Raw genomic sequence first — 57,671 nt, 5'->3', positions numbered from 1 at the left:
CGGTAGTTGTTTCTGTTCCAGTCTGATCAGGCCTCGAATGTGGTAGGCATTGGCGTCATGGTCATCCAGCTTGATGGCGTGATTCAGATCCTCCACAGCCAGATCGTATTCTCGCTGTAAACGACGAATATTGCCCCGGTTTACAAAAATGTGGGCGTTCTCCGGCTTGAGTTGCAGTGAGGCGGCAAAGTCAGACAGAGCTGCGGGATAATTCTTTAGCACCTGCTGGGCAATTCCTCTCAAGTGATATCGTTCAGCGGTCGGTTTCGTCTCGATGAACTGGTCCAGAATAGAAATCAACTCCTCCGGTGATTTCAGATCAGCTGCATTTATCCAGCCTCCCCGTAATGGAATCCAGAGCCATTCCTGGTTTCGCTGAGTCGCGACCAGCACTTCCCCTGGGTTCAGCTGACTTAAGACTCCACTTCCCGTCTTCAGCGCGGCCCCTTTCGTCGCCACGATCATGGTCTGGGAGAAGATTTCAGGCTGCTCTGAAAATGTGTAAGTATGAGCATGTAAAATGACGGCCAGCATCAGAGCAGGCTTGAAGAAACAATTTGTAAATGCAGAGTTCATAAAAGGTTGCCCAATATTCCCTTGGCCGTGTATTCAGGAGAATTGTTAGTTTTTTGATATAATTGGTATAATTCGTAGAATTCCCAAATTAACATGTTATTCTATACGGGTGTTTGACTCTTTCCCAAACTAAAGGGAATTAGAAAACGGAGAATATTCATTTTTTTGAATTATGAATTTCAAAACAACATGAAAGGGGAGGATAGTGAAACCAATGTTTAAGTTACTCTGTGCTGTGGTAGCCATCATGATGATGACTTCAGCAGCCCAGGCAGGAAAGTGTCACTCGCAGCAATGTTGCGTGAGTGCAGCACCTTGTTTGAGTGGCTGTAATCCGTGTGCGACGGTCGCCTGTAAACCGGCATGTAAGACTGTGGAACGAACAGTGCTGGTACCGGAAATGGTGACCGAAGTCCGTAAAATCAACTGCACTGCCTATCGTACTGAGACACGTCAGCGGGATGTGACAATCTATGAAAAAGTACCTGAGATCCAGGAGATCAATCAGACATATACAGTGATGGTACCAGAAGTACGGACCCGCGAAGAAAAGTATGTGGTCTGCAAACCGGTCTGGATGACCTCTCAAAAGACTTACACGGTCAATGTGCCTTATTACGAAACACAGACCGGTGTCCGCCAGGTTAAGAAAACATTCTGGAAGGATGTAGAGCAGGAATACATGGTCAACGTCCCTTACTCTGAAAAGCGGACAGCGACCCGCCAGGTTCAGAAGGTGGTCATGAAGGACGTGGTTCAGGAATACACGGTGAATGAGCCTTACACGGAAAAGCGTCAGGGAACGCGGACTGTGATGAAATGCGTCCCCGTCAAACAGTACCGCACTGTTTGTGAAGACCAGGGGCATTGGGAAGATCGGCCCATTGAAGCTGCCTGCCCTGCTCCAGCGTGTGGCAACTGTGGAACTTGTGGGGACTGTTGCCAGACAGCCTGTGCCCCCGTTTGCACACAGCGGGTCTGGGTTCCTAAAGTCGTACAGAAAAAAGTAGAGTACACTTCTTATCGTCAGCAATGCGAGCAGGTACCCTATACTTATGAAGTTCAACTTTGTAAGCCGGTCAAGAAAACCAGAACTGTCAAAGTCTGTGAAACCGTCTGTGTACCCGAAACATACACATACGATGTTCAACTCTGTCGGCAGGAAAAAAAGACGCGTATCGTTAAAGTCTGTGAGGTCAAATGCGTTCCCCAGGAATATACCTACCAGGTGAAAAAGTGCCGACAGGAAACTCGAACCTGTGATGTGAAGGTCTGCTCTTTTGTGAAAGAGGAAAAAACTCGACAGGTGAATTACACTGTTTGTGTACCTCAACAGAAAACCTGCACACGTAATGTCACAGTTTATAAATGCATACCCAAAGTCGTGCAGCAGTCTTATACTGTCTGTGTGCCTTATACGGTACAGAAAGAAGTTCAGGTTCAGGTATGCCGCCAGGTGGCAAAGAAAATTGCCGTTCAGGTACCTGACTGTGCTCCCTGTGCAACAGGTTGTCCTACCTGCAATTAAGGATGGAATCTGGATTTGCGTCCTGAATTCATTCAGATGATAATCAGCCTCATACTTTCGAGTATGAGGCTTTTTTTATAGACTGGATGACAGGGCACTATCAGAATATTTCCAGCAACGAGAAAATGATGACTGATTCGATTTTGAACTCAAACCGACCAGAACAATTTAACGACGAGTTTGACAGTCTGCTCCAGTCCATATCGAAACTGTCTGAAAACAGTGATTCCGAGACGGTATGGCCGGCGGAAGCCTGGAATGCGATCAGACAGGCGGGGGTTCTCGGCTGGAATGTTCCCTTGGAGTTCGGCGGGACTGATTTGAATTCGGTCGAGATGACTTACGGGTATATCAGACTCGCCGAGGCCTGCCTGACCACGACTTTCGTACTGACCCAGTTTAACGCTGCCTGTCAGCGGATCAACTGGTCCCAGGACCAAGAGTTGAAAACGAATGTCTTTCAGGAGTTGGTTTCAGGCGAGAAGTTTGCCACAGTTGGGATTTCTCACCTGACCACTTCTCGACAGCACTTGAAAAAACCGACGGTAGCTGCTGAAAGAATCAATGCGGGCTGGAAGCTGGATGGATTTGTTCCCTGGGTGACGGGCGCCGTGAAAGCAGACTATATTGTGACCGGTGGCGTCTGTGAAGAGCGAACACAAATTCTGGCACTGGTCCAAACTGCTCACAAGGGGGGCAATCCTCAGCCTCCGATTGAAATGTTATCGATGACCGGCTCTCAAACCGGCGCCGTGAAACTCAATCAGGTCATTGTTCCTGAGCAGTATCTCATTGCGGGACCTGTCGAGAATGTGATGAAGCGGCCTGATGGTCAGGGAGGTGCCGGATCATTAACTACATCAGCCCTCGCGCTGGGAGTCGCCCGCAGAGCGATTGCAAAACTGGGTGAGGAAGCTGCCAGTCGGCCCGACCTGCTGGAAATCTATCAGCCATTCCATGCCGAGTCTGAAAGCATCTGTAAAGAAATGTTCGAGACTCTTAAGTCCGGGGATTTGAATGGCGGATTTTCTGAGAAGATCCGCGGACAGGCAAACTCACTGGTTCTACGCGCTTCCCAGGCGCTGCTGGCTGCGGTCAAAGGGGCTGGTTTTGTTAAAGGGCATCCCGCAGAACGTGCCATTCGCGAGGCCATGTTCTTTCTGGTCTGGTCCTGCCCGCAACCGGTGGTCCAGGCTAACATGAAAGAATTTGCCTGCGTGCTCGATTAGGCTGAGAAAGACTGACGTCAATCACTTTTCGCCGGCAAGTGCTTCTGCCAGATTGATTACATGGTCCCGCACACGTCTGAGGGCATTCAGAGTCGATGTGTAAGAAACATTGATATACGGGTCGACTTTCTCTGCAGACAGGTAGTTCAGGTGCTCCCGCTGTAGCGTTTTGACCCGATGTTTGATTTCCGTTCCGGAGCGAATCGTCGCAGAAACCACATCGGTGTGAGACTGCTGGTAAGCGGTGGTGACATGTTTCAGCTGTTCTTCGACCATCGTGAGCAGATCAAGTATCGAGTTATTATGGGCGTCATCAAAGACCCTGCCCTGCTTGTTTAACTTCAGTCGGAATTTGGCAATCCGCTGCAGGTAGTCGCTGATGGATTCATATTCATCTGCCATACGCAACTGGCAGCGTCCTTTGGAAATGACATCCTGTGTCAGATCCATGGCCAGCAGATGGGTGATGTAGCTGGTCACTTCATCCTGCATTCGGTCCAGTTCTTCTTCATGCTGAAACAGCTTTTCGACATCATCAGGATCTGGTTTCTCCTGCGACAGAATCCGGTATAAGATCTGGGCCATTTCATCGCAGAGCACACCCATCTTGATCACGGCTCCCCGTGACTGATCAATGGCAAGCGCCGGTGTTTCCAAAATGCGGATATCCAGGCTTCTCAGATGCGCAATTTCTTGAGACTTGTCTTGGACGATGCGTGTCAGCAAGCTTGCGATTCTGCCGGCAAAGGGCAGGAATACAATGGTGTTGACGATATTAAACACCGAGTGGGTGGTTGCAATTGCCAGTGCCGCGCTGGGGTAGATCGTCTCCCCATTCACAACAGTCGTTTGAGTCACATCGACATCAATGATCCAGGGAATAAATCGGACGTACCAGAAAAAGATGGTCGAAATCCAGATGACACCGGTAATGTTAAAGAGAAAATGGAAATAAGCGGCGCGGCGGGCGTTCGTGGTGGTTCCGATAGAAGCCAGCAATGCGGTGACGGTGGTACCGATGTTTTCACCCAGGACCAGAGCAGCAGCGGTTTCAAAGGGAATCAAACCGGTTGTAGCCAGGGAGATAGTAATTCCCAGTGTGGCAGATGAGGATTGCACGAGTACCGTCAGAATGCAGCCCACCAGCATGCACTGATACAGGCCCACGAAAGTGTCGGCCTGAAATTGAAGAAACCATGCTTGAAATTCCGGCATATCTTTGAGGAACTTACAGGCTTCCTTCATGAGTTGCAGGCCAAAAAAGACCATACCGACGCCCATGATCGCCAATGCTGTGTAACGCAGTTTTTCATTTTTGGAAAACAGATAGACAAATGCGGAAACTCCCAGCATGGGCAGCCCGTACTTGCCGATTTTCAGTACCAGAATCCAACCTGTCACTGTGGTCCCGACGTTGGCGCCCATGATGACACCAATCGCCTGCGTCAGAGACATCAGCCCCCCATTCACGAACCCGACGGTCATGACGGTAGTCACAGAACTGGATTGGACTAAGATGGTGACCAGGAATCCGACGAAAGTTGCCAGAATCCGGTTATTAGTGACGGCACCAATCAGCCGCCGCAAACTGGCGCCGGCAATCGATTGAAGCCCCTGGGACATGTATTTCATTCCCAGGAGGAAGATCCCCAGACCTCCAATGAGGGTGGTCGTCATTTCAAACATTGTGTCTCTGAACCTATCGTATTGGTATTTACCCCCAAAGATTCTGATCGGGGCAACTGGCAGGTGTTCATATGAATTGATTCATGTTAAGATTGTGCCTATTTATTATGAAGATCTGTTAATAATACAAGGGTCCGAACAGACTGTCTTTCAAGACAGAACTAAAATTATGACGCTGATCCTTGTGTGTTCGGCGCTCTGACGGTAAATCAGTTCATAGACTGAATCACACCACAACAGGTCGAGATACAGCGAAACCTGTTCAGGTGTCAGTTAAGATGAGCCCCCGTAGCTCAATTGGATAGAGTGCTGGCTTCCGAAGCCAGAGGTTGCTGGTTCGAGCCCAGCCGGGGGTAATAAGTCCTTATGTGTCAAGGGGTAACGTCGAGTAAACCCCGGTAAATAAGGGATGAAAAGCAGGTGCTTTCGATCACGATTACCCGTCTATTTCTGCCGTTACAGCAGGATACTGCGTCGCTTTTTGCGTCGCTTTTTTGTAGTCGTCTTCCCTGACCTGTAGATAGCTTTTCAGAGCCACTGTAGGCGAATTTCCAAGCCATGCAACGACGGTTTGGAGCTGAAAACCCTCACTCAACAGCTCTGTTTCACGCGAGCTTCGCATGTTCTGAAACAGCCGCGGCCACTGGTTCAATCCGGCCCGTTTTACGATCTTCTGCATACACGTTCGCAGGTTACAACTGCCGCGCCGATGCTTCACAATCACGAGCTCTGCGTCGTCTTCTGCCAGCTCTCGACAGTCTTCCAGGTAAGGCCTGAGCTGTGGGAACAATGGCACCATCCGCCCTTCCTTGCCCTCGTACCGTTCTGTTTTCGGACTCGATACATAAAACCGTTCATCAACCCAGTTGATATCATCCCAGCGCAACGCGTAGGGCTCTGAGGGGACTCTCAATCCACCGTAACGAGCCAGCGCAACGATCAACCGCCATTCCGCATCAGGGCAAGCCAAGAGCAGTTTCTCTGTCTCTTCAGCTGTGATGAAGTATTCCCGGGACTTGTTGGGAATCGATGTCGCTTTCAGATCCTGGAACGGGTTTTCCTCAATCAGCTTCTTTCTGACTGCGTTGTAGAAAAACACTTTCGCAACTGCACAATGTTTGCGAACCGTGTTTTCTGCCAGTCCCTTCCTGGTCAGCCAGAACCGCCATTCATCACAATCACCTGGGGTAATGTCCTTCAGGAGAATGTCACGTGTGAAGAAGTCATACAGATAGTTCAGCGCGTTTCGGTACTTCTTTTGCGTGTTCGGTTTGGTGTCGGATTCCCGCATCGTGTAATACGCTTCGCAGTAATCCTCCAGCCTGGTCGATTCCCGCTGGTCGATCAAACCGACATTTACCAGGCGTTTCAGCAACGCTGGTTCCACTTCAGACAGCCATTGAGCAGTTGACCTGTCTAATGCGTGTTTCGTGATGCGATGCGAAAGCAGATGCTCAACGCGCATCTTCACCCCTTCCGCAGTTTTCATCGGCACCTTACCGAGTCGCAACGTTTTGCGTTTTTCGTCATGTCCAACGAACTGAATGGACTTCCGCCCATTGGACTGTTTACAAACACTCGCCATAAAATTGATTCTCCTTACTTCTGAGAAAAAGGGGTCATAGTGACCCCTTTAATTAACTCCGACACTGTGTCGTAGTTTTGAAACCCTCCCGTTCCGTCACTGTGTCGGAACGGGAGAAACAGGCAAAAAGGTAGTCATAGTGACCACCTTTATTAAAGACGACACTGTGTCGCCATTTCAAAAATCATAAATGGTGACACCGTGTCACCATTTTTTAATTCCCTGAAGGGCAGTTTTCGCCCTTCGGGAAAAACAAGGCGTTTATTGATGTTTTTCAGAATCAATCACTGGTCGATAGAGTTGCAGACCGTGGTGTTTCAGCAGATCGGGTGCAGCTGCTTCCGGATCCAATTGCCCCCACTCCAGCAGGTCTTGGGCATGCAGTTTCAGATAGCGTTCTGCCTTCTGTCTGGCCTTCTCCGGATCGGAAGTGTTGAACACCCTGATTAGAACCTCTTCACCGCATGAGGGGTTTACATCGAACGTGTGCCCCTCGTGGACTTCATAGAGCTCTGGGGGGCCTTCGATCTCTTCCGGCAGTTCTGCTGGTTCATTTAAGGGGGACACTGTGTCCCCCTTTTGTTCGGTCAGATCGTTAAGGTGGTCACTATGACTACCCTGCGCGCCCTTTTGCTCGATCGGTTCCAGGTCAACTGGATTGATGGAACGTGCGATGAAAGCCCGCTTGCGGATTTCCCCATCTCCGCACTGGTCAAGCCGTCTGTTCAAGTCTCCAACAATTTGTTCGCACTGTCCACGGGGGCCATCGAGAGTGATAAAAGCGGGGGGAAGATCATATTCGTTTTTCGGCTTCCAGGGAGTCAGCAAAGACACACTGAGATTCGCATACTTACTGCCGACGCGAACCCTGATGTGCCAGTATGATACAAAGCCGTCTTTACTGGCTGCGATGCGTTCACGGTTGAGAATGGAAGCGACCTCAGCAGCTGTTTTCGCTCTCTTGTACGTTGGTGTATGCGGGGGGACTGATCGCCATGATTGCGGTTTCCAGTCTTCCGGAACGATGACCAGGTACACTGGCCAGTTATGCCGCGGGGCATCGATCCTCAGCACTTCATCAGGACCTGGTGTGCCGATCGGGGGAGCTGTGACCGGCTCCAGGGCTGACCAGTTGGTTGACCGCTGGAACAGCTGGTCGACGGGGGAATCGTGGAGAGTGTCACAAATGCTGTTGTGAGAGAGAATAGTGCTCATAAGAGGCACCTTTCTTTACGCCGGAGCGTAAAAAAAGAACCCATACTCTCACACACAGCTCTCAGGTGGATTAGTGCCACCTTGGGGGCCTCGCGGTTACCCCACTCTGCGCAAGAGTATGGATTCTTGGTTACTAATATTTTTTTGAGATTAAGCACTAATGCGTCCTTTCGGACTTTGAGAGATTGCATTTTTAACCGCTCTCCCTCGATTGTCAACACTGACTCAATAATTCTCCCGAAGGTTCATTTTGGACCTTCGGGAAAAGTCCTCGATAGCTCAAAATGAGCCATCGACAAAAACAGCGAAAAACGCCTTGTTTTACCGAAGCGACATTTTGGCGCTTCGGGAGAATGCCCTATCAGTTCAAATGCAACAATGAGTCAAATTTTATTGATCAGCATTCAGTAATTGACATTGGTATATTTTCTTGAGTAGAGTGAATTCAGATTTACACACCTTTTGAATAGCAATCGAACGAAGAATTAGTCATGGCCAAAAAAGCTTCAACCCGTAGTACTCAAGGTGCGAAACCTGATTGCTTTATAATTATGCCGATCTCAACTCCTGAAGATTGCTATGAGCAATATAAGGGAGATGAAGATCATTTTAGGCACGTCTTAGAATGTCTATTCATACCTGCTGTAAAAAAAGCTGGTTACAAACCTGTGGTGCCTGAGTCAACAGGATCCGAAGTCATACATGCTGAGATCATTGCAAAATTAACAAATTGCGAAATGGTTCTTTGTGACATGTCGATTCTCAATGCCAACGTGTTTTTTGAACTCGGTGTTCGTACATCTTTGAATAAGCCTGTTACATATATCGTTGATGACAAAACTACGAAACTACCTTTTGATGTTCTGCCGATTCAGCGTAATGAATATAAAAGTGCTTTAAATGTTTGGGAGATCAAAGAAGAAATCGAAAAAGTCTCTGCACACATAATTGAAACCAAAGAAAAAAGTAAAAACCAAAACGCTTTATGGAAAATCTTTAAGATCTTAGATACAGCAGAATTTGACCCCAAGGATGTTACTGATGAAGACAGATTTGATATTTTGTATCGAAAGCTTGATACTCTCGAATCAAAAATAAAAAAGAAAGATGAACTGGCTTTTCAAACAAAATCAAAAACAAAATCACAAAATGATTTTTTAACCAAACTCGGAGATGCTCTTGGTAATAGCTTTCATTCAATGATAGACGGGGCTATCGAAGAAGCCCTTGATGAGTTAGAAAAAACAAGAAAAGTTGAATATGATAAGGCTGATACCCATGTCCTTACTGACTTAGTCTTTGATCATCTCAGAAATAATCACCCAGCATTTGAGAACGCAAAGAAAGAAATTGTTAGCGACAGGATCTCTAGGGTCTTATACAAAAAACTGAGAAGTGAGCTAAACCTACCTTAATGTGATATCAAAACCCGGCCTCCCCAGAAGTAAGCAGAAGGAGACCGGGCCGTTGCGATGACTACGCTTCACCCTTTGCTTTGAAGGCTGCTTTCGGGTCTGCCATCGCTACCCCGAAGTCATGGTAAGCCCTCCAGCTCATTCCCAACTTGTGAAAGTCCATGTCGGTGTGTTCGATGATCGGGTTCTGCTGGCCGTTCAGGAATGCAACTTCCATTGCTGCCACGTCTGCCGGATTGTTGAACAGGTACCAGGCTTTCGTACTGGATCCGCTGTACGCTGCCGATTTCAGGTAGGGACTGGGAACCGGCTCAAACTTTCCGGAATGCGGGTTACCGTCCGTGACCGTTGCAACCTCTCCCGTAACAACCTTCAAGTCAGCATGCAATTGCTGAGCAGTCACTTTCAAATCAGTTGGAACCAGCAACACTGCAGGAGATAACAGGATTGGTTTCCCGTTTTCGTCTACCTGGTCAAGAAAGACCATTTCCCCAGCTGTCAACGATTCGATCGCCAGGGCTGTTGTTCCCCCTGCCAGGTAGTTGTTGTTTCCAGCTGAGAAAAAGTTATTCGGATTGCTCAGCAATAGGATGTAAACCGTTTCCTCAACCTTCAGGGCAGACATTCGACCGAGGATGCGGGGAAACTTCACAAACGCTCCCATATCGTCATTAATGATGTCCTGACGTGTCAGCGAGATGATTGCCCCCTCTGTATCAAGCTGATTCGAATAGCTTGATTCTGTCACTGAAATGTGTTGGATCTCACCAGATTTACTGACTGGTTTAAACTCTCCAGAACCCGTCAAACGATAGTGAGTATGAGGTTTGAAGTTTGTATGTTCTGCAATTCCGCAGAACTTCCGCCACGTTGTCGGAACCGCATTGTAGCCATTCAGCAGATGCTTGTTCGCAACGTTCCCCAGAATCCCGGGAACTGAGAACGTAGAAAAACCACCGCTGGCCTGAATGTTTCGATCAGCTGTGAAAGCAGCTTTAACAAACTCACGGTCACTCATTCGGGCATTCGGATCGCCACCATCAAGCGCGATAGCATCTTTCATGATGGCAACGATTGAATAGCCGCGGAACTCCTTCGAGACTGCTGCATTCATCACGCGTTCATCGTAGAACTGCCCTGCTTCGGCTTCGGTCATGCCGGCTTCAATGCAGGCTGAGGCTTCGACCACCAGAGCTTGTGCAGGTGCATCAGCAGCACCGGATTTTCGCGGCTTGGGACGCGAAGCACGCAACTGGATTAAAGCAACCTCATTTGCTTCCTGTTCGGTCCATTCCTCTTCGACCGCCTTTGCCTGAATATGGTCTGGGCAATCGCGGAGAATCTGCTTAACCCGTTCGATTCGTTTCCCCTCAGCTTCTGCAGCCTGGGCTTTGATTTCTTCAAAAGTCTTTTTTTCAGCCGTTGGTTGTGGCATGGTAAATTGTCCTTCAACATGAGCAGAGGTATTCAGATCGGCACCCATGGCAACGAACGAAACCTCTCGTAATACTGATTCACGTGCAACATAAATCGGGCCCTGGAACGTCTGCCCGTTGACAGTAACACTCTCTCCCTCACGAACTGATTCCAGGCGTGTAACGCCAGCCCCGATCGACGCTTGCCAGGGGAAACCGTTCTTTCCGGTTGTCCTGATCTCGTCAGCTGCTTCACCAGATCCAGAAACCAGACCGGCTACGTGCAATTCACCGTTGATTTTTTCAATCTCTGTTGAGTGTCCGACGATTTGACTTGAATCGTGATCCTTCAGGATCGGTTGATTCTGTTTTGTGATCTGCAATCCAGCCAGGTCGACCACTACCGGCAGCCGAAACCCTGCCAGACGCATTGGACCGCCCGTATAGGCAGTCATGGTGAAACGTTTCAGGCCTTCCGCTTGTTTTGCCTGCAGGTCAACCAGACCACCGTTCAACGTGATCAAAGTGTTGGGTTCGGTTCGATATGTTGGCATTATTCAGCCTCTACGGATTCAAGATTCCGGAACCGCTGATCCTGTTCCTGGTAGGAAATCCTGTTTGCTTTCGCTGCGTGAGCGGTACAGTTCAGATATTCCCGAACAGCCAGACGGGCTGCCATGTTGTCGATGTCATCAGCAGTAAACCCCGTTTGACCTGTGAACTCCTGCAGGTCCTTCAGCTCACTTTCAAAATCAATCGTTTTTGATTCGAAGTATCGACCGGTCGATTGCCGATAGTCCGTAACGGAAGTAACCAGGCCTCTGTGCCGTAACTCCAGCTCTGCAGCCTGGGGGCTTTTGGGGTACTGGTTCTGAATGATCGCTTCTGCCCGTTCGGAACCGAAACAGTTCCGAATCATGCGTGCTGATTCTTCGTTGTACTCGCTCCGGGACATCACGTAGGCTGGTAATTCAACGGACATTGTTTTTTTCCTGTCGAGTTTAAAAAGTGGCTCGCCCTGTTAAAGGAAACCAGGGCAAGCCACCCAATGAACGAGTTCAAAACTAATGGATATCGTTTTGAATAATTGGATTATTTCGACTGCTGACCGTTCTTAAAGACCGCTTTTACTTAACTAAGTAAGACAGGATCGTTTTTTTCTTTTCCTGATCTGCGATTCCGGAATGATTCGTTTCCCGTGTGTGTTCTGGCATCGGTCACACTTCAGGTACTGGTGTCGGTCGATCCCTTTTTTTCGTGAACTGTAGACAAAGATCGATCCCCCGCAGTCACACTGGTCACCAGGCATCACAGCAGGTTCATCAGAGCCACCGAAAATATCACGCGTCAAATCTGCGTGAGTCTTTCCACAGGATGCCAGAATCGAACCAGTCAAGTCAGGTGCCAGCTTTGCGCCTCCCTGCAGCATCTGAACCAGGTTTCTGTATTGATCGTTCATAAACCCCTCAGATCCCCCGAGGGTCCAAAATGAACCCACGGGAAAAACGCGTCTGCATTGCGTAAGTAATGATACCTCATATACCGATAGTTCCCTGTGGTGTGGAGCTTTAAAAAAGTCCGTTGGAAGGACCCGTGAAGCTGGACACCATGTCCTGCTCTCCGCTGCTCTGTTGTGACTCAGGGCTGACCAGTTGGGCTGCATTGATGCGGATACCGCAACCGCCGGCCACCAGCTGCAGCTTGCGTAACAGATCGTCTGTGGTGATGTGTTCGTTGATTGGTTCAAGTGTCACCAGGAAGATTCTTTCCCTACTGGTCAGCCCCTGGTCGCCATCGTCTGAATGTGGTTGCTTTCGTATCATGAGTCACACCTCGAATAGAGTAGGAAACATTGCCTCTACAACAGCGCGTAACCGGAGCTAAGACTTTAAATGTGAAAGTCTGAAACAACGAGTTTCGTTTCGATCCGGACGGGTCTTTGCTCCGCATTTCACGCCCACTCAGGGACGCCGTGTGCCCACGGTTACCGCCGGGTACTACGTTCGCAGTGTGCCGGTTACACACATCGAAACTATCTCAACTCACTGCCAATCAGGGCTGTATGCTGCTGGCTGAGAACTTGCAGCCATGGTGCAATTGGCTTTGTTCTCATTGAGTTGATATTCCAGAAAAGAGCGTTTTAGCATTGACCGTTTTGAATGGTCTGATATTATGCTTTTGTGTTCGTTTTCGGTTGGAAAAACTCAACTCGCTGAAAACAATCTAAAAGCCCCAGGAGATCAGGCCGGGGCTTTTTTTACGTCTACGCTGTTACTGTCTTCGACTGTTCTTCAATGAATTTCTCGATAGCAGCGCGGGGATATCTGACACCGCTACCCAGCTTCATGAACTTGAGTTTGCCCTGCTGGCGCATCGTGTAGACGGTCTTCTCACAGCAGTTGAGCAGATGGGCTGCTTCTCTCTCAGTCAGCAGCAACGGGGGGGATTGAAAGATCGTAGTCATCGTGACTTCTCCCAGTGTTTCGCGTTTGTGCGGTTTCAGTGGCTTACAATCTGCCACTCACTGGGAAACATTAAAGCATCGATGATCAGAGTGAAAAGATGAAAAGCACCTTTTGTTTCAGGCTTTAACCGACAAAATGAAGTTACGGTGAGTTACGGACAGTTATGGTTAGTTCGAGCGAGTTACTTTGTATCTCTATTTCTGTACTCAGCAAGTCTTAAACGATAATCCTCAATCTGTGCGTGGTATTGTTTTGGAAAATATAACTCATATTTCCGATCGCTCAACTTGATCGCCCATAAGCAACGGTTTTTTATCATGTCTTTGAAATTACCCGGTTTACCTGTGATTCCTGTGACTGAATAAACCAATTCTGTCCTGTTCCCTTCTAGCGGTTTCGGTTTTCCACCACTCTCAAATCTGTATTCTTCCGGGAGTTCTTCAGCGGCATCATGGAACAAGGGACTGCGTTCACTGATGTTTTCAATCTCTTCCACGATGGCCTGGTGAGTTCTTTTCGAAGTTCCGGTTTCGTCAAATGAATCATCAACTTGGAATAGTCTAAGCCGTTCGGACTGGATCTGTATTGCCAGTTCTTCGAAATCGAAGCCATACTCAGAGGTATAATCTGTCACGAGATACCTTCTTAACAGCATGATGCCAGCATGGTGTCCGCTTGTGGCAATCAGCTTAGTTGGGCGTTCATGACCGTAAACAACCTTCTCAGACAAGTTAGCAAAAACGTGGAGAGAGTTTTCTATAGTTTGAGTTATCCAACGTGTATTTTCTTCAATGATCGGCCTGAATCGCTTGGCATCTTCGATCGCCTCCATGAGGTCCTTTGTTGCATCCACGAGCTCAAGTCTTTTGCCAAAATCGCAATCTTCCGTAAACTCTGTTTGTTCTGATTCCGCCAGACCAAGCTGCTCTGTATCCATGATCGCGAGCTGTTCTTGCATTTTGTCAAGTTCTGCTTCCATGCTTTTCAGCTTTCCTGCAGTCCATGACAATCGGACCATGTCACCCAAGGTCATTGAAGCGTCGCGCAATTCCCAATCCTTAGATGGATCGTTCATAAATGCCCCCTGTGGCAATTTCCCTGAGAATGTAAACAACGCGGCGTGCCAGTTCAGGGAAACCAGCTTTCGGGAGCTACCCTAGCCGCGCGTAATTCAATCGATTTATTTAGTTTCTCCCCCAGAAACCTTCTTGGGGAGCTTGCGAGGATTGAGTTCTATTTCATTACCAGCGATATTCAATTTCATTTTTGAAGAGCTTCCCAGGATTGCCGATGCCAATTCATCTGCGGGGTGAATAACATTTTCGCTATCATCCAATTTTGATTTAAAGAGATTACGAGTCATAGCGTCTAATAGTTCTGGAGGAACATCGGACTCTGTCTCTTTCTTCCATTCCAGGCAGCTTTCAATAACCCAGTTAGCCCGACTGATATCAAGATTGAATTGTTGTAATTCAAATTCCAAATCTGAATGTTGTTTTGCCCATTTGTCATGCCATTTTATTGCATATAGAATCGATGAGATCAGTCCAAACACACAAAAAGTAGTTCTTACATAATGGTAATATCCACTCAATTCTATTGAATCTGTTGCACCAATTTTTAATTTTTGGTCAACGAGAGAAAATATCAAAAGAACTGTGAAAACAGATATTAGTAAGCTCATAAACGTAAATACTGGTAGACGTTTTTTCTCTGTTGCTTTTGAAACACCAAAATCCTCAAACCGGTCTTTAACTTCTTTGAGCATTGAGTCGCGATTGTCTCGGCGGACAATGGTATTGTTTCGATCATCGATATCTTGACGCGCGAGATTAAGTTCCTCTTCAATTTTAGCAATCTTCTCTAATTTGCTTTTGTGTTCTTCCTCTAAGCTTTTTGACCGTTCTTCAAAATTTGCATCTAACTTTGCTTTCTCCGCACGTTTATCCTGGTCAAGCTGTTCCCTGTACTCAGTCCCTTTTTGGATCAGCTCCTCATTTAGTCTTTCTAATCGAGTCAGGATCTCAGAATGAATTGCTAATGACTGATGGTGTTCTTTTGATAAATCGTCATGAACAACTGCATCAGGTATGAAAGGGTTTAACTCTTGAACAATCAGTAGGTTAATTTCTAATCGCTCTTTATTGCTAAACTCGGGTTGTCCTTTTTGAGGCTTATTCCAGTTAAGATGTACAGTATCATAAACAGGTGAGTTTTCTGGATCCTTCCCGCCACGATAATAGATCACCTGCAATCCGTTAGTATTTGCAGAGCAGCGCTCTATTATCATTGAATCCATCTCAAGTAATAGTTTGAATTCTGGTTTCATATCATCAGACTCAAACGGTGAGACACTATTTATAGCAACTTCAGCCTGAGTATGTATGTTGATTGATTCGTAACCAAATTTAGTGCATAAGGATCGGTAGAACTCGATTACCTTTGTGTCTGTAGTTCTTGGGATATGGATAGACTTGACGGCCATACTATTTCCTTTAACCAGTTTTCTCTACGCAGTATTTAAGCGAGTTATTTAATTAGTGGGCAAACGTTAATTGTGCGGAAGTATCCAGCAGAGTCAACAGAATAATGATCTTCAGTGCGTCGCTTCTTACGTCGCTTCAAAAAACGAAACCACATAAGACTATACCCCCGCACTGGTTGCGTAAAACCGCATTAGCCCAGCCGGGGGTATTTGTGTTGCTGTTGAATATCAGGCGAGATCGCTGAGGCTCCCCTGCTTTATTTCAGATCAGCTCTTTGATCGGCGCACCATGTGGCAGGATGGGCATGGGGCGGCCGCTGAGATCGAGGAACTCATGGTTCTGGTCGATACCCAGAAAGCGGTAGACGGTCGCCAGCAGATCATTGGGATCCAGCTTGTTGTCTTTGGCGTATTCCCCTTTGGCAGTGGTTGAGCCGATCACCTGCCCCATCGGAGCGCCGCCACCTGAAACCAGGACTGACATCGCACCGGGCCAGTGATCGCGACCGGGCTGCATGACCTTGCTTTTCGTTCCTGGTTGAACAGTAATACGGGGCGTGCGCCCAAATTCTCCTGAGACGACGAGCATGACTTTCTTGTCGAGTCCGCGGCTATAGATATCTTCAATTAAAGCTGCGACAGCCCGGTCGAAATGAGGCATTCGCACGCCCAGATCATAATACAGGTCACCGTTGATGGCATGAATGTCCCAGTTAGAATGGATGCGGTTTTTCTGGGTACCCGGGACATCCGGGTTATTCATATACATGGTGACAACACTGCTGCCTGCTTCAACCAGTCGTCGAGCCAGTAACGCACGTTGACCCCATTTATGACGGCCATAGCGATCCCGGGTCGCATCGCTTTCCTGAGATAGGTCAAAGGCTTTCCTCGCTTTTTCGCTGGTCAGCATGCCCAGCGCCTGTTGATTAATATTGTCCATCGCCTGCATGGAACCATTCAGGTCGACATCTCTACGGAAGCTGTCGAATGCTTTCAGCAGACCGACACGATCATCAAGACGATCTTTCAGCCTGCTGGAAACGGATAAATTCGGTACCGTGTAACCTGGGGCACCCGGATTGCCTCCGACTACAAAAGGCATGGCCGATTCACCAAGGTAGGCACTGCCTCCGCCATAAGCGCGAGGGGAACTGGCGACGTAGTTAGGGACTCCTGCTTTTCGACTCTCACGCATTTTTGCTACAACGGGTCCGACTGTCGGAAATTCTGAAACAGGACTGACACTCTGGGTTTTACGGCCGCTTAAGAACCGAACCGAACCGCGGGCGTGTTGTGAATCTTCATGCGAAATCGAACGAATGATCGAAAATTTGTCGGCGACTCTGGCATGCAGCGGAAGAAGTTCGCAGATCTCCATCCCGGGAGCCTGAGTAGAGATCGGGTTGAGCTGCCCGCGATAATCACTGGGGGCATTGGGTTTCATGTCATAGGTTTCCATATGACTCGGACCGCCGAGCAGCCAGATGAAAATCACGGCAGTATCGTCGTTACTATGAGATGAGGTTCCCACGGTGTTTGCCAGGGCCCGCGTTCGCAGCAGATCGGATAGTCCCAACCCCCCCAACGCCATATAACCGGCTTCCAGAAAACTACGTCGTGACATCGGGCCGGGACAGTAGACGGAACGGTCAGCACTCATGGTGTCACCTCTGGCTTGCGGATACAGGCGGGAAAGTCAAATTACTCCGGGGAGCTCTTTGTGGTGTTTTTTGTGCAGGAATTTCGCAGTGTTATTAAGTCCTCATTCTAACCGGGCTATGAAGTATACACAAGCGGTGGTTGATGCGTTTAGGGGGGGATAGCTGATTTACTACCCCGCTCCATTCCCCTGTCGACGCACAGATTGAGCCTGATAAGGAACCAGGGTGTTATCAGTTAGTCATTCCAAGGAGTCGGCGGGTATCTTCAGGCAGGGTGGCATCTCAGGATATTGTGGGGTAGGATTCCGCCCGGACAGTGGTAGAGAAGCGCAGGAACGCTTCCTCCGACTGTCCGATCTGCGGAATCAATCAGGAAATGGTACCACAAAAGGCGAGAGAAAACTGGGAGTTTTCCCGGGCAGTTTCCTGTGTGGAATCTTCCTGTGTCACCGTCTGCTTGACCTGCTCGGGACGGGAAATCTGAATTTCCCGGGGAGCAGCGATGCCGATACGAACGGCTCCTTTTTTGGTTTCCAGAATGGTGATCTGGATGTTGTCTCCAATTTGAATCGATTCGTTGATTTTGCGGGATAAGACCAACATTTGTAGACTCCTTCTAATGAATGTGGAACTGTCTTGTGTAGGTGTAACAATCTTGTAGATTGCCTGTGGTGGGGTTCGAAACGATTCGATTTTGCAATCGTGGGGTCGTTCCGCTTGTTACCGAAATTTTCTCAGGTTCGGTAGGTAGAATCAGGCAACCAAGGGCATTATTGAGCTAGTTGTTCAACTCAATTCAGCAGTAATTTGCTGTCGCATCTCTCAATGTAACTATGGCGCTCGCACCTCCAGCGGCGAGCATGCGGCCGGCACCTGCCGGGCAAGTAGTTGATTGCTGGCGCGAAATTTACCTCCCCATCATTTATTATGCAATATCAGTTTTTACTTTTTTACAAAATTATTGGTTCTGGTACCGGTTTCATGCTGATTAAGCTTCAGTGAGAGTGCGAAAGTGTGTTCCTGAAAGCGTTTTAGATTGAGTTGAATCTGTCTGTTCTTTTTTGCATTCTGTGGTCCGGGGAAATACAATAACAAGAACTGCCGAGCCTGTTTGAGCGCTTTCGGTTTCTGAAACACTACTTTTCAATGAATTGATTCTGTAGTGAGCCTGTTCGGCAGAAACCGAATCCAGGCTGATGGAATTCCTTTTGATGGGAACTAAGAAATGATCGGATGTCAGAAAAGAACCGCGTGGTTCTGTTGCAGACAGAGCATGTTTATTCTGTCTGTCGTGATGCTGCTTATGGTGATGCCGCCGGTCATTTCAGCGGATTCTGATTCAGAAGAGCCGATCGCTGCCCGCCGCCCTGAGATGTCTGGCACAGACACGAACCAGGTGTTGTCTGCAGAAGCGCTTGCAGAACAGGCGAAGGCGTCTGTGGTTGCCGTCTCATTTGCAGGCCGAGATGGTCAGCAGGCGGGATTGGGAACCGGCTTTGTGATCAGCGCTGATGGTCTGATTGCTACGAACCTGCACGTGATTGGTGAGGCCCGACCCATTTCGGTGCAGTTTACAGACGGAAAGAAATATGACGTCAAAGAAGTGCACGCTACCGATCGCCAGATGGACCTGGCTGTGCTCAAGGTAGAGGCGCAAGATTTGACACCGTTACCACTGGCGGCACCAGATTCCCTCAAACAGGGAGCGGAAGTCATTGCGCTGGGGAATCCGCAAGGCCTACGATACAGTGTTGTCAAAGGAGTAAACTCGGGAACCCGGGAAATCGATGGCAAGCCGATGATTCAACTGGCGATACCAATCGAGCCGGGAAACAGTGGTGGCCCGGTTCTGGATGCACAGGGATACGTTCAGGGAATTGTGACTTTAAAATCTGCGGTAACGCGTAATCTGGGTTACGCAGTGAATATCAGCGCGCTGAAAGTACTGCTGGAAAAACCGAACCCGGTTCCGATGAACCGCTGGTTGACTATCGGCACACTCGACGAGCGGTTCTGGAAACCATTGTTCGGATCACGCTGGCGACAGCGTGCCGGTCGCATCATGGTAGAAGGTTTCGGAAGCGGTTTAGGAAGTCGTTCTCTGTGCATTTCGCAGGAAGACCTGCCCGAGCTTCCCTATGAAATTGCAGTGGAAGTCAAACTGGATGACGAATCCGGCGCTGCGGGGCTGGTTTTTTACTCCGATGAAAACACGAAACATTATGGTTTTTATCCCAGTAACCAGAGTTTGAGAATCAGCCGTTTTGATGGTTCGGATGTTTTCTTATGGCGGGTACTGGAAGAGAAAAAATCCAACTCGTATCGCGAAGGGGAATGGAATCAGCTTAAGGTACGCCTCGAAGCGGAGCGGGTATTATGTTTTGTCAATGATGAGCAGGTTTTCGAAATCAAAGACCAGCGGTATACCCAGGGGAAAGCAGGTCTGGCCAAGTTCAGGAATACGGTGGCTGCGTTTCGAGGATTTCAGGTAGCACGTGAGATTGCCCCCTACCGCCCTTCTCGAGAAACCGCACAGAGAATTATCGATTTGACTGAAGACCTGCGTGTGGATCGTCCTCCCCACGATACTCTGATCGAAGAAGTGGTCAAAGAAACTGATGAGAAACGGGCACAGCAGGCATTGCAGGAACGGGCGCGTTTACTCAAGAAGCAGGCGGAGCGTCTGCAGCAACTGGCTCAATCGATCCATGAGCGAGCGGTTCGAGATGATCTACAGGAATTGTTTGCCAGGCAGAAAGAATCCGAAATCGATTTACTGACTGCTGCTCTGCTGATCGCGCGACTGGATAATGCCGAAGTGGATGTCGAAACCTATCTCAACCAGATAGCCGGAATGGTGAATGAAATCCAGAAAACACTGCCCGCTGATGCAACCCCCAAGGCGAAACTGAAGGCACTCAATGATTACCTGTTTCGCGAAACCGGTTTTCATGGAAGCCGAACGAATTATTACAGCCGTTCCAACAGTTATATCAATGAGACAATCGAAGATCGCGAGGGACTGCCGATTACACTGGCGATCTTATATATGGAACTAGGACGCAGGCTGGGGCTCGACATTGAAGGCGTAGGGTTACCCGGTCATTTCGTGGTACGCGTGAACTCGACAGCCGAAAAAGGGGAGCTGATAGATGTATTTGAGAGTGGCGAAGTGGTGAGCGAGGAAGCTGCGAAAGCAATGATTGTCTCTGCGAACAGTGGTCGATTCGATGAAGAATTTCTCAAAGCACAGCCTAAGAGGGAAATCATCAAGCGTATGTTGCGGAACCTGTTGAATCTGGCGCGGGATGATGAAGACATCCCTTCCATGCTGCGGTATGTCGAGACGATGATCGCCATCGATGCAGATCTGTTGCAGGAACGCTGGTTGCGGGCCGTCTTGCGGTATCAGACCGGGCGGATCACAGAAGCGATGGCTGATGCGGATTTCCTGCTGGAAAAATCACCCGAAGGATTTGACCTGCGCCGAATCCACGAGTTCCGCAATTATCTGGAGACAGTGAAACCGTCTGAATAAGCTGTATTGCACGGCTGAATGATTTGAGATCGGAGCTTTGAATTGAGCTGGAAGAAATTGGGTTTATGTCTGTTGTTCCTGATGCTTGAGGTCCCTCTGCTCTTCGCGGCCCATCCGCTGGCTGCACCAAAACGAACGAGCCTTACCAATCCACAGATCAAATATCAGTTGACAGATCAACATACGGCGACGCTCAAACGGGGAAACGTGACGGCCATAATCGTCGACAATTCTGCCGTAGATACGAAAGCGTTGCCCGGCCATCGCGCCGGTTATAATGGAGTGGCTTCGCTCAAATATGCCGGACAGGATGAGAGTCTGTTTGTCCCTGCCCTGGCTGGCTTGAATTTCGAGCACATTCATGATGGCACACCGGATCTCAAAGAAAAATTTGAGCCTCGCAAATTTCCCATGCAGTTGCGGCTGATTTCTGCAGACACAGTAGAGTTGTATCAGCCTCCCACTGAGAACTGGAAGCTGGAAAGCTGTAGTCGTTATCAGATTCTGGAAGATGGCACACTGGAATATACGTTCGAGTGTATTCCGCATGCTGATCTGTTCAAGAATGGATTTATTGGACTGTTCTGGGCCAGTTATATTCAGGCTCCCGAGGATCGCCGTATCCACTTCTATGGGAAACCGGCAACGCAATTGAATCAGCCGGAAATCTTGTTGCATGCGCTCACTCCCGCGCATGGAGTTGACAGTACGCATCCCCCTGCGCACGCGACTTTTTTTCCGGAACTGTCCGCGGATTTCCCATTAACCCTGGTGAATCATCCGTCTGCTTACCGGTATTCCCAGCCATGGTACTATGGCATTCGTGATAATTATTCCTATACTCAACTCTTCAGAGACCGGGATCAGATCTGGTTCGCGCAGTCACCTACCGGAGGCGGAGGCAAAAATCCTGCCTGGGATTTTCAGTGGTTTATCCCCGATTATCAGCCAGGCGAAGCTTACGGGTTTGTGATGCGGGCACATTATGCTTCGTGGTCTGATCATGCAACGTTACAAAAATCGGTTCAAAAACATTTATCTGCTTTAGCACAAGATTAGTTATCTCTGGCCTTTCAGGGAGTAATCTGGTTTCAGGATGCAGCCAGTCGTGTGCAGATCAGGCATGGATTGAAAATAGAATGAGAAAAATCGGCTCCCTTCCTTCCGGGCAGCAGGCAAAACAGTTCGAAGACTATTTGCTTACCAATGGTGTGGAAATCAAGATCGAACAGTCCGTCGACCAATGGTCGGTCTGGGTCTTTGATGAAGATCAGATCGAACACGCCAAACAGGAACTGCAGGAATTTTCCGCGAATCCTGAATCCGAAAAATTTCAAGGAGTCACACGTAAGGCAGATGCGATTCGTGAATCGAAAATTAAAAAAGCCGCGGATACTGCCCGCAAACAGGTGAATGTCCGCGATACCTGGAATCAGCCTTTCACCAGTCGCTGTCCGGTGACCTCGTTGCTGATTGGCGTCTCAGTGGTTGTGTTTCTGCTGATGCAGTCGAACGAATTCAACAGCGAGATCAGACAGGAATTGAGCATCAGTTCATTCCAGGTTTCAGGTAATATGATCCGCTACAGCCCTTATCTGCTCGATATCCGGGAAGGGGAAGTCTGGCGATTGGTGACCCCGATCTTTCTGCATTTTTCTATCATGCATATCCTGTTTAACTGCATGATGTGCTATCAACTGGGCGGTGCGATTGAGTTCAATCGCGGCAGTATCAAGCTGGCCTTGCTGGTGCTGTTGACGGCAATTCCATCAAATGTGGCTCAGTTTTACTGGTCGGGCCCCAGCTTTGGAGGTCTGTCAGGCGTGGTCTATGGAATGTTTGGCTATATGTGGATGAAGAGCCAGTTTGACCCGCAGTCTTCATTTTTTATCCCTCCCAACATGGTTGTGATTCTGATTGGCTGGTTTTTTCTCTGTATGACAGGTGTGATGGGGCCCGTGGCTAACATGGCGCACGCGGGGGGCCTGGGGATGGGAATGCTGATTGGTGTGGGCACCACCTTTTTAAAGCAGGCCGGTAAATCGAGCTGAACTCGGTGAATTCTCGGAGTCAGTGATTGTTGCCCCTCCGGGAATCGCCTATAATTCGAGCGATGATAAACGAGATGCTGTTGAGTTAAGGACTGACTAAATTGCTGACCCTCTCAAGTGGAGCGAAATATCGGATGATGAATCGACAAAAATGGAGTTTAATCGCAGGGGTACTTTTCGTAATGAGCTTTGCTTCCCAATCATTTCTGGCAGCAGCTGATGCCCCTGCCCCACCTGAAAAAATTCGGACCGTAGAAGGCATTACCGAGTATTCGCTGGCCAACGGCATGAAAGTACTGCTGTTCCCGGATGCGTCCAGTCCCAAGGTGACTGTGAATCTGACCTTACTGGTCGGTTCCCGGCATGAAGGTTATGGCGAAACCGGGATGGCGCACCTGCTGGAGCATATGCTGTTCAAGGGGACGCCTACCCATCAGAATATTCCCAAAGATCTGCAGGCCCGCGGTGCCCAGTTCAACGGAACGACCTGGTATGACCGGACCAATTACTATGAAACGCTGCCCGCGACCGAGGACAACCTGGAATTCGCATTGAAGATGGAAGCCGATCGCATGATGAACAGTTATGTGAAAGCTGAAGATCTGGCCTCGGAAATGACAGTGGTCCGCAACGAATTTGAGCGTGGCGAAAACAGCCCTTCCCGCATGTTGATGCAGAAAGTGATGTCTTCCGCGTTTGAATGGCATAACTACGGGAAATCGACCATTGGTAACCGGGCTGACATTGAACGTGTCCCCATAGACCGTCTGAAAAGCTTCTACAAAAAATATTATCAGCCGGATAACGCGGTTTTAATTGTCGCTGGAAAATTTGATACCGACGAAGCACTGAAGCTGATCAACCAGTATTTCGGCACCATTCCCAGGCCCGAACGAAAACTGGATAAGACGTACACCGAAGAACCTCCGCAGGAAGGCGAACGCATCGTGACGCTGCGTCGGATTGGTGAAGTTCCCGTCGTGGGAGTCGTCTATCATATACCGGCTGCCGCTCACAAAGACATGGCTGCCATTGACGTATTGGAATCAACCCTGACCGATGATCCTTCAGGCGTCTTATATCAGGCCCTCGTGAAGACGAAAAAGGCCTCCAGTGTTTCCGGATCTCTGTTTGCATTACATGATCCCGGTGTACTCCGACTGATGGTGGAAGTCATCAAAGGCAATGATCCACAGGTCATTCTGGGAATCATGTTTGATACGCTGCAGACGGTCAGAGAAAAAGGGATACCCGCCGAAGATGTGGCCCGCGCCAAAGAAAAACTGCTGAAACAGTATGAGCAGGCGGAAAATAACAGTTCGCGGCTGGCAGTAGAACTTTCAGAATGGGTTTCAATGGGGGACTGGCGTCTACGGTTCCTGTATCGTGATGCTCTGGAAAAAGTGACTCCCGAAGATGTTAAACGTGTGGCGGATGAGTATCTGAAAGAAAATAACCGGACGGTGGGCATCTTTGTTCCCGTAGACGAAAGTCAGAAAGTCACCATCCCGCAAATTGATGATGTTGCCAAAATGATTGGCGACTATCAGGGACGTGAAACAGTTGCCATGGGAGAAGACTTTGATGTCTCACCCGAGAATATCAAGAAACGCACGACTGTCAAAACATTGCCCAGTGGTGTGAAGGTCGCGTTGCTTTCCAAAAAGACCCGGGGTGAAGAAGTCAATCTGAAGATGACACTCCGCTACGGCGATCTGGAAAGCCTGCAGGGCAAAAAGACAGCCTGCGAATTTCTGCCTGCCATCATGAAGCGGGGGACAAAAAACAGAACACGTCAACAGATTGAAGATGAACTCAATAAACTGCGTGCCCAACTGTCTCTCTCCGGTTCACCCGGCGAAGTCAATGTCTCTATCAAAACCCGCAGTGAGAATCTCTCCAAGGTTTTGAATATCCTTAAAGAAATTCTACGCGAGCCAACCTTACCCGCTTCCGAACTGGATGTGCTGAAATCGCAGTCAATTGCGACTCTGGAGAAGCAGAAAACAGATCCACAGTCGCGGGCGATTCTTTCGGTACGAAGTCAACTGCGTCCCTATCCGGAATCTGATCCCCGCTATGTGCCGACGATTGAACAGGAAATTGACCGGATCAATGCATTGTCACAGAGTGATCTGCAATCACTGTATGAAAACTTCATTGGAGCCTCTGCGGGAGAAATTGCCGTGGTTGGTGATTTCTCTGAAGACGAAGTGTACGCACAACTGGAATCCATGCTGAAAGACTGGAAATCACATGCAGCTTATAAGCATATTCCCTCGGAACCACACGCAATCCCTGGAAAATTGACTGAAATTATCATCCCCGATAAAGCAAATGCCTTCTACTTTGCCGGTTTGACGTTTCCCATGAACAGTAATTCCCCCGAGTACCCCGATCTGATTGTGGCGGGCTCGGTATTGGGGTCCAGTGGTCTTTCATCCCGCCTGGGTGACCGCGTCCGTCAGAAAGAAGGTCTGGCCTATGGCGTTGGAGCATTCATTCACGCGGATAACGTGGATTCCCGCGGTTCCATTTCCCTGTATGCCAGCTGTAATCCGGACAACATGGAAAAGGTGGAAACCGCCATCAAGGAAGAACTCGCCTTACTGATCTCGAAAGGGATCACAACGGAAGAGCTGACGAATGCCCAGAAAGGTTATCTGGAACAGGAGGAAGTTTCCCGCACCAGTGATGCTTCCCTGGCTTCCATCCTGACAACCAATCTGTTTGCCGATCGGGATATGACTTACTATTCCGAACTGGAAACCAAAGTCAACGCGGTGACTGCGGATGCCGCCCAGAAGGCGTTCGCCAAATATATCGATCCCGCAAATCTGATCATTACTGTTTCGGGAAGTCTCAAACAGTAATTTCTTCTTCCAGCAATGCATTTCCCCGAACAATTTCTGTCCGGGGAAATGCGACTGGTTTTCTTCCCCAGATGTGTTCTCCGCACATCCCTGTCTGCGCTCAACTTGCATTCGTTTACAACTCGCGTACTCATAGCTTTTACAGATCACCAAACTCACCCCCTGATCAATCAACGTTGCTTGATTCTCGACTGACAACTGGTTACCTTGGTCTTTTTACGTTCTGAACAAAGTATTCTAAATTAACTTAAATAAACCTTGGTATAGCAAGAGTTTGCAATGACAGATGAAGCAGCAAATTCCCGGATTGAACAAGACCGCCAACTGATCCTGGACGCGAAGACAAAAGGGACTGGTGCAAAGATCATGGCTTACACCAGGCTTTCCGGTCCCGGCTGGTTGCAGAGTGCGATTACCCTGGGAGGCGGTTCATTAGCCGGTGGTCTCTATCTCGGGATTCTTTCCGGTTACCACCTGATGTGGTTACAACCCGTAGCGATGATCATGGGTGTCATCATGTTAAGCGCCATCGGTTATGTGGCGTTGTCGACAAAAGAACGTCCCTTTGCTGCGATCAATACTCACATCAACCCGGTCCTGGGTTGGGGGTGGGCGATTGCGACTCTGATGGCGAACCTGGTCTGGATTATGCCTCAGTATGCGTTAGGGACAGCAGCCCTGCAGCAGAACCTGGCGCCTGAAATGATGGCAGGCGAATCCGGTAAAGCCATGGCAGTCGGTTTACTGTTTGTGATCTCTGCGATTGTGATCTGGTTTTATGATTCTGGCGGATGGGGCATCAAGCTGTTCGAAGCCATCCTGAAAATTCTGGTCGGTATTGTTGTTCTCTGTTTCTTTGGTGTGGTTGCCAAAATGAGTATTTCGACGAACGATCTGGACTGGGCTAAAATTCTGGCTGGTTATATTCCGAATTTCAGTCTGTTTTCAAATCCCTCACCTGAGTTTTCCGAAGTGCTTTCGCAGGCGGGTGGTTTTGCAGATTACTGGAAAAACCTGATTGTCGGAAATCAGCAGAAAGTGATGATTACCGCTGCCGCGACTGCGGTGGGTATTAATATGACGTTTCTGCTGCCCTACTCCATGCGGGCGAAAGGCTGGGATAAAGATTTCCGCGGACTGGCGATGTTTGACCTGGCGACCGGGCTGTTCATTCCCTTCATGCTGGCAACCAGTTGTGTTGTGATTGCAGCCGCTTCCCAGTTCCATGCCAAGCCCGCTGCGGGATTACTGGGTGAAAAAAATGCGGAAGGTCAAGTGGTTCAGGCAGATCCCGGTCTGTTAGGACAATATAACAAACTGCTGGATGCCCGTATAAAAAAAGAGGTACCCAAAGCGGAATGGAAAGCGTTATCGAGTGACTCGACAGCTCTGGAACAGAAGCGGGCGGATTTACCACTTCCGGAACGTAAACTGGCAGCGATGCTGGTCAACCGGGATGCGTTTCAGCTGGCGTCATCCTTGACACCGCTGGCAGGTGCCACCGTTTCCCAATTGATCTTTGGTCTGGGGGTCGTTGCTATGGCGATCTCGACCATTATCATCCTGATGCTCATTAACGGCTTCGTCTTCTGTGAAATGCTGGGAGTGGCACCTCGAGGGATATATCATCGCATTGGCTGTTTTATGCCGGCATTGACTGGTATGACAGGTGCTTATCTCTGGAAAGGGGAAGCCAAGGCCTGGTTAGCTGTGCCAACTTCCATGTTCGGAATGGTACTGCTGCCGATCGCTTATGCCACGTTCTTCTTCATGATGAACTCTCCCAAGATTCTGGGAGACCGGATTCCCAAGGGGGGCAAACGTGTGGCCTGGAACCTGGCGATGGGCATTTCTACCCTGCTGGCGACCTTCGGCTGTGTCTGGAGTATTAAATCCAGTGATTTCGCCACCTATGGATTTGTTGCGTTGGGAGTCTTTATTGGACTTGCCATTATTGTGCATTTCACACGCGGGGATTCAAACTCAGCACCTCACGCAGCTGGTGAGTAGACTTAGATGCAGCCATACCGGGCAACAACTGTGTAGGGAACCTATTGCAGTTGTACCCGGTTCTCTGCGTCACATTCATTTTTCTTACTGAAGAAAATCTTTGAAGGGCGGATGCGCAGCCGTTGTGCCCAGAATCGCGCGAGCACAGCCAAAGTGCCCATTCCGTATTTCACACAACGCCTGAAGTTGATGCTGGAGGCTTCGGGAAAGTAACGGACGGGGACAGGGATATCGCCGATCCGGAATTGAAAGTAGACTGCCTGTGCCAGTAGCTGGCTGTCAAATACGAAGTCGTTGGAGTTGCGTTCAAAGGGAATCGTTTCCAGAACTTCTCTGCGATAGGCACGAAACCCACTGTGAAAGTCGCCCAGGTTTTGACCCAGCGCTATATTTTCGGTGATCGTCAGCAGTCGATTGGCCAGATATTTCCAGGCAGGCATCCCCCCTGCCAGCGCTTCCTGTCTGGTACGGATTCGAGACCCCATGACAACATCGCAGATTCCCAGTCTTAACAGCTGGATGGCGATTCCCACAACGCGGCTATCGTACTGATAGTCGGGATGCAGCATGACGACATAATCTGCGCCGTGTTCCAGTGCATACTGATAGCAGGTCTTCTGGTTTCCACCATAACCTCGATTTTCTTTATGTTTCACCACTGTCAAACCGTGCTGTAATGCCAGTTCGACCGTTCCGTCCGTGCTGCCATCGTCGACCAGAATGATTTCGTCAACCGCTTCTGCAGGGATGTCTGCCAGTGTTTTTTTCAGGGTGCTTGCCGCATTATAAGCGGGCATCACGACGATGGTTTTGCCTTGTGGAAAACAGCTGCGTTCAATTTCTTCCAGCAGTGGTTCCAGGTTCTGGAACTTTGACATGCTCTCGGCACTGTCAGGAGCCATCACAGGAACAGGTAGAGTATTTTCAGAATCTGTATTGGACAATGATACCAGCAAGTTTCTCTCCCAAAGTCACAACGGTAAAACAGATCGACTCTGCAGTCAGAGTATCATCCACAACAAACGTAGCTTAGATTTAGACTGTGTCCAGTTTTACTGTCGCGTCTCCAGGGCTGTTTGATCTGAGTATATTAAATTGAGAGACCCTTTGCTTTAATGCGATGCGCTCTGGTAGGCAGGCAGTACCATAATCCCAATCGAAGAAGTTGCTGGCTGATCTGGTCATTGCCGCGGGCCATCTGTGGCGGTTGTGCCGATTAGGGAAGTTGTTTTGGTGAATGATGTTGCAGGGAATCAACATTTTTTTCAAAGCGTGTGCACTTAACTGTGCGCAACCTATGTTAAGAGTAGGTTGCAAATCAATCTGCACAGCTCTGGAAACGTTCAAATGTCAAATCAAATACAATCAGATCAGCGGGGGCTCCCCTGGCAGTTATTCCAGGCGGTCCAAAAGGAGTGGCGCGCCTGCTGCCTGTTGGCTCTGCTGGTTCTGATCAGTTTTGGAATGGCGGTCAGTTTTGATTTTGTCAACTGGGATGACCCCTGGTATGTCATTCATAATCCCCTGGTCAAAAGCTGGCATCCCGAAAATCTGCAGAAAGTCGCAACACAGGTTGTGACCAGAAATTATGCGCCGTTAACCGTATTCTCTTTTCTGCTGGATCACAGTGTCTACGGGCTCTGGGCCGGCGGATATCATCTGACGAATATTTTGTTGCATCTGGTGAATGTTGTTCTTGTTTTTCTGTTAATTACCAGATTGACTCAGAACCGGATGATTGGCTGGGCGACTGCTGCGGTATTTGCCATTCATCCAGTCCAGGTGGAAACCGTAGTCTGGATCTCTTCGCGAAAAGGGCTACTCTCAGGTGCCTTTATTCTGGCATCCCTCTGGTACTGGCTCAGAAAAGACCGCACTCTGGAACAGAATACCTGTGGATTCTTATGTTTCATCTGTGCCTTGCTTTCCAAGGCTTTAGCTGTGGTCGTACCTGCAATTGTGTTCTGTTTTGACTACTGGGTGGCGAAAGTACCATTTCGGGAAGCAGTCAGAAAACAGATCTTTCCGGGTTGCTGTGCCCTGTTGCTGCTCGTGATTACGATGCTGGCCCAGACCAGCGAACTGGGCGGCGTCCGCGATCACTTTGGCATGAGTAAACTGGAGTTGATATCGGTTGATACCGTGATTATGTCAAAGTACGTACAGATGCTGCTCTGGCCTGGAACTCGATCTGTACTGTACGATCCTCCGACTAGTGGCATTGCCTGGAATGTCACGATTTCAGCTGGCTGCTGGCTGCTGGCTGCGATTCTGTTTGCCCGCATGGGGAAACGGCAGCCATTAATCTTATTTACGGGGGCCACATTCATACTCCTGTTGATACCGGTTTTAAATTTGTTTCCCATTACGACGTTGATGAATGACCGTTATCTCTATCTGCCTTGCATCCCCTTCTTTGCCCTGATCTTTGCAGGTACCATGCAGTTGCTGGAGCGATTGAGAGATCGCATTCTGGTACGTGTTTTTCCGAAGAAATCACGATCGGGATATTTCCTGCCTGCCTTGTTTGGAGTGCTGGTGCTCGCCTTGTTGACTCGATTCAGCTGGCAGACTGAACGTTATCTGACGATCTGGCGAAATGGCCTCACGCTCTGGCAATACACGTCGACACAAGTGCCGGAAATTCCGGTAGTGCAGATTCAACTGGCTAACAGTTATCACAGCCTCGGTGATTCCGAGCGGGCAGTCAGCATTCTCAGGCGTGCGCTGGAGCAGACTAAACCGGATGAACTGGACCGTGAACGTATGCAGCAGAAGATCCGGGAATGGTCGTCTATCAGATAACAGGTTCGAATACCTGCTGCAATCTGTTCTGAGTTCTCTTCTGCTGATGATTGCCCGGAAGCTTAGGTCAATACGGCTCACGTTTCATAGAGAAATGCGATCATTTGGACCATCTGATAAAGATAATTCAGACTGGCTTACCTGTTCCACTGAAAAAATGGCGCTGTTGATTTTTTACATCATTGTTGAAATTCACTGGCTGCGTAGAGTTTTACGAGACTTGAGTGTTTCTTTTAGAGAACAGGGTGTTTTACTTAAAAAATCTTTTGCATCTCTGCTTGACTGTCTTAACCCGTGACCTACTTTTAAGTGTGATCAGCTTGCTCAGCAAGTAAAAGTTGATGCAGCGAGCACAACAGGTTTGACATCATATCGGAATGATCTTCCGTTGTTATGTAAATTAAATATCACCAATACTATTTCTGTATTTCAGATTTTGAATGCAGAAAATCTGCTCTTCTGAAGAGGGGGCATATTGGGAGCTTCATTTGAGGATGTAACTCAAAGAAGCAAATGTTTCGGGTGAGCTGTGGGAATCAGTGAGCACTTGGTGTTGCGGTTTCTATAGCTTGGTTGTTTTGTGTCGATACATGTGGTCCATGAGTCGACTCCAATTGGAAAGAAAGAGAGCAACAATGAAGAATCTGACAAAGAGCATCAAAAACTTCCTGGTTTCAGAAGATGGTCCTACAGCTGTTGAATACGCTGTAATGCTGGCTCTGATCGTTATCGTCTGTCTGACTGCTATTCAGGCTGTCGGAACAAACGCCAACGCGAAGTTTGAAGCTGTACGTGATGCATTGACCTAATAGAGGCCAGTTGTATTACCGCAAAGTTAAAAAAAATCGCTCAGTCGAACCTTCGGCTGAGCGTTTTCTTGCGTAGCGAATCACTGAAAGTCAGCTGATCGCAATGTCTGATGATGTTCACTTTCTTGAGTTTTAAACTATTACGATTTTTTGAGGAGAGCGGAATGTTTCCTTACTGCTTTGATGCCCCCGCGGGTGCGGTTTTGGAGTTATTCATGATGATGGCTACCGTTGTAGTCTGGTTTACCTCCCTGCTGAGCTGTGGCCGCTGCTAATTCAATTTACCGGATGAAATTTAGAGCGTCGGATCGGTTCCATCTTTTCCGGACGGGAGAGGATTCAGTGACACGGCGAGCAGGCAGCATTCGCCTACAGTCGATGACAGGCAGGTCACAGAGTGTTGTGAAACGAGATATGAATAACCGACGTGGAGTTTATCCGTATTCAATTCAAACTCCGCCAATCACACATTTCACATCCTGACAGCAGGCCATCAGAAACCAGAGAAAATTTCAAGATATTCACTCCCCTGCTGAGCCTGTGACCTAAACTGAATAGTAACAATACAAATTATACCAGGCTCGATCCTGTCAACGATGGTTCGCATGAACTGACTGAAGATCACTCCTGAGTATCACTAACAAGAAATCTCCCCCAAGGAATGCTCTGAAACGCATTTCATTAAGACACGATAAGAAAGGCCATATTGATGGATTGGCAACAGTTACTTCTCGAGAATTGGCATGTAAAATTTGTTTCCATTGTCTTGATTTATGCCGCATACATTGATGGAAAAGAACTGCGTGTCCCCAACTGGATCACCTACCCGATGGTTCTGTCCGGATTGATTTACATGACCTGGACTGGTGGGCTGACTGGACTGGGTTGGGGACTGCTGGGAATGGTCGTCGGACTGGCTACACTTCTTCCTCTGTACAGCGTAGGCGGCATGGGAGCAGGAGACGTCAAACTGATGGCTGGCATCGGTGCCTGGCTGGGTGTGAAAATCACCTTCTATGCATTTTGTGTGACCACAGTTGTGGGGGCAATCATGGCGATCGGCATGGTGCTCTATCGCAAGAAGTTCTACAAGCATCTGGGACAGGCGATGATGATTCTGGATGAATGGCGTTCGGTGAAGAACCCACGCGAACTGTCACGCATTGCCCGGGAACGAAAACCAACCATGTTTCTATTGCCTTATGGTATCCCCATTTGTATCGGATCGATTGCCTATTTTTTCTACGCCGGTCTCCTGTAGGCTGGAGCTTGAAATCCCCCACTGCCTGTTAAAACAGGTGGAGTGGGGTGGGTGGCGGCTTCGGGATGACCGCAAGACGCCATATGTTACAACCAGAATAACTATTCCAAACGATAAAATCGTTATAAATTGAAGCGAAAGCTCTCGAAGTGCCGATGTTCTCCATGATGACAGAATTTTCTTTTCTGATCTCCTGTGACAACAGATGCATATCAGGTTCGCCATTTCGGAAAACTGACCTTTAAGCCCCTGGGGGATAAGTTGGTTTTCACCAGAGCTTCGTTGATATGTTTCTCTTTGATGGGTGACAGAAATGAAAGTCAAGTCGTTAATGATGTTGGTGATCGCCGTCGGTTGTGGACTGGTTGCGATGTTGGGCGTAAGGCAGATCCTTAATAAGGATGATAATCAGGCAGAGGTGAAAACGGCAAATGTCCTGGTGACAATTGCCGAGATCGCGCCTGGTACTCCTTTGAATGAGTCCAACGTCAAATTCAAATCATGGCCGATTGATCAGGTGCCGGAAGGCTCCGTCACCAAGCTGGAACAGTATAAAGACCGCTCCATCAAGACTCGGGCCGTGCCGGGGGAAATCGTGATGAAAGCGAAGCTCAGTGAACAGGGAGTTCGCGGAGCATCAGTCGAAATTCCAGATGGAAAACGGGTCTTCACGACATCAGTAGATATGACCAAGACACATAGCGGTTTAATTCTTCCTGGAGACTTTGTGGATGTGTATGTGACTTTCACAGCACGTAAACCTGAGGGAGGGATGTCAACAATTACGAAAGTGATTCTGGAACGGGTAAAGATTTTTGCGACGGACCACCTCACAGATGTGGGTGGGACAGAAAGCAATCAGGTGAAATCGAAAAATATTTCGCTGTTACTTTCGCCCCGTGAAGGAGCCATGCTGAAGCTGGCAGAGAAAAAAGGAGAGGTTCATCTCGCATTAAGAGCACAATCTGATTCGGCTGATTCGGAGGATGTGCAATTTGATGACGACGAACTGGCTGAAGTCTTTTCGATTGAAGGCAGTGAGTATCTGAAGAATGGAGAAGAATCGGTCCAAGGGGATGTAAAGAAAAAAGAGAAACCGGAAGTAGTTCAACAGGAAAAAGAACCTCAGTCGCCCAAGCAGTTTCTGGATGAAGAACAGGAACCGCAGCAGATGACTTCGGCTGAAGCTAATGTTGAGCCGCTGGAAGAACCTAAAAAAATGTGGCAGGTTGAGATCTATTCCGGAGAGGAAAAAATCGTACAGGAAGTCGAACTCCTGGAAGAGGAAATCGAAGATCAGAAAGCTGCTTTAAAAGATTTGTGGGAAGTGTTTACAACCAAACAGAAACAGAAAATTAACTGAAAAATGAGACTCCCCTGCTCTCTGACATTGCAGGGGGGATTTATTGCGGGCAGAGAGATTTCTCTCAACAAATTATTGAATGATACCTGTTTTGAGAGTGAGTTCAGATCAATGACTGAAATCACTCAGTAGTAAAAAAATGTAAGGGGCACGGATGCTGGCCTTAAAAAAACACATTAGAGCGAAATGTCTGCCTGTTTTAGTCACATTGGTCTGCAGCCTCATTGCATTGAAGGCTTCCGCTCAGGATGAACTGCCCGCACCGCCCGGTGCGAGTGAACCTGTCGTAAAGATCACAGCTGAAAAAATGAAGCTGGAAGTGACAGAGAAGTTCTCCAAGATTCTCAAATTCCCGGGTAAGATCAAACGTGTAGATGGATTTGATCCAACCGTATTGAGCGTCTCTGCCCTCACTCCGAACGAAATCCGCATTCAGGCGCTCGTTCCCGGAGTGACGACACTGGTCATCACAGACGAAAATGGCAAAGTCTATACGATAGACACATTCGTGAGTGGGGATGCACGTCATCTGCAGGCTTATCTGCGGGAGCTGTTTCCTAATTCAGCTGTAACAGCCATCAGAGTCCAGGATTCGGTTGTCTTGCGGGGCTGGGTGACAGAACCTGAAGCAATCACTGAAATGGTGGAAATTGCAGAGCAGTTCTTTCCTAATGGTGTATTAAATCAGATGAAGCTGGCAGGTGTGCAGCAGGTACTGCTCAAAGTCAAAATCATGGAAGTTCAGCGCTCGAAAATTCGACAGCTCGGTGTTAACTGGCTGTTTCTGAATCAATCAGGATATGCTTACAGTACGCCAGGAACCCTGGTTCCCATCACTGGTATCAATGTTCCCTTTGGTGGGCCACCAGCGCTCACGGCATCACAAAACCTGATCAGTGGTACTTCACTTGGATTTGGACTGGTTGATGGCTCAAGCATTTTCCAGGCATTCATTGAAGCGTTAAAGAAAGAAGCCTTATTGAAAATCCTGGCGGAACCGGAACTGGTTACAACCAGCGGTCGCCCGGCTAACCTGTTGTCAGGTGGTGAATTCCCGATCCTGGTCCCGCAAAGTCTGGGTACGGTCACCATTGAATGGCGTGAATTTGGTGTAAGAATGGAAGCCGTACCCATTGTTCTGGGGAATGGACGCCTGCGATTGGAAGTTCAACCTGAAGTCAGTGAACGCGACTTTTCCAATGCGGTCCAGGTCGCCGGAACAACTGTTCCCGGATTAACAGTCCGCCGCGCCAATACTGCAGTCGAAATGAACTTTGGCGAAACCATGGTCATCGCCGGTCTAATTTCCAGTCGAAAAACAGCCGAAACATCCAAGACACCCTTTCTGGGCGAACTTCCGATAGTCGGGGCTGCGTTTCGTCGGGTCAAATACACCGAAGGGGAAACCGAGCTTGTCATTATGGTGACTCCGGAACTGGTTTCCCCCTTGAAGTCCGGGCAGGTTCCACCAGGTGGCCCCGGCCTGTTTACAGCAACTCCGACAGATCGCGAGTTGTATCTGGATGGTGTCCTGGAAGTGCCCAGTTATGGGGATAACTGCCCTGACTGCCAGTATTCCATTCCCGGTCCGATCAGTCCAGAGTCGATGATGGTGCCCGATCACGTATTGCCGCCAGCATCGGCATCACAGATGCCCCCTGTTCCAGCAGCTCCTACCATTCGCTCAGAAGTGATTCGGAAACCATCGCTCTCTCCTGAGAATATGAAAGCATTACAGGAGCATGAAAAAATTCAGAAGGCGGCACCCCGTCCGGCTACGGCCGCCAAGGTGCCAGATCTCTCGAGTCCGAAACAGAATGATTGGAAAGCAAAATCCAAAAAAACGGAACCGAAAGTGAAAACGAGTGCACCCACTTTGAGTTCTCCGACGAGCAATCAACCGGGACTGATTGGACCGGGAAATTAGGAAGCAAACCGCTGCAACTAAGTGTCTTGCTGGCTGAATCTGCATGGGAGTGTACGAAAGAGTGGTAAAATTAAACAGGATCCTCTTTGAAAATATTAATAATGTGCGCTTTCAAGTTCGATACTATTAAATACAGTAAAAACACTAAACCCTAAGCAGAAGTGATCAACGAATGAGTGGAGTTGTCCGGCTTTCGATTATCGATCCAAATGAAGCAACTCGCAATGAGCTGAAAAACATGCTGATTGGCGTGGATATGGTCTGGCTCGAAGCAGAGTGCAGTCGCTATGAATTTTTTACGGAGGTTGTTTCTCAAACGCAACCTGATATCGCGCTGATATCGCTGGACGCCAACCCGGAGATGGCTTTAAGTCTGATTGCCCAGGTCACCCGCGATTTACCCAGTTGTAATGTGATTGTCGTCAGCAGTTCCCAGGAAGGCAGTCTGATCTTAAAGGCCATGCGAAATGGCGCGAAAGAATTCCTGGGGTTCCCGCTGATTCTGGAAGATTTTCTGTCTGCCTTAAACCGAATTCAAATTACCTCCGGCAAATCGGAGGGAGAGCATAATGCCCCCCGTTCCAGTCAGGTCATTACTGTTGCTGGTGTGAGTGGTGGTGTCGGTTGTACTTCTCTGGCAATCAACCTGGCCTGCTGTCTGGCAAGTCATGAACGCAACAGTGTGGCGGTGATTGATCTGGATCTGGCTCTAGGCGATACCGATGTCTGGCTGGATATCATTCCGGATTACACGATTCAGGACGTTGCTGAAAATATTTCGCGACTGGATTACTCGCTGCTGAAACGCTCGTTGACCAAACATGCCTGTGGCGCATTCCTGCTACCTCGTCCCGTGCAGATGGACATGTCGATGCAGATCACGACAGAAGTACTCCGCCGCATCATTGCACTGCTACGGGCAACATTCACACATCTCGTGATTGATGTCAGCAAGTCATATAACAGTCTCGATCTGGCGGCGATGGAATTATCGGATACCGTACTGTTGACTGCACAGTTGGATTTACCCTGCCTGCGAAATGTAGTTCGGCTTTCTCAGTATTTTGATACCAATGAACATATTGTTGAAAAAATCAAAGTGGTGATGAATCGCCTGGGACTGGAAGATACCCAGATCAGTGTGAGTAAAGCACTGGAAACGATTGGTCGTGAAATCTTCTGTCAGATTCCCAATGATTATGCGACGATGGTCGAGTCTCGTAATAACGGGATTCCATTGGTGATGCAGGCACCTAAAGCAAAACTCACGAGAACCATTATGGGGTTGGCTGCAAGCGTGAGTGGGGAATCAATCGCAGAACAGGACGATTCCGTTTCCCGGAAAAAGAAGAGTCTGTTTGGTTTTTTGAACAATTCCAAATAGCGGCTTCAGAGTGATCGTTCAGGCATCCAGATCGAGATGGCTCCCCAGGTTGCCTTCTGCATCGGGGTGACGTGTTGTGTGTTCGTCCTGCTCTTCCGTTTCGCGCTGAGTCCCCTGCTCGGCTTCTTCTTCATGTCCTAATGGCATCCGGCCATCAGCATCACGATCGCCTGAGGCATCGGGATCTCCCACATCATGGAGTTGATGATCCGTCATCGATTTTTGATCGATGGACATGTTCTGCGCTGCCGCCTCGGCTTTTTGCTTGTCGATACTGGCATCACTCCGTTGCGCGCCGGCGAAAGAACTGTTTATGTTTAGGGCACCGGGGTTGATTGAACTCATGGGGACAGATCCTCCATCTGATTTGAAACCGTCTCAACATCAGGTAGAACGTCTGGAGCAGATGACTCAATATGAATGACATACGTAATTTGAGAAGATCCAGAAAAAATGTCAATAGATATTCGCTGTTCCCCGGCTTTCCAGTTGAATTTGCCAGTAATCGGCTATTGTGCTTTCCAGGAATTCAGGGTCAGATGCGCCTGTCCCTGATGGTGAGTTTCATGCCAGCATAAGATCTTTAAGGCCATCTCGTTGGTCCAGCCCCGCTCCTGCAAACCTTCTGGCACGACATTCAGATCTGCTTCCGGAATCATTTGAATTGTCTTCAGGAGACTTTCTCGTGATTGACTCAATGTACTTTGGATGGCCTCCAGAGAAGGAATATCGTCTCCTGCGATACTTCCCTTTTGGTACAGCGGAAACAGGTTTGTCAGATTCGAGTCCGTTTTTCGCAGGCGGTCTGTAGCAAATAGTTCTTCCGTTACCGCAATATGCATGACCTGCCAGGCGATGTGAGCCCTGCCGGGACCCGGTCGAAATGACAGGGCAGATTGAGGATCGGATAATGTGCTGATCTCATCAATGGTTTTGAGTGTCATAATCCGGTTGAATTTCAGCAGTTCCACGATGGTGGCTATTTGAATGCTCATGTTTTCTGTGCACCTTTGGAGCTCGAATGTGGCTGGCAGTTGTAAAATTGTTTGTTAGATCATATACCTCACAGTCTACTTCCGAAAAGTGCATGACTATAATATCCGATAGATCACCGCTATACTCGGCCGTTTTGACTGTCATGCTGATCACGACAGTTAACAGGATGTATGTTTTTTCAGTTATATCATAAGGAAACTGCCTGGCATGGGTGTCTCGGCAGAGAAGTACCAGCAGAGTCTGGACTTCCTATTTGGTCGTCTCAATTATGAACGGATGGGGAGTAGCAAGTACTCTACCAGTGATTTTAAATTGGGAAGGATGCAGGAGTTGTTGGACTGCCTGGGGAATCCGCAATTCCAGGTCCCAACGATCCACATCGCGGGTACCAAAGGGAAAGGCTCTACCTCTGTGATGATCGCAGAGATGCTTTCTGCGGCCGGATTTCGCACGGGATTATTCACTTCGCCTCATATCACATGTTACGAAGAACGAATTCTGATCAATGGTCAACAGATTGAGTCAGAGCAACTGGTCGAACTGGTGTCGGAACTGATTCAGGTTGTAGAGCAACTGGACCTGAAACCCGGCAATATGAACCCCACATTTTTTGAATTGACGACTGCGCTGGCCTGGATGCATTTTCATAAGCAACACGTTGACTTTGCTGTCATGGAAGTGGGCCTGGGAGGACGACTGGATTCAACAAACGTCTGTGATCCACTGGTGACCGTTGTTACCAATATCAGCTACGACCATACTGCACTGTTGGGAAATTCCATTGAACAGATCACGCGTGAAAAAGCTGGAATTATCAAGCAGGGAATCCCTGTATTCAGCGGAGTGACCCAACCAGAGGCGCTGGCAGTTCTGGATGAAGTCTGTCAGGAAAATCAGTCTCTCCTATACCTGTTGAATCGAGATTTTATGCGATTGGCCGAGTCGCATCAGAATTCCCAACTTGAGCAGGCGGATGATTCCAGCCAGATACCAGCCAAAAATCAGCAGAACATTCAGGTAAAAACTCCCTGGTCACTGATCGACCAGATGCCTGTGACACTTCTGGGAACGCATCAACTGACTAATGCAACTCTGGCTGTAACAGTAATTGACTATTTACGCCAGCAGAGAATTCCCCTGGAAGACGCGCAGATGCGCCAGGGAATGTCGTATCTGAAATGGCCTGCCCGGATTGAACTGGTGCAGAAAAATCCCCCGGTCATTATAGATACGGCACATAATGGTGCTTCCATTGAAGCGCTGGTTGACACGCTTACTGCCAGTTTTCCACAATCCAATCGGGTTCTGATTTTTGCTGCCACGAAAGATAAAGATGTCAGGGAAATGCTGGGATTACTTCTGCCCCACTTTCAGACGGTTATCCTGACGCAATATCTTTCGAATCCCCGCCGTATTCCAGTGGAAGAACTAGTGGATCTCACCCGTGAGTCACAGAAAACGACAGGCAATACATCTCAGCTCATCATCACAGATAGTCCTGAGGCGGCATGGTCACGAGCGAAAGTCGTGCTAACTGCAGATTCTCTGGTTTGTGTCACCGGTTCATTTTTTATCGCAGCAGAATTACGTGAGCTACTGCTGGGAACAACCGATGAAGTTCTGGTGACAGAACCCTGCTAGACTGTATCCAGTTTTGCTGTAGCGTCTCCAGGGCTTTTTGAACCGAGTATAATAGTTTAAGAGACGCATAGTTTGAGAGACGCTATGGGTAAATGCGATGTGATCGCTGCTTTGGCGTGAAATCCAGAATGCCGATGCGGGCGCAGGCATTCTCTCTGGTACCACATAATGAACTGGCTCTGAAGATTTCCTCACCCCTGCCCCAAAAAAAGAGGGGTGAGACATTGGAACGTCCCACCCCACTTTAAAATTGGATTGTGATTTTAAATCAAGGTCCCAGGCGGATCGGATTCTTTTTCCGTTTGTTCTTCTTACCGCGCGACTGGGGACCGAGCATTTCGGCTTCCATACCCTCAAATGCACTCATACCCTCCAGCCCGATATCAAATCCGTCAGCCGGGGCAGCGGTGCGTGCTTCGGTCGCTTCTTTGACCCAGGTTAAACTGTCACGTTCACGGCTGAATTTCTTTTTGACGTCAGTATAGGAACTGGAAACAGCAGGTGGAAGCGATTTTTTCAGGTTACCGAAGCTGTCAACGATGACGGCTTCCGGTTCGATGGGCAGATGCCCGCGTGTTCCGGCAGGCAGGTTCAGGTCGGGATGCTCTTCCAGTCGAATTGAAGGAGCAGGAATCGCATCGACCAGGTAATTCTGGGTGTCAAATTCGACAGTCGCCTTGTCATCATATTTTTCTTTGGCGACATCGTACAGCTCAGCAACCTGTTCGCCGCCGATTTCATCACCAATCGATGTTTTTAAGACAGACTGAATTGTTGTGCCTGTTTTAGGATACCACTGGTAGATTTCGAATTTCGCTGTGGTTCCAGCAATACCACGGGGAGGACGAACGCTCTGCAGATAAAAGTGTACGTCTTCCTCAGCAGTCACTGCTGCGGTTTCATTACTCCAGGGAGTCGTGCGGGTTTCGCCTTCGGCAACAGCCGGCAGAACCACTTCTTCAATCGGACGCTGGAAATTGGGGTTACGGACCACCAGTCGTACACGGTACTTATAAGTTTCACCGGGATTCAGGTCAAAATCGAAGTAACGGAACAGAAGCAGACGACCAGCGGCAGTCACATTTGCTTTCAGCTTTTGAATCAGCTTCTTTTCATCCATGGGTTCTCCCGGGCGACCCTGACGCTCCTGCATCATGGAATCGGCCATGCCCTGCATGACAGAATCCATTTCACTGGCACCTCCCCCTCCATACATCAGCTCACTCCGCATTCCCCGCATATCAAGCTGCAGGGTGGAGAACCCTTTCTGTTTTTCTTTGAAGACTTTTTCATTCGAGTGAGTTTTTTTGTACTGATCCAGGATACGTCGATTGAACTCCAGTTCCTGTTCGATTTCTTCCTGGCTCAAAGTAAAGTTTTCTACGCGGGGATGCGTGGCGACTTTATGCCAGAAACCGGCAATACGGCTGGGAAGCGGCATGGTAAAGACGCGGTCGGTAATCCCACTGATGACTACTTCGGGATCAAAGTCGGCACTTTCTTTCAGCACTTCAATAGATGTTTCGATGTCGACATCTTGCCATTCCCCTGCCCAGGGATCGTTTCCGGGAATGGCTTTTTTACGTTGTAACTGAAAGTCAAGAAACTCCAGGATTTTTCCGGTCTGCATATTTTGGAAAGAGAAGGCGTCCCCTAAAGAACGTTCGAGCTTATCCTGCTGGGTTGCCAGGTCGAAGACACCTCGTACTGCGACAAATCTTAATCCCCGGCCTTCACGGGTGGGACCAGCCATGCCTCCCATGTCACCTTCCATACCCATCATCCCTTCTGGGAGTCCTGCGGACATTGCATCGGGATTGGCAAAACCGGGATCCATTCCACCAGCCATCATCATTTCTGATTCAGCACCGGGGATCCCACCAAATGTCAGGCCAGCCATAGCAGAATCACCGGGGCCTCCCATACCACCGCCCATGCCTGAGGTACGGCGTTTGAAGGCGTCGTATTCTGGTTTATCCGGTTTTGCTTTCTCAGCTTCTGCTGAGTTGGTTTCATCGCTGCCTTCCAGAATCGCACTCTCAGCACGGGTATGCATAATCACGCGGTCATAGCTGGCAACCAGGTCTTCCACAGGCAGCCAGTCGACTTCTTTGGCTTTTGCTTTTTTCGCATAAATGGGCCAGGAAAGCTTGGTGGTAAACATATAAGGAGTGACTTCCAGTGGTTTATTCATCAGCTGCGCCACTTTTTGTCGCAAATCATCTTCCTTCAGATATTCCTGGCGTTTTTCTTCAGGCCATTGGCTGTTACTCACCTGAGTCTCTGCTGTGGCAACCTTCTGTTCTAATTCAGCAGGAGTCCGTTTTTCAGTTGTCCACTGAGAGGTAAAGATGACGAAGACCACAAATAATGCAATGCAACCCAGGACGATCTTTTCGCCATGCGTGATTGCGAACTCTTTGTAATCCATTCCTTTAAGTTTGGACATTAGATTTTTCACGGGACTATCTCCGTTAAGTGAAAATGTTACAGGAGCTGCTTAGCTTCAGCGTCGAGTAAAAGTATATTATGGATTAACCGGTTCCTCTGGCTTTGGTTCAGCCGGAGGGGGTTGCGTTGTTTCATTGGGGTTGGAATCTGCAGCCGGTGCGGGGGTTGCAGATTCCGCTGGTGTCGTAGTATCCGCACCTGGCTGAGGTGGTGTATTTTCCGAAGTGGTCGTCGCCGGTTGAGCCGGGTTCTCACCAGCCGCCGCTGCTTCCGGAGTTCCCGCGGCAGGTGCTGAACCATCGGCAGGTGCTGTCGAAGCTGCCGGGTCAGTGGGCGCTGTTCCCTCTTCAGGTTGGTCTGTGGCTTCGGCTACCACTTCGCCTTCGGGGGGGACATAGGGTTTGTAAAGCGTCATCAGACCTGCGATCGTGACAACAGCCAGTTCAGGATCATTCAGAGCGGCATCCAGCAGGCTCTGGTTTTCCTGTCCCTGAAGTCGCCCGGCACCACCCACACCCATATCGGATTCGAAGCCGAGACCGCCTGACCGATTAAATCCTCCGCCGCCACCTGCAAAGTCAGATTCGGAGCTAAAACCACCTGCTCCTCTGGCAGAGCCTCCACGTCGCCCCATCCCTCCACCACCGCCGGCGGCAATCGGATTCATAGAGTCATCGAAAAGATCAGCGCGTTGTACACGCATGATTTTTGTCGGCCAGGGCATACTGCTCAATTGAGCCAACAGGTTGGGGAGTTTAGAGGACTGAATGGTCACTTTGAGATAAAAGGCTCTTGTTTTGTAGGGAAGCTCTTCTTCTTCGTTATAATAGCGTTTGAGTTTTTGTGAACCCTGACCTCCCATACCGCCACCGAAACCGCCACCCAGAGCTGCTTCTTCCATCGGCATTTCAGAACCGCCATCGCCACCGCCGGCGGAACCATCAACGTCATTTCCAAATATTTTTACGAGGTCCATATCGACGTCGATTGATAAGGAACCATCTTTTCCGTCAGCCATGCCTCCCATTCCGCCGCCGCTGCCGCTATTAAACAGACCTCCGCCGCCGCCTGCCATTTCGCCATCCATTCCCATGCCACCATCTCCGGCAGGAGCACTGCCATCATCGCCGACAGTACCTCCTCGCAGTTCCAGGATGGAAATCTGGCGTACCGGTGATTCGCTGATATTAGCAGCACCACTTTCTTTATTGACTTTGGCAATGGCTTCCAGAATCGAAGTGACCAGCCAGACGTCTTCCTGGGCATCCCACATATCTTCTGAAGTCGGAGAGACGGTTTCCCATTTATCTAACGGGACATGGGGAATGACGTTGGGATCGAGATCGACCAGTCCCGTACCATCTTTCAGGCTGTAGGGGTTTGCCAGTTTGTGGGCACGGAGAATTTCGAATTTGTAGGCAGAACGGTACAGGTTGCGGGGTTTGATCGAAATTTCACCACGATAAGGCGTATCTACCATGAATGGCGCGATATCAGGTGGCCAGACGAATAATTCCTTTTGCTTCTCCCATAGATATCTGGTTGACTCAGAATTGTATTTTCGTTTTTGCTCGTTGATCTGCTTGAGAGCAGTCGACCAGGTTTGATTCGGAGGATTAGGAGGGACCTGCGCATCCGTAAACGCCTGGTCGATCGCAGACTTTCGTTCCTCGATTTCTTTTGCCAGACTGCCGGTTGCCATGCTCCAGCCAATGACAGGCAGAAGTAATGCGATAAACAGGATGATCCAGAATTTATGAACAATCAGAGGTTTTAATTTGTCCATGGGGGTGTCCTCTTTTCTCCGAAGAGATCAAATACTTTATGATTTTCAGGTACTAACTAGAATCTTTTTGACGTTAAAAATGATACCGTTCGGCTCAGCCTGCTTCCGGGGTTGCTTCTTCACCTTCAGTCGCAGGTGCTTCTGGAGGATTCTCCTGCCGTTCCAGGACAGGAATGGGTTTCCAGACAAATTCGAGTGTGAACTGAGTTTTATGCAGATCAATCGGTTTTGATACTTTTTCAGGTCGATTTGTGCCCGCGCGAGGACGGCCAACGCCTCCCCCGAGACCGCCGGCAAAAGAAGATTCATCGCCAGGCAAAGCGCCTGCTCCGCCGCCAAAATTACCAAAGCCGCCTGGTCTTCCGCCGAATCGCCCTTCTCCCCCCCCCGTGCCACGGGGACGGCCATTAGGATAGAATTGAAAGGGGTCACGTCTATCCTTGATGACGACCGGGTGAGTGATACCCATTTTCCGGACATCAACGGGATTAGAGCCCGGGTTTTTCATCGTCCAGGACTGCAGATTTTTCAGCAGGGTCTCATGCACGTACAAGACGCCGACATCTGTTGTTTTCTTGGACTCATCGTTATGGTAATGCACACCCTGTAACGTGAAGATATATCCTTCGCCTTCAGGGGGAGTGTCCTTATCAATTGCAGGAAGCAGTGACTTTGCCTGGGGAGAGAGTTTCTGGAACCAGGATGCCAGATCCTTCTCATATCTGACAGTAATTCCGGGGAGTTTGATCCGGTTTCGTTTTTCAATCTGTTCGTTATCAATCTCATCGCCGACATCGCGCGGCAGGCATTCGTCAATGGCTTTGTAGATTTCCAGCCAGTCAGCGCGACTGTCCAGATTCCAGACGAGTTGATTCCCCTTGTCAATCAGGCTGGTGTATTCGGCCTCTGCTCCGGTATAATCACTTTTATATTTGTTAACCTCCCCAGTCAGGCTCTTAACTTTATTTTCTGTCGCACCAAAGCGGTCCTGGCTGACGGAATTGGCCACATTGCTGTAACCGACTGCGGAAATACACAGGCCGATCATCAATGCAGCCGCTGCCACCACAGCCCATGGTTTTTTGCGACGGATTTTGCGGGCGGTTGCAATTTCAGGGGGCAGCAGCGTGGTACGAATGGTTGTCTGTTGCAATGCCTGCAACGCGATTCCATAAGGTACGGTAAACGTGAGGATGTTGTCCTGGAACAAGGGTTCATTCAGGACGGCATCGCCGACGAGGCCCTGGAAGTCATCCAGGCGTTCCACTTCGTATTGCAGGTTCTGCTGCAGGAATTTCTGCAGACCCGCCAGTTTGAAACCGTTACCGGTACCGTATACTTTTGAGATTTTGGCGTCACGGTTGACACTGGAGAAGTAACCGATGGAACGCTGGATTTCAGAGACGTACTCGTTGAAAACCGGTCGCAGTGCCTGGAAGACCGCACGAGGATCTTCAGAACGGGTCGCATTACATTTGAGGTGTTCGGCTTTCGCGAACGTCAGCTTCATCTCTTTTGTTAAAGCGCGGGTAAAGTGATTACCGCCGATGGGAACATTGCGGATCCAGATTTTATTACCATTGGTCACCATGAGTGTGGTACTGTCAGCACCCATGTCGACGACAATAGCAGATTCTTCCGGATTGCCTTCAAATTCCTGGCCGACCCGCATTCCCAGGGAGTCGTAGCAAAGTGTGTTATACAGGCCCAGGGGGGCGATCTGAATCAGTTCCACTTCAATTTTGCGCTGCAGGAACGGCTCTAGAGAATGCAGTACCTGATCACGTTTCATGGCAAAGATACCGACCTCGGCATCCAGCATGTAGCCACTCTCTTCAATGCCACCGCCGAGAGGCTGGTAATCCCAGATTACATCTTCGAGCGCGAAAGGAATCTGCTGCTTGGCTTCGTATTTCACAATCTCCGGAACACGGTTGGATTGAACGGGCGGCAACTGGATGAAGCGCGCCAGCGAAGTCTGTCCGGGGACACTGATGGCGATCAGGTCGCCATTGGTTTGATTGCGGGACAGGAATGTATCCAGAGCCTGACCGATCAGTTCATCAGGAACGGCATCGGGCTGGCTGAGAATTTTCGGGTGTGGAATATAATCAAAGGCTACCGCAATCACCTGGTCGGCGGCTTCTGCATACCGCAGGCGAATGGCTTTTAAGCCGGCCTGGCCAATTTCAATACCCCAAACAGCTTGATTTTCTGCCATGTGTCTGGTTACTCCTGCTTTCCGGAACTGAGGAATTCACTGGTCATCAGATTGAACCGGAATGTAATTAGAAAATATTATACGAGGTGAAATTCTGCCAGTTGAGAGAGCTTAAACAACAGGCAGAAATGTATCAGATCTATTCAGTTTCAGTCAGGATAGGCTCGGGAATGATTTGAGAAGTCACAATTCCCTAACATAAGGCTATCACAGGATTTCCTATAAAGTCAATGAAATAACGGATGTTTGAAAACGACTTCATCAAAATTAATAAAAACCGCTATAATCAACATGTTTTACCACTGGATGACGCACAACGGGGACATCTCCGTGGCAGCAACACATTAGAATCGTGTTGCTTTCACTTGATTGGACGGAGCATAAAATACAAGAGTTCCCGATAACCTGATTATTAATACGATTTTATCAGTTTTTTTGCTGGAATTGAGATGCAGGTTTTCAGTTTATCTGTAATTTGATCTGTAGGACGCCGCGTTCTTAACTATCGGTTTCAGTATGAGTTAGCCTGTCTTTTCCCTTTTAGTAGACACTGAGGCATGCAGTGCTATGGATACTTGGCATTCGTTTGCTTATGCTAGCCTGTGTCCAGGTTCTCTGTAGCGTTTCCAGGGCCATTTGGACCGAGTATACTAGACTCAGAGACGTGATGGGTAAAATGTGCGGTGATCGTGCTTCGTTCGAACGTAGCGACCTGCCTGAACGCAGACCCCGTTGACTTTAGTTAATTATGTAAAGCATTGTGATTCAATGACATACAATGATATTGTTGTTCTGATTCCCTGCCACAGTCTCGATGATTTTCCTACGGAACTGGATGAAAAAGAGGCAGAGAGTCTACTGAATGCGTTTGCCGTTGCCTGGCACCCGGAGCTCTTAGCTTCATCACGTGTCATACCCAGCTGGCATCGTTCTGATGAGCCTCCCCAGTTCCTGGCAGATCGCCTCCTGCTCGTTCCGAAAACTTCTGAAGACTGGCTCCCTTATGGCTGGATTGAAGAAGCCGAAGCAAATGGCGCGACAGTCGTCAGCGGGAAAATTCACCGGCAGGAAATGACTGAAGCAGCGATCCTTCCGCTTCGTTCGGCTGAAGAAGGAGAGGAAACGAATCAGAAACCGGAGTTATCCAGCGATCTGGTTGCCGATTTTTATGCGCTGGGAATCTGCTATATTCAGCTCGAACTGCTCACCCGCTGTATGCATCACTTCAGCAGTCTGGATGAAGCGACGATTCAGCGCGAAGCCATCGCGGCGGCTGATGCCGTCCTGGCAGATGATAATGAGGCGGCGCGTGCACATCTCAAAGCCTGTTTTGAAGTGTTACTGGAAAACCGTGAGCGGTTTTATCCGATCGACTGTTATCTGATTGATCTGTGCCTGCTGACTCCCGAATGGGCGAATGAATCTTTAAAGCAATCGATAGTCGATGAGCGTCCGTTCAATATTCTGGTCAGTGGGGATGATCTGGAAACAATTGCCAGCGAGAATTCTGAGCTGATCTCACTGTTAACCAAAAGTTGTCAGGATCGTGAGAGCGAAGTAATCGGCGGTGAGCAAGATCAGATTTCCACCCCCGTGGTCCCAGTGGAGTCTGTGATCTGGCAGTTACAGTCGGGATCAAAAACTGTTCAGGAATTAACCGGCATAGCGCCGACGACATGGGCGCGACGCCGCTTCGGGCTGGCGTCTGTGCTGCCGATGCTGTTGCATCGTTTTGGGTTTCATTCTGCTTTGCATCTGGTACTGGATGACGGAATCTATCCCGATTACGAACAGAGCAAAATTCACTGGGAAGGTGCGGACGGGACAATTCTGGATGCGTTTTCCCGGATTCCCATGTCGGCGGAGGGCGCTGCCGGGTATCTGCGATTTCCGCAGAGAATGGCTGAATCCATGGAGGAAGACCAGGTAGGGGCATTGATGTTTGCTCACTGGCCTGATGTGAAATCACCTTTTTTTGAAGACTTTAAACGTATCCATCAGTACGCTCCCGTCCTGGGCAGCTTTGTGCTTCTGAATGACTTTTTTCAGAATACAGAATCTTCGGGACGGCACTCCTCTTACGACGCCCGGGAATATCTATCCCCCTTTCTGAGTCAGCTGGTTGCAATGCGCAAGCCGGATCCTCTCAGTCGCTTTATCAATCATTTTGCCCGTCATGATGAATTCACCGCAGGACGCTGGTTTCACACGGTGGCACGGGCCATCTATGGAAAACCGGTTGAAGATGAATCGCTGTTGAAGATCGAACGGGATATTGAACGCGGCCACCCTGATGCAGATGAGGCTGCAACCATGCAGGCGGCTCAATCACTGCAGGGCTTCTGTGATGACGGTGTAAAACAACTCGCAAAGATCATTCTCCAGGGGGCTGAACAGCATCAGAGTGGAGTTCTGTTATTAAATTCGCTGTCATTTTCGCGGCGTGTCGTTGTTGATCTGCCTGATTTTCCTCATGAACCCATCGAACATCCAGCCGTCAAGGCAACACAGTTTGACAATACACGAAAACAGGCTGTCGTAGAGCTACCCGCTGCCGGCTTTGTCTGGCTGCAGCCTGGTCAGATCCCTGCCGCACCACCCAAAAACAGTATACCCATCGCAGAACCATTGCTGTTACGGAATGAGTTCTTTGAAGTTCATATCCACGAAGAAACTGGTGGGATTGCACAGATCAAAGAATACGGCCGCAAGCCGAATCGACTGAGCCAGCAGTTGTCGTATCGTTTTCCGTATCAACGTAATATTTCCACGCCCGGCGCGTTAGGTGACTGGGATACAAAAACTCCTTACTCGGCAACGCGCGCTGTCAATGTAGAACTCACTTGCGCAGGTCCCGGGATGGGGGAAATTGTGACAACCGGTGAAATTTACGACCAGATCAGTGATACGACGCTGGCCACTTTTCGGCAGACATTCCAGCTCTGGCGTGGACGCCCGATCCTGGATGTGAAAATCGAACTGGATGTGCACACACTTCCTGATGGCAATCCCTGGGATCATTATTACGCGACCCGCTTTGCCTGGGGCGACAGTACCGCTTCCCTCACACGCTCTCTGCTGGAAAGTGCGCATGCTTTCCAGGGAGAACGATTTGAAGGTCCGCATTACTTCGAAATAGCGGAGGGGGAAGAACGGGTTACGATTCTGAATCATGGTTTGCCGTTTCATCGTAAAACCGGCCCACGGATGCTCGACAGTATGTTAATTGTAGAAGGCGAAACCAGGCGGGAGTTTCAGTTCTCGATTGCGATCAATCAGAACTTCCCCATGCAGATTGCGCGGAATGTAATGGTGCCAGCGGGAATTTATTCGAGTCAGATCGGTCCTCCCCGCATGGGAGATCAGGGGTGGCTGTTTCACGTCTCAGTGAGTAATGTCCAGATTACCCGCGTCATGGACCTGCAGGACTCGGCACACGAAGCACCCTCCGATTCGACTGGTACAGATGCAACTGGTAAATCATCAGGGTTTGCTGTGCGTCTGATTGAGACAGAAGGCGTGCATCGCTCTGTAAAACTCAGAAGCTTTAAGTCTCCGGTGAGCGCCCGGCAGCGCGATTTTCATGGCAAGACGATTGTCGAACTGCCTGTCGAAGAAGATGCCGTTCTGGTGGAAATGTCACCTTACGAAATCGCAGAAATCGAAATCCTTTTTGAGGAATCAGTGTAATAAATGATCGTGACGATTGATGGCCCCGCAGGTTCCGGGAAAAGTACTGCGGCAAAAGGTCTGGCCGAGAGACTGGGTTTTGAATTTCTGGATACCGGTGCCATGTACCGCTGTGTTGCCTGGGCTGTGATTCAGAAACACGTCGACCCCCATGATGAAGCAGCAGTGGGACACGTCAGCCAGCAGATTCAGATCACGTTTTCTGATGCCAGAGTGCTGGTGAATGATGCAGACGTAACGGGACTGATTCGGACCCCGGAAGTCACAGAGGTGGCTTCGGTAATTGCCCAGTATCCGGAAGTACGGGAAGAGCTGGTTCGATTGCAGCGCGATGCGGCCTGTGAGACGAATATCGTCAGTGAAGGTCGCGATCAGGGGACGGTGGTGTTTCCGGATGCCTTCTGCAAGTTTTTTCTGGTCGCAGATCCCCAGGAGCGGGCGCGGCGCAGGCATGAAGAACTGCAGGAGGAAGGCAAGGAAATTACGGTAGATGAAATTCTACAGCAGATTTATCAACGCGATCAACGAGATGAACAGCGCGACGTCGCCCCCTTGAAGGCCGCAAACGACGCGCTGGAAATCAATACTTCGGTTCTCACGATTGATGCAGTGTTAGATCAACTCGAAGAAACGGTTCGTGAGCGGATCAGCGCTTTATCACGCTGAACCGCCCATGAGTACTCTCGAATTAAAACTGCAGCGTCAGGGTAACCGTCGTACGGCTGTCGAGCAGATCTTTTCTGTTTGAGATCGGAAATTCCCAGACACCCGCAACCGACAGGCATGAATTGAGCCGGTAGTTGGCACCGAATGCCGTCGTTACAACATTGTTGCCCGCCACGCTGGATGAACCCAGGTTGATCCAGTCGCCCCCTTCAATATTTAATGGGAGGGCCTGGCCACTCTTGGTGTAAACGATTCCGTTGAGTTCTGCTACTGCCGAAAGCTTGCTGGTAACAGGGTGATCATAGTGGATGCTGTAGTAGATTGATTGTGATTCTTCAGCAGTATCGCCGGGCACATGATAGCCGGAGGATGCGATCAGGTGACCGCTGCCAATCTGCTTACCGATGGAGACATAAGGAGTCCAGACACCATCGCCATTCCCCTGGAAAACACGAGAACTACCGTTAGTTGCTTCGTAGATCAGACCGCCTGACAAGAGGAACTGGTTTTCCACATCCCGGATCAGTACATACTTCAGTCCCAGTCCAATGTCAGACCAGCCTGTCCGGTTGCCGACACCACGTGTCTGCAGCGTGTTATAACCGTCTTTGACGGCAATGATTGAAAGTCGCTCGTTCAAGGCAATTCCCAGTTGAAGTGCATAAACCTGCAGGTCCCCTGCACCGAGTACGGGAGTCTGGGCGTCGATCATCTGATTGATAAAGATACCTCTGACATAAGTCAGAGAACGCGGGTCAATTGACCAGACCGGATTACTGACTGGCATGATGAAGTCATCAAAGCAGCGGTCACTGGGAAATTTATTCAGTAGCGGGATGCGATCACAGAGAGTGCAGGCGTTACCTCCGCATGGCTCACAACTGCAGGCAGGAGCCTGGCAGGTACAGGTCGAGCAGGTGCAACCAGCTCCCGAGGCACATACAGATGTCTGTTGTGCAGGAGCAGAGATGAGCTGGTTCTCATTTTCAGCGAGAGGAGCCAGTTCAGTGGAAGGTTGAACGATGGGTGGCGCCGGCGCCGCATCCAGATCAATGACGCCTTCAGCGAACACTTGCTCCAAGGTTTGAGGTTCAGCCGTTTCCTCGGCGTAAATCGCCGGAAGGCCGGCGTGTAATGTAAACATGGTCAAAAGCAGAAGCCCGAACCTCATGTTTCCCCCCTCGTGGAAATGAGATAGATCAGTGAATTACGACACGTTTGTAGTATTATCAGTCCTTTAGCTCTAAAAAGTTATCGGCAGTCCTCAATAGGAAGAATAGGTATATAAAACGAAGTTTATTTGTTTTGCTGAATTGCATGGAAATGCCGCAGTTAGCGGTTGTTTCTGTTAAACAAAAAAGCACGTCTGTATAGACGTGCTTTTTACTTCGGGTTTAACATGGGGCCGAAACAAGTTCAGCCAGTAATCGAGACAGGGGTTTAATGCATCAACTGCTTTTCGAAATCGATATCGTATTTTTTCATCTTCTTGTACAACGTGGTCCGGTTGATTCCCAGGGCTTTGGATGTATTCTGTCGGTTCCAGCCGTTCGCCTCCAGAGCTTCAATAATGATCTGACGTTCCGGATTAGCCAGCGCCGTTTTCAATGAACCGTTGCTTACGCGGTTTTCCGGCGAGAGTGAGTAAGACTGTTCCTGGCGAATCTGCTCTGGCAGGTCGTGCATACGGATATAGTCACCTTTTGTCAGGACAACGCAGCGTTCTACAACGTTGATCAACTCGCGCACATTTCCCGGCCAGGAATATTTCAGCATGGCCTGCATCGCGGACGCATCAAATCCATTGATCGATTTTCCAATCTGCTCGTTATACTCTTTCAGGTAGTGTTCAATCAGCAGAGGGATATCACTGATTCGTTCCCGTAACGCGGGTTGAGTCAGGGTGATGACATTGATTCGGTAATAGAGGTCCTGTCTGAATTCCCCTTTGGCAACCATTTCTTCCAGGTTCTGGTTCGTCGCGAGAATCAGACGAATGTCCACAGAATGAGTGACATTGTCACCGACAGCTTCGAATTCCCGGTCCTGCAAGACTCGCAGCAGTTTGACCTGCAGGCTGGGAGAAGCAGTCGCAATTTCGTCCAGGAACAGCGTACCGCCATCTGCCTGCAGAAACTTACCGATTTTGTCGTGAGACGCTCCGGTAAACGAACCGGCTTTGTGTCCAAAGAGTTCACTTTCCAGTAATGAATCGGGCAGCGCACCACAGGCCACTTCGACGAAAGGTTGATTGCAGCGGTCGCTTAACTGGTGGATCGCTCGGGCGGTCATGGTTTTTCCAGTACCATTTTCTCCCAGAACGAGGACGGTGGTACGCGTATCTGCCACGCTTTCAATCAGGTCGAACATTTTCTGCATTTTGTAGTCCTGGCCGACAATGTTCGAGAGACCAAACCGTTGGTCAAGTTGTGCCTTGAGCGATTTATTCTCTTCGACCACTTTACGCTGGTCCAGGCAACGCTCGATCGTCAGGCTGAGTTCTTCGTCGATTACCGGTTTGGTCAAATATTCAAACGCACCCAGGCGGATTGCTTCGACCGCGCTTTCTATGGTTCCATAACCAGTGAGCATGATGACTGCTGTATCAGGTGCATTGTCTTTAACCCATTCCAGCAGGTGGAAACCATCCTGATCAGGCAGGTTCACATCACAGACAACAACCTGGAAAGGAAATTCCTTTAAACGCTCAATGGCATCCAGGCAACTGAGAGAGGTTTCGGTCCGATGCCCGAGGCTTCTCAGGTAATCGGCCATCGCTTCCAGAATATATTGATCGTCATCGACTACCAGTAATGAACCAGAGTTTGTCTTCATTGAATTATGTCTCGCCAAAGTGTGCATGTTAGCTGTAATCGTCGTACAACTGTGTTGAGGTAAAATACAGCCAGTCTAGAGCTGCATTTACAATCTGAGTTGAAAATCTGTTTAAGCGCCCGGTAGGAAATCAATCCATGATCTCGACCGTACAAACTGCTGGATAAATCAGACCTCGTTACAGGGGAGGTTCAGATCCAGACTTTCATGTCAGACAAAGTTGTCACCGGATCGGTGATGAAATCACCTGATGATGAAACTGGGAGTCAAACATAATGAAGGGATATTCAAACATAGATCACAGGTTTCAATCAGGCAACATCTGCCAGTGACTCTCTGTTGTTTTCCAGAATCAGTCTTGTAGAAATTATCAGACACTGCGTTCGTGAGTATGGTGTAATGTGCACTATCCGGCTTTGCTAGAATACCGCGCATGAGGATTGAAACGATCATTTCGATTTGAGAGTGCTATCAACAGCGCATTACACCGGCCTGTAATCCACAGAATCCCTGCAGATAGCGGTTTGTGTATAACTGATAGATTCACAGGCAAATTCACGTGTTTACCAGTTTTACCTGCTTTAGATTAAATCAAGGCGGTGTCTGATGAATGCAAAATGCTACGAAAAGGAGTTTTTCCCGGTTTTCATTGTGAAATCCGGGAAATGGCCATGAAGTTCCGTATCAACCAGGCTCTTCTAACTAAGAAATACCGATTGAGAACGAATGATAACTGTAAACACAGCCTTGAGATGGTGCGCTTGTACTGCTACTATTGGGCCTTACGTGGAAAGAATCCAGACTGTCAGTAGGCAGGTCGGGTGGTCGTGGCGTGAACAGTTTCAACATTTGTCTGGTTCTGTAACCATTCCAACTGACTTCAGAGGACACGAATTCAATTCGTAGTTGGTACGGCAATGGTCTGTATTGTCGTGGCGAGTGACCAGTCGATCTTTCCGATATACAGGGTATTAATTTCCTGAAGATAGCCTCTCGTATCAGGCTCCTCAAAAGATAACAGCCGAGGAAGGCCCCCCGTCAGGTGCGGACCCGGTCAAGAAAGTGGGAGTTGTCCGTTGTTAAGAGCGATAATAAGTGATATTCACGGTAATCTCGAAGCGCTGGAAGCTGTTCTGGCAGACATTGACAGCCGTGAGATCAGTGAGATTTATTGCCTGGGCGATATTATCGGCTACGGCCCGAATCCGCGCGAGTGTATCGATCTTGTCAGAAAACGCTGCCAGAAGTCATTACTCGGTAACCATGATCAGGCAGCATTGTTTGACCCGGAAGGTTTCAATGCAGGCGCTGAACGGGCCATCTTCTGGACGCGTCGCATGCTGGAAACAGGCGATGCCTCAAAGAATCAGGATCGCTGGGATTTTCTAGGCGAACTGCCGCGGATGATCCGCGAAGAGAAAATGCTGTTTGTGCATGGTTCTGCACGGAATCCGTTGAACGAATACGTGTTTCCGGAAGACATCTACAATCAACGTAAAATGGAGCGAATTTTTGGTCTGGTCGACCAGTACTGCTTCCAGGGGCATACCCATATTCCCGGAGTTTTCACAGAAAGTATGAATTTTCTTGCTCCGGATGAAATAGATTACGTTTACCCCTTTGGCCAGGAAAAATTTCTGGTGAATGTGGGCTCGGTCGGTCAGCCACGTGATGCAGATAATCGATCTTCTTATGTGATCATTGATGATGAGAAAGTCAGCTTCTGCCGCGTCGAATATGACTTTAATACGACCGCTGAAAAGATTTACGAAATTTCAGATTTAGACAACTTCTTAGGCGACCGCCTGCGGGATGGTCGATAACAATGGAACAAAAACGTCTCTTACTATTCGTCACACTGTCAGCATCAATGTTATTTGTCTGGCAGCTGTTTATCTTCCCCAAAATTGCTCCCCCTCAACCCGCAGCGCAAAACGCAGCAGTCGAGAATGATCTTAAAGATGCTCCGCCTGGTGATGCGCCGCTAGTGGCGAAAAAACCGGATCTCCCCGGGGCAGATAAAGGAGCGGAGGTAAAGCCGGCTCCCCCCAAAGCTGAGCTGCTGAAGAATCCTCGTCGCACAATACTACTGGGATCGCTGGACCCTGATTCGGGCTATTTCCTGCAGACGAAAATTTCGACCCAGGGCGCATCTCTGGTCGAGGCACATTTGAATGATCCCCTGTACCGGGATCTGAATAATCCCAAACAACCGTTAAAAATTCTGGATCAATTTGAAGCCGGCAAAGACTACAAGCGCAGCCTGGACCTGGATGTGGAACAGCTGGATGCGAAGCTGGCCGCTTTAAACACAGACTGTCACTCAGCCGACTGGAAGGTTCTGGAACTGGTAAAGGATCCGGATGATGCCAAAATCGTTCAAGCCGTTCGTCTGAGCCTGATGGCTCCGGATGGCAGTATTGAAGTACAGAAGAAATACGAACTCAAGAAATATCCGGTTCCAGAGGGTAAGGATTCTTCTGAGTTTCGTGAGTTTCGAGACACCGACCAGGCGGGGTACATGGTCCACTTTGATATCAAAGTGATCAACCACAGTCAGGCGCTACAGAAACTGGATTATCAACTGCTGGGGCCGATCGGGATTCCACTGGAAAATGCAGAAAACACACGCAAGTTTCGTGATCTGCGCATCGGCTTTCTGCAGGATGACAAGAGCGTTGATACCAAGATTTTCACTGCGCCTGAAATCATAGAACAGCTCAACGCACAACAGGTGGAGAAGTACAGTCGGGCGTTTCAATTTGCCGGTGTGGATATTCAATACTTCGCTGCCCTCTTGACTCCTGATGGAAAAAACTACGATCCCCAGCTCATTAATGGCGAGATGGAGTCCAACTATTCTGCCAGCATCGAGCCGGTTCTGATCCAGCGTGATTTGAGGCTGGAAACACAGAGCCGGATTACGGTCAAAGTCAATTCCAAAGATCTGGATCTGGCACCGGGTGCTGACATCACACACAGCTATGCGATGTATACCGGACCAAAACGGGAATCCTTGCTGGGGCCGCCACTCAACGCAACCGAAATTATGGACCTGGGTATTTTCGGGCCGGTTGCCAAGCTGATGCTCTGGCTGCTGACCACCCTGCATGGTTTTGGTTTGTCCTATGGGGTTGCCATTATTGGTCTCACGATCCTCGTACGTGGCAGCTTGTATCCCCTGTCTCGAAAACAGGCCGTGGGTGCGCAGAAGATGAAAGAGCTGCAGCCACAGATTGCTGAACTCAAAAAGAAATATGCGGATGATAAAGAGAAACTTGGTCGGGCACAAATGGAGTTGTTCAGTAAGAACAACTACAACCCATTGGCCGGCTGTCTGCCTATCTTTATGCAGTTGCCGATTTTCTTCGGATTATATACGGCGTTAAATAATGCCGTTCAGCTGCGTGGCACCCCCTTCCTGTGGGTCGACAACCTGGCTGCACCCGATGCCTTGTTTCAGCTTCCGTTTGCCATTCCCTTCCTGGGGAACCAGTTCAACCTGCTGCCCATTGTCACTGTGGGGTTGTTTGTGATGCAGCAGAAACTGTTCATGCCACCACCAACCGATAAAGATCAGGAACTGCAGCACAAGATCATGAACTACATGATGATTGGTATGGGATTCATGTTCTATCATGTTCCCGCTGGTCTATGTGTGTACTTCATCGCATCCAGCCTGTGGGGTATCTGTGAGCGAAAGTTATTGGACTACCAGTCCAAACGACGTCCAGCCACGGTTGTGGGAACCGATCCCAACGTGATCGAAGTCGAAGCCAAATCGAAAAAAACTCAGAACAGAAAAAACAAGACTGAGGATAATGAGCCACCCGCCAAAAAAGGTTGGTTTGCCCGTCTCCAGGAAATCGCGGATCAGGCACAGGAGCAGGCCGCATTGAATGAGCGGAAACAGCAGAATTCTAAAGACCGTGGACCGGGGAAAAAGTCTAAAAAACGCCGATAGCCTGATTCTGGAATCAGGGAGCAGACCTGCCTCCCTTAATGTTTCACTACGAGATTCTGTATGAATCTGCAATTTGACGATACCATTGTTGCGTTAGCCTCTGCACCGGGTAGTGCTGCAGCAGGCCTGATTCGAAT

At 49.1% G+C, this 57,671-nt stretch carries 41 protein-coding genes and 1 tRNA gene (2 of these 42 cut by a window edge); 21 read left to right on the top strand and 21 right to left on the bottom strand.

Features of this window, described 5'->3' with window-relative positions:
- Positions 1-576, bottom strand: partial view of a tetratricopeptide repeat protein gene (locus tag ACN0YH_RS04375; RefSeq protein WP_417378339.1) — the 5' portion only. Its footprint begins 519 nt before the window's first position; the window shows 576 of its 1,095 coding nt (coding positions 1-576); its start codon is at positions 574-576; its stop codon lies beyond the left edge, outside the window.
- Positions 577-790: 214 nt separating this feature from the next.
- Here ACN0YH_RS04375 and ACN0YH_RS04370 point away from each other — a divergent pair, with 214 nt between their 5' ends.
- Together ACN0YH_RS04370 and ACN0YH_RS04365 are read left to right on the top strand one after the other, a co-directional pair.
- The gene (locus ACN0YH_RS04370) at positions 791-2,104 is read left to right on the top strand and encodes a hypothetical protein (RefSeq protein ID WP_417378338.1); all 1,314 of its coding nucleotides are present in this window, start codon (positions 791-793) and stop codon (positions 2,102-2,104) included.
- 125 nt (positions 2,105-2,229) lie between these two features.
- A complete protein-coding gene (locus ACN0YH_RS04365) occupies positions 2,230-3,333 on the top strand; it encodes an acyl-CoA dehydrogenase family protein (protein ID WP_417378337.1) in 1,104 nt (367 codons plus the stop codon).
- A 21-nt stretch (positions 3,334-3,354) separates the two neighbouring features.
- Here ACN0YH_RS04365 and ACN0YH_RS04360 read toward each other — a convergent pair whose 3' ends face one another.
- Complete coding sequence (locus ACN0YH_RS04360) at positions 3,355-5,010, bottom strand: Na/Pi cotransporter family protein (RefSeq protein WP_417378336.1); 1,656 nt, start codon at positions 5,008-5,010, stop codon at positions 3,355-3,357.
- Positions 5,011-5,301: 291 nt separating this feature from the next.
- Here ACN0YH_RS04360 and ACN0YH_RS04355 point away from each other — a divergent pair.
- A tRNA-Arg gene (locus ACN0YH_RS04355) sits at positions 5,302-5,375 on the top strand.
- An 80-nt stretch (positions 5,376-5,455) separates the two neighbouring features.
- On the opposite strand, the gene ACN0YH_RS04350 is transcribed toward ACN0YH_RS04355, so the two are convergent.
- Both ACN0YH_RS04350 and ACN0YH_RS04345 read right to left on the bottom strand, forming a co-directional pair.
- Complete coding sequence (locus tag ACN0YH_RS04350; protein WP_417378335.1) at positions 5,456-6,604, bottom strand: tyrosine-type recombinase/integrase; 1,149 nt, start codon at positions 6,602-6,604, stop codon at positions 5,456-5,458.
- 261 nt (positions 6,605-6,865) lie between these two features.
- Positions 6,866-7,819 (bottom strand): hypothetical protein, encoded by a 954-nt coding sequence (locus ACN0YH_RS04345; protein ID WP_417378334.1) that lies wholly within the window; start codon positions 7,817-7,819, stop codon positions 6,866-6,868.
- 491 nt (positions 7,820-8,310) lie between these two features.
- On the opposite strand from ACN0YH_RS04345, the gene ACN0YH_RS04340 reads away from it, so the two are divergent.
- On the top strand, positions 8,311-9,234 hold the full coding sequence (locus ACN0YH_RS04340) for a hypothetical protein (protein WP_417378333.1): 924 nt from the start codon (positions 8,311-8,313) through the stop codon (positions 9,232-9,234).
- Between the two features lie 61 nt (positions 9,235-9,295).
- Here the strand turns inward: ACN0YH_RS04340 and ACN0YH_RS04335 are convergent, their stop codons facing one another.
- From ACN0YH_RS04335 to csrA, 9 genes are all read right to left on the bottom strand, one after another.
- Positions 9,296-11,203, bottom strand: coding sequence for a hypothetical protein (locus tag ACN0YH_RS04335; protein WP_417378332.1), 1,908 nt, complete (start codon positions 11,201-11,203; stop codon positions 9,296-9,298).
- Entirely contained in the window at positions 11,203-11,631 is a 429-nt protein-coding gene (locus ACN0YH_RS04330) for a hypothetical protein (RefSeq protein ID WP_417378331.1), read from the bottom strand. The genes ACN0YH_RS04335 and ACN0YH_RS04330 overlap by 1 nt, the downstream gene beginning before the upstream one ends.
- A gap of 153 nt (positions 11,632-11,784) precedes the next feature.
- Entirely contained in the window at positions 11,785-12,108 is a 324-nt protein-coding gene (locus ACN0YH_RS04325; RefSeq protein WP_417378330.1) for a hypothetical protein, read from the bottom strand.
- A gap of 109 nt (positions 12,109-12,217) precedes the next feature.
- Positions 12,218-12,472, bottom strand: coding sequence for a hypothetical protein (locus ACN0YH_RS04320; RefSeq protein WP_417378329.1), 255 nt, complete (start codon positions 12,470-12,472; stop codon positions 12,218-12,220).
- Positions 12,473-12,912: 440 nt separating this feature from the next.
- The gene (locus tag ACN0YH_RS04315) at positions 12,913-13,113 is read right to left on the bottom strand and encodes a helix-turn-helix domain-containing protein (protein WP_417378328.1); all 201 of its coding nucleotides are present in this window, start codon (positions 13,111-13,113) and stop codon (positions 12,913-12,915) included.
- Between the two features lie 182 nt (positions 13,114-13,295).
- Positions 13,296-14,189: a hypothetical protein gene (locus tag ACN0YH_RS04310; RefSeq protein WP_417378327.1), complete on the bottom strand. Its 894-nt coding sequence runs from the start codon at positions 14,187-14,189 to the stop codon at positions 13,296-13,298.
- Between the two features lie 105 nt (positions 14,190-14,294).
- Positions 14,295-15,599: a hypothetical protein gene (locus tag ACN0YH_RS04305; protein WP_417378326.1), complete on the bottom strand. Its 1,305-nt coding sequence runs from the start codon at positions 15,597-15,599 to the stop codon at positions 14,295-14,297.
- Positions 15,600-15,861: 262 nt separating this feature from the next.
- On the bottom strand, positions 15,862-17,262 hold the full coding sequence (locus ACN0YH_RS04300) for a DUF1501 domain-containing protein (RefSeq protein ID WP_417378325.1): 1,401 nt from the start codon (positions 17,260-17,262) through the stop codon (positions 15,862-15,864).
- 370 nt (positions 17,263-17,632) lie between these two features.
- On the bottom strand, positions 17,633-17,866 hold the full coding sequence (gene csrA / locus ACN0YH_RS04295) for a carbon storage regulator CsrA (protein WP_417378324.1): 234 nt from the start codon (positions 17,864-17,866) through the stop codon (positions 17,633-17,635).
- A gap of 670 nt (positions 17,867-18,536) precedes the next feature.
- Here csrA and ACN0YH_RS04290 point away from each other — a divergent pair.
- The 5 genes from ACN0YH_RS04290 to ACN0YH_RS04270 all read left to right on the top strand — a co-directional run bounded on the left by ACN0YH_RS04290 (position 18,537) and on the right by ACN0YH_RS04270 (position 27,735).
- The gene (locus tag ACN0YH_RS04290) at positions 18,537-20,801 is read left to right on the top strand and encodes a transglutaminase family protein (RefSeq protein WP_417378323.1); all 2,265 of its coding nucleotides are present in this window, start codon (positions 18,537-18,539) and stop codon (positions 20,799-20,801) included.
- 42 nt (positions 20,802-20,843) lie between these two features.
- Positions 20,844-21,860: a hypothetical protein gene (locus tag ACN0YH_RS04285; protein ID WP_417378322.1), complete on the top strand. Its 1,017-nt coding sequence runs from the start codon at positions 20,844-20,846 to the stop codon at positions 21,858-21,860.
- An 80-nt stretch (positions 21,861-21,940) separates the two neighbouring features.
- A complete protein-coding gene (locus tag ACN0YH_RS04280) occupies positions 21,941-22,852 on the top strand; it encodes a rhomboid family intramembrane serine protease (protein WP_417378321.1) in 912 nt (303 codons plus the stop codon).
- A gap of 182 nt (positions 22,853-23,034) precedes the next feature.
- Positions 23,035-25,725 carry a M16 family metallopeptidase gene (locus ACN0YH_RS04275; RefSeq protein WP_417378320.1) on the top strand — a complete coding sequence of 897 codons (2,691 nt, stop codon included), beginning with the start codon at positions 23,035-23,037 and terminating at the stop codon, positions 25,723-25,725.
- Between the two features lie 279 nt (positions 25,726-26,004).
- The gene (locus tag ACN0YH_RS04270; RefSeq protein ID WP_417378319.1) at positions 26,005-27,735 is read left to right on the top strand and encodes a divalent metal cation transporter; all 1,731 of its coding nucleotides are present in this window, start codon (positions 26,005-26,007) and stop codon (positions 27,733-27,735) included.
- 41 nt (positions 27,736-27,776) lie between these two features.
- Here ACN0YH_RS04270 and ACN0YH_RS04265 read toward each other — a convergent pair whose 3' ends face one another.
- The gene (locus ACN0YH_RS04265) at positions 27,777-28,691 is read right to left on the bottom strand and encodes a glycosyltransferase family 2 protein (protein ID WP_417378318.1); all 915 of its coding nucleotides are present in this window, start codon (positions 28,689-28,691) and stop codon (positions 27,777-27,779) included.
- A 391-nt stretch (positions 28,692-29,082) separates the two neighbouring features.
- On the opposite strand from ACN0YH_RS04265, the gene ACN0YH_RS04260 reads away from it, so the two are divergent.
- The 6 genes from ACN0YH_RS04260 (at position 29,083) to ACN0YH_RS04235 (ending at position 37,284) form a co-directional block, all read left to right on the top strand.
- Positions 29,083-30,540, top strand: coding sequence for a tetratricopeptide repeat protein (locus ACN0YH_RS04260; RefSeq protein ID WP_417378317.1), 1,458 nt, complete (start codon positions 29,083-29,085; stop codon positions 30,538-30,540).
- 635 nt (positions 30,541-31,175) lie between these two features.
- Complete coding sequence (locus ACN0YH_RS04255; RefSeq protein ID WP_002649391.1) at positions 31,176-31,349, top strand: Flp family type IVb pilin; 174 nt, start codon at positions 31,176-31,178, stop codon at positions 31,347-31,349.
- 709 nt (positions 31,350-32,058) lie between these two features.
- Positions 32,059-32,610: an A24 family peptidase gene (locus tag ACN0YH_RS04250; RefSeq protein WP_417378316.1), complete on the top strand. Its 552-nt coding sequence runs from the start codon at positions 32,059-32,061 to the stop codon at positions 32,608-32,610.
- Positions 32,611-32,923: 313 nt separating this feature from the next.
- Positions 32,924-33,973 carry a Flp pilus assembly protein CpaB gene (cpaB, locus tag ACN0YH_RS04245; RefSeq protein ID WP_417378315.1) on the top strand — a complete coding sequence of 350 codons (1,050 nt, stop codon included), beginning with the start codon at positions 32,924-32,926 and terminating at the stop codon, positions 33,971-33,973.
- 154 nt (positions 33,974-34,127) lie between these two features.
- On the top strand, positions 34,128-35,900 hold the full coding sequence (locus tag ACN0YH_RS04240) for a type II and III secretion system protein family protein (protein ID WP_417378314.1): 1,773 nt from the start codon (positions 34,128-34,130) through the stop codon (positions 35,898-35,900).
- A gap of 172 nt (positions 35,901-36,072) precedes the next feature.
- Positions 36,073-37,284 carry an AAA family ATPase gene (locus tag ACN0YH_RS04235; RefSeq protein ID WP_417378313.1) on the top strand — a complete coding sequence of 404 codons (1,212 nt, stop codon included), beginning with the start codon at positions 36,073-36,075 and terminating at the stop codon, positions 37,282-37,284.
- An 18-nt stretch (positions 37,285-37,302) separates the two neighbouring features.
- Here ACN0YH_RS04235 and ACN0YH_RS04230 read toward each other — a convergent pair whose 3' ends face one another.
- Both ACN0YH_RS04230 and ACN0YH_RS04225 read right to left on the bottom strand, forming a co-directional pair.
- The gene (locus tag ACN0YH_RS04230) at positions 37,303-37,629 is read right to left on the bottom strand and encodes a hypothetical protein (protein WP_417378312.1); all 327 of its coding nucleotides are present in this window, start codon (positions 37,627-37,629) and stop codon (positions 37,303-37,305) included.
- A gap of 164 nt (positions 37,630-37,793) precedes the next feature.
- Entirely contained in the window at positions 37,794-38,279 is a 486-nt protein-coding gene (locus ACN0YH_RS04225) for a DinB family protein (protein ID WP_417378311.1), read from the bottom strand.
- 208 nt (positions 38,280-38,487) lie between these two features.
- On the opposite strand from ACN0YH_RS04225, the gene ACN0YH_RS04220 reads away from it, so the two are divergent.
- Positions 38,488-39,921 carry a bifunctional folylpolyglutamate synthase/dihydrofolate synthase gene (locus ACN0YH_RS04220; RefSeq protein WP_417378310.1) on the top strand — a complete coding sequence of 478 codons (1,434 nt, stop codon included), beginning with the start codon at positions 38,488-38,490 and terminating at the stop codon, positions 39,919-39,921.
- A 268-nt stretch (positions 39,922-40,189) separates the two neighbouring features.
- Here ACN0YH_RS04220 and ACN0YH_RS04215 read toward each other — a convergent pair whose 3' ends face one another.
- From ACN0YH_RS04215 to pilM, 3 genes are all read right to left on the bottom strand, one after another.
- Positions 40,190-42,370 (bottom strand): hypothetical protein, encoded by a 2,181-nt coding sequence (locus ACN0YH_RS04215; RefSeq protein ID WP_417378309.1) that lies wholly within the window; start codon positions 42,368-42,370, stop codon positions 40,190-40,192.
- A gap of 78 nt (positions 42,371-42,448) precedes the next feature.
- Positions 42,449-44,158 (bottom strand): hypothetical protein, encoded by a 1,710-nt coding sequence (locus ACN0YH_RS04210; protein WP_417378308.1) that lies wholly within the window; start codon positions 44,156-44,158, stop codon positions 42,449-42,451.
- A 94-nt stretch (positions 44,159-44,252) separates the two neighbouring features.
- Positions 44,253-46,379, bottom strand: a complete 2,127-nt coding sequence (pilM, locus tag ACN0YH_RS04205) for a type IV pilus assembly protein PilM (RefSeq protein WP_417378307.1) — start codon at positions 46,377-46,379, stop codon at positions 44,253-44,255.
- 768 nt (positions 46,380-47,147) lie between these two features.
- On the opposite strand from pilM, the gene ACN0YH_RS04200 reads away from it, so the two are divergent.
- Positions 47,148-50,069 (top strand): hypothetical protein, encoded by a 2,922-nt coding sequence (locus ACN0YH_RS04200; RefSeq protein WP_417378306.1) that lies wholly within the window; start codon positions 47,148-47,150, stop codon positions 50,067-50,069.
- A 3-nt stretch (positions 50,070-50,072) separates the two neighbouring features.
- Positions 50,073-50,735 carry a (d)CMP kinase gene (gene cmk / locus ACN0YH_RS04195; protein ID WP_417378305.1) on the top strand — a complete coding sequence of 221 codons (663 nt, stop codon included), beginning with the start codon at positions 50,073-50,075 and terminating at the stop codon, positions 50,733-50,735.
- 22 nt (positions 50,736-50,757) lie between these two features.
- On the opposite strand, the gene ACN0YH_RS04190 is transcribed toward cmk, so the two are convergent.
- Positions 50,758-51,906: a hypothetical protein gene (locus ACN0YH_RS04190; protein WP_417378304.1), complete on the bottom strand. Its 1,149-nt coding sequence runs from the start codon at positions 51,904-51,906 to the stop codon at positions 50,758-50,760.
- Positions 51,907-52,175: 269 nt separating this feature from the next.
- On the bottom strand, positions 52,176-53,570 hold the full coding sequence (locus ACN0YH_RS04185; RefSeq protein WP_417378303.1) for a sigma-54-dependent transcriptional regulator: 1,395 nt from the start codon (positions 53,568-53,570) through the stop codon (positions 52,176-52,178).
- Between the two features lie 1,076 nt (positions 53,571-54,646).
- Here ACN0YH_RS04185 and ACN0YH_RS04180 point away from each other — a divergent pair.
- The 3 genes in view from ACN0YH_RS04180 to ACN0YH_RS04170 are tightly spaced (at most 60 nt apart) and all read left to right on the top strand, a layout consistent with a single transcriptional unit that may run on beyond the window.
- Positions 54,647-55,393: a metallophosphoesterase family protein gene (locus ACN0YH_RS04180; protein ID WP_417378302.1), complete on the top strand. Its 747-nt coding sequence runs from the start codon at positions 54,647-54,649 to the stop codon at positions 55,391-55,393.
- A 2-nt stretch (positions 55,394-55,395) separates the two neighbouring features.
- Positions 55,396-57,534 carry a membrane protein insertase YidC gene (yidC, locus tag ACN0YH_RS04175; protein WP_417378301.1) on the top strand — a complete coding sequence of 713 codons (2,139 nt, stop codon included), beginning with the start codon at positions 55,396-55,398 and terminating at the stop codon, positions 57,532-57,534.
- Between the two features lie 60 nt (positions 57,535-57,594).
- Positions 57,595-57,671, top strand: the start of a protein-coding gene (locus tag ACN0YH_RS04170) for a tRNA modification GTPase (protein ID WP_417378300.1). 1,297 nt of this gene lie beyond the right edge of the window; only the first 77 of its 1,374 coding nucleotides appear in the window; its start codon is at positions 57,595-57,597; its stop codon lies off the right edge, out of view.

Origin of the sequence: Gimesia sp., from assembly GCF_048262075.1 — a bacterium.
Taxonomy (GTDB): domain Bacteria; phylum Planctomycetota; class Planctomycetia; order Planctomycetales; family Planctomycetaceae; genus Gimesia.
This window is presented reverse-complemented; position numbering and strand designations above follow the sequence as displayed.

Excerpts from the sequence above, each read along its gene's own strand:
- ACN0YH_RS04370 (WP_417378338.1), top strand. The coding sequence starts at position 791 with ATGTTTAAGTTACTCTGTGCTGTGGTAGCCATCATGATGATGACTTCA.
- ACN0YH_RS04365 (WP_417378337.1), top strand. The coding sequence starts at position 2,230 with ATGATGACTGATTCGATTTTGAACTCAAACCGACCAGAACAATTTAAC.
- ACN0YH_RS04360 (WP_417378336.1), bottom strand. The coding sequence starts at position 5,010 with ATGACGACCACCCTCATTGGAGGTCTGGGGATCTTCCTCCTGGGAATG.
- ACN0YH_RS04350 (WP_417378335.1), bottom strand. The coding sequence starts at position 6,604 with ATGGCGAGTGTTTGTAAACAGTCCAATGGGCGGAAGTCCATTCAGTTC.
- ACN0YH_RS04345 (WP_417378334.1), bottom strand. The coding sequence starts at position 7,819 with ATGAGCACTATTCTCTCTCACAACAGCATTTGTGACACTCTCCACGAT.
- ACN0YH_RS04340 (WP_417378333.1), top strand. The coding sequence starts at position 8,311 with ATGGCCAAAAAAGCTTCAACCCGTAGTACTCAAGGTGCGAAACCTGAT.
- ACN0YH_RS04335 (WP_417378332.1), bottom strand. The coding sequence starts at position 11,203 with ATGCCAACATATCGAACCGAACCCAACACTTTGATCACGTTGAACGGT.
- ACN0YH_RS04330 (WP_417378331.1), bottom strand. The coding sequence starts at position 11,631 with ATGTCCGTTGAATTACCAGCCTACGTGATGTCCCGGAGCGAGTACAAC.
- ACN0YH_RS04325 (WP_417378330.1), bottom strand. The coding sequence starts at position 12,108 with ATGAACGATCAATACAGAAACCTGGTTCAGATGCTGCAGGGAGGCGCA.
- ACN0YH_RS04320 (WP_417378329.1), bottom strand. The coding sequence starts at position 12,472 with ATGATACGAAAGCAACCACATTCAGACGATGGCGACCAGGGGCTGACC.
- ACN0YH_RS04315 (WP_417378328.1), bottom strand. The coding sequence starts at position 13,113 with ATGACTACGATCTTTCAATCCCCCCCGTTGCTGCTGACTGAGAGAGAA.
- ACN0YH_RS04310 (WP_417378327.1), bottom strand. The coding sequence starts at position 14,189 with ATGAACGATCCATCTAAGGATTGGGAATTGCGCGACGCTTCAATGACC.
- ACN0YH_RS04305 (WP_417378326.1), bottom strand. The coding sequence starts at position 15,599 with ATGGCCGTCAAGTCTATCCATATCCCAAGAACTACAGACACAAAGGTA.
- ACN0YH_RS04300 (WP_417378325.1), bottom strand. The coding sequence starts at position 17,262 with ATGAGTGCTGACCGTTCCGTCTACTGTCCCGGCCCGATGTCACGACGT.
- csrA (WP_417378324.1), bottom strand. The coding sequence starts at position 17,866 with ATGTTGGTCTTATCCCGCAAAATCAACGAATCGATTCAAATTGGAGAC.
- ACN0YH_RS04290 (WP_417378323.1), top strand. The coding sequence starts at position 18,537 with ATGTTTATTCTGTCTGTCGTGATGCTGCTTATGGTGATGCCGCCGGTC.
- ACN0YH_RS04280 (WP_417378321.1), top strand. The coding sequence starts at position 21,941 with ATGAGAAAAATCGGCTCCCTTCCTTCCGGGCAGCAGGCAAAACAGTTC.
- ACN0YH_RS04275 (WP_417378320.1), top strand. The coding sequence starts at position 23,035 with ATGAGCTTTGCTTCCCAATCATTTCTGGCAGCAGCTGATGCCCCTGCC.
- ACN0YH_RS04270 (WP_417378319.1), top strand. The coding sequence starts at position 26,005 with ATGACAGATGAAGCAGCAAATTCCCGGATTGAACAAGACCGCCAACTG.
- ACN0YH_RS04260 (WP_417378317.1), top strand. The coding sequence starts at position 29,083 with ATGTCAAATCAAATACAATCAGATCAGCGGGGGCTCCCCTGGCAGTTA.
- ACN0YH_RS04255 (WP_002649391.1), top strand. The coding sequence starts at position 31,176 with ATGAAGAATCTGACAAAGAGCATCAAAAACTTCCTGGTTTCAGAAGAT.
- ACN0YH_RS04250 (WP_417378316.1), top strand. The coding sequence starts at position 32,059 with ATGGATTGGCAACAGTTACTTCTCGAGAATTGGCATGTAAAATTTGTT.
- cpaB (WP_417378315.1), top strand. The coding sequence starts at position 32,924 with ATGAAAGTCAAGTCGTTAATGATGTTGGTGATCGCCGTCGGTTGTGGA.
- ACN0YH_RS04240 (WP_417378314.1), top strand. The coding sequence starts at position 34,128 with ATGCTGGCCTTAAAAAAACACATTAGAGCGAAATGTCTGCCTGTTTTA.
- ACN0YH_RS04235 (WP_417378313.1), top strand. The coding sequence starts at position 36,073 with ATGAGTGGAGTTGTCCGGCTTTCGATTATCGATCCAAATGAAGCAACT.
- ACN0YH_RS04230 (WP_417378312.1), bottom strand. The coding sequence starts at position 37,629 with ATGAGTTCAATCAACCCCGGTGCCCTAAACATAAACAGTTCTTTCGCC.
- ACN0YH_RS04225 (WP_417378311.1), bottom strand. The coding sequence starts at position 38,279 with ATGAGCATTCAAATAGCCACCATCGTGGAACTGCTGAAATTCAACCGG.
- ACN0YH_RS04220 (WP_417378310.1), top strand. The coding sequence starts at position 38,488 with ATGGGTGTCTCGGCAGAGAAGTACCAGCAGAGTCTGGACTTCCTATTT.
- ACN0YH_RS04215 (WP_417378309.1), bottom strand. The coding sequence starts at position 42,370 with ATGTCCAAACTTAAAGGAATGGATTACAAAGAGTTCGCAATCACGCAT.
- ACN0YH_RS04210 (WP_417378308.1), bottom strand. The coding sequence starts at position 44,158 with ATGGACAAATTAAAACCTCTGATTGTTCATAAATTCTGGATCATCCTG.
- pilM (WP_417378307.1), bottom strand. The coding sequence starts at position 46,379 with ATGGCAGAAAATCAAGCTGTTTGGGGTATTGAAATTGGCCAGGCCGGC.
- ACN0YH_RS04200 (WP_417378306.1), top strand. The coding sequence starts at position 47,148 with ATGACATACAATGATATTGTTGTTCTGATTCCCTGCCACAGTCTCGAT.
- cmk (WP_417378305.1), top strand. The coding sequence starts at position 50,073 with ATGATCGTGACGATTGATGGCCCCGCAGGTTCCGGGAAAAGTACTGCG.
- ACN0YH_RS04190 (WP_417378304.1), bottom strand. The coding sequence starts at position 51,906 with ATGAGGTTCGGGCTTCTGCTTTTGACCATGTTTACATTACACGCCGGC.
- ACN0YH_RS04185 (WP_417378303.1), bottom strand. The coding sequence starts at position 53,570 with ATGAAGACAAACTCTGGTTCATTACTGGTAGTCGATGACGATCAATAT.
- yidC (WP_417378301.1), top strand. The coding sequence starts at position 55,396 with ATGGAACAAAAACGTCTCTTACTATTCGTCACACTGTCAGCATCAATG.